The following is a 56,461-nucleotide window of genomic DNA, read 5'->3' as shown; positions in this document are numbered from 1 at the left end:
CGGCCGCCAGTTTGTCGTCGTCGCAGACCAGCGCCGTGGGCCGGGGGCCGGGCGCGGCGAGGGCGGCCTCGGTGGCCCGCAGGGCGCCCTCGATCGAGATGGGTGCCCGGATCGTGCGCAGTTCGGTGCCGGGGGCGGCGTCGAGTCGCGAGGCCAGTTCGCGGGCGCGTACCTCGAAGGTCCAGGAAGGGATGTCGGCCGCGAGGTGCAGGAAGCGGCGGTGGCCCAGGGACAGCAGGTGCTCGGTGACCTGGCGGATGCCGTCGGCGATGTCGAGGTTGACGGTGGCGGCGCCCAGGCTGCCCTCGGGGTCGCTGTCGAGCATGACGAGGGGGAGTTGGTCGCCCCGGATGGCGGAGAGGGCGTCGGCGGCCATGGAGGAGGCGATGACGCCGTCCAGTGCGGCCTGGGCGGAGGCGAAGGGGTCCCGGGCGGGGCCCACGCCCTCGGGTGAGGGATACAGGACCACTCCGAAGCCGTGTTCCGCGGCGACCCGTGCCGCGCCGGTGTACACCTCGGCGAAGAACTCCGTGGTGAGAGCGGGGACGACGAGCAGGACGGTGCGGGTGCGGCCGAGGCGCAGGTTGCGTGCGGCGAGGTTGGGGCGGTAGCCGAGTTCCAGCGCGGCGTCGCGGACTCGCTGGGCCGTGGGCTCCGACACGCGGCCGCGCCATTTGTCGCCGAGGACCAGGGAGACCGCGGCCTGGGAGACGCCGGCGGCCTGGGCGACGTCCCGGCTCGTGGGGCGGGTGCTGCCTCGTGCCACCGTTCGCCTGCGCTTTCGTCTGGACTGCTGAACTGGCGACATGGTACGTATGGCGGGAGAAGTTATACGTAACACTTACTGGAGTGGAACAGGGAGGTGCGTCGTGGTCGCCGGGTATCTGGACATCCTCCGGGCGAGGCATGCCGTGCGGCTGCTCGTCGGCACGCTGGTCGGGCGGTTGCCCAACGCCACCGCGGCGATCGCGATCGTGCTGTTCGTGCGGGCCGAGGGTGGTTCGTACAGCCTGGCGGGGGCGCTGGCGGCGGTGTACGGCGTCGCGAACGCCGTGGGGCAGCCGGTGCTGGGGCGGCTGGTGGATCTGCACGGGCAGCCGCGGGTGCAGTTGCCGGCCGCGGTGCTGTCGGCGCTGGCGATGGCCGTGTTCGCCTTCGCGGGCACCGGGACGGCCGCGCGCGCGTACCTGTCCGTGGGGGCCGCGGGGCTGTTCACGCCGCCGCTGGAGGGCGGGCTGCGCGCGCTGTGGCCGAGCGTGCTCCGCAAGGAGGACCAGGTGCACACGGCGTACGCGATGGACGCCGTGGCGCAGGAGGTCATGTTCACCGTCGGGCCGCTGCTGGTGACGGTGTGCGTGTCGCTGTGGTCGCCGCTGGCGGCGCTGCTCGTCCTGAACGGTGTCGGTGTGCTGGGCGCGCTGTCGGTGGTCGTGTCGCCGCCCTCGCGGGCGTGGCGGTCGGCGCCCCGGGAGGCGCACTGGCTGGGTGCGCTGCGTTCGGGCGGGCTGCTGGCGCTGCTGGGTGCCTTCCTGTTCATCGGGATGGCGCTCGGGTCGATCACGGTGGCTTCGGTGCCGTACTCCGACGAGCACGGGGGTGACGCGGTGTACGGGTGGCTGATGGCCGCCCTGGGGCTGGGTGCGCTGGTGGGCGGAGCGGTCTACGGGGCGCGGCAGTGGGGCGGTGAGCCGGCGCGGCGGCTGCGGGTGCTGGTGGCTCTGCTGGCGGTCTGTTACCTGCCGCTGATGCTGATGCCGGGCGCGGTGGCCATGGTGCTGCTCACGGTCCTCGCGGGTGTCTTCCTCGCGCCGTGCATCGCCTGTGCGTTCGTGCTCGTCGACGTGCACGCGCCCCGTGGGACGGTGACGGAGGCGTTCTCGTGGCTCGTGACGACGTTCACGGTGGGTGCCTCGGTGGGGACGGGTCTGGCGGGGCCCGTCGTGGAACATGGCGGGGCGCTGTGGGGCTTCGCGGTGCCGGGGGCGGCGGGTTTCGTCTCGCTGCTCGTACTGGCGTGCACGGGGCGGGTCCTCGCAGCTCCCGTGCGGGAGGCGGTGGTTGCGGCTTCATCGGAAAATGATCCAAACCGTGCCGTCGAACCCCGTTTCAGTTCGGGTCATCAGGCGTAATGTTCAGTCATGGACCGCCGCATTTTCGGGCTGGAGAACGAGTACGGCGTCACGTGCACGTTCAGGGGACAGCGCCGCCTGTCGCCTGACGAGGTGGCGCGGTACCTCTTCCGCCGTGTCGTGTCATGGGGCCGCAGCAGCAATGTCTTTCTGCGCAACGGTGCCCGCCTTTATCTCGACGTGGGATCGCATCCGGAGTACGCGACACCCGAATGTGACAACGTGACCGAGCTCGTCACCCACGACAAGGCGGGCGAGCGCATTCTCGAAGGACTCCTGGTGGACGCCGAACGACGCCTGCACGAGGAGGGAATCGCGGGCGACGTCTACCTCTTCAAGAACAACACCGACTCCGCGGGCAACTCCTACGGCTGTCACGAGAATTACCTCGTGGCCCGGCACGGGGAGTTCTCGCGGCTCGCGGACATCCTGATTCCGTTCCTGGTGACGAGGCAGTTGCTGTGCGGTGCGGGCAAGGTGCTGCAGACGCCGCGCGGTGCCGTGTACTGCGTCAGCCAGCGGGCCGAGCACATCTGGGAGGGCGTCTCCTCGGCGACCACCCGGTCCCGGCCCATCATCAACACGCGCGACGAGCCGCACGCCGACGCCGAGCGCTACCGGCGTCTGCACGTCATCGTGGGCGACTCGAACATGTCCGAGACGACCATGCTGCTCAAGGTCGGCGCCACCGACCTGGTGCTGCGCATGATCGAGGCGGGCACCGTGATGCGTGACCTGACCCTGGAGAACCCGATCCGGGCGATCCGCGAGGTCAGCCACGACATCACCGGGCGCCGCAAGGTGCGCCTGGCCAGCGGCCGGGAGGCGTCGGCGCTGGAGGTGCAGCGGGAGTACTACGAGAAGGCCGTGGACTTCTGCGAGCGCCGCGGCATCCGCACGGGCACCGTGGAGCGGGTGCTGGAGCTGTGGGGCCGCACGCTGGACGCGATCGAGGCCGAGGACCTCGACCGCATCGACACCGAGATCGACTGGGTCATGAAGTACAAGCTGCTGGAGCGGTACCGGGCCAAGCACAACATGACCATGTCGCACCCGCGGGTCGCGCAGATAGACCTCGCCTACCACGACATCCACCGGCGTCGTGGTCTGTACTACCTGCTCGAGAAGAAGGGCCAGGCGGCCCGGGTCGCCAACGACTTGAAGATCTTCGAGGGCAAGTCCGTTCCGCCGCAGACCACTCGGGCCCGGCTGCGCGGCGACTTCATCCGGCGGGCCCAGGAGCAGCGCCGGGACTTCACCGTCGACTGGGTCCACCTCAAGCTCAACGACCAGGCGCAGCGCACCGTGTTGTGCAAGGACCCGTTCCGTTCGGTGGACGACCGGGTGGAGAAGCTGATCGCCGGGATGTGATCCGGGTGTGAGCCGGACGGCATGAGGCCGGACGGGTGAGAGAGGCGTCTGCGCGTGAAAGCGCGGAACGCCACACGGGCACCGTACGTTAGCCGTGCGGTGCCCTTCTCACGCCGTAGAGTTGCGCGCACGCCAGCCAACAACAGGACCGACCCGATACCGATACGAGGCCCCCACCGTGCGCCGACGCTCACTCCTCATCGCCGTCCCCGCCGGACTGGCCACGCTCGCCGCCTGCGGTGACAGCGACGACTCCGGCTCATCGAGCAACGCGAGCGACAGCCCGTCGCCCGACGCGTCGGCCTCGTCGGCCGCGCCGCCGCCGAAGATCGTCGACGGTCCGCTGCCGGCGATCACGGCGGGGACGAAGTTCGACGAGAAGCCGACCGTCGCCAAGGGCAGTGGCGAGCCGTCCAAGGACCTCGCGGTCAAGACCGTCATCGCGGGCGGCGGCAAGGCCGTCGCGGAGAACGACTTCGTCTCGGCGAACTACCTCGGCCAGGTCTGGCAGAGCGCGAAGGTCTTCGACAACTCCTACGACCGCAAGACCCCCCTGGTCATCCAGCTCGCCCAGGGCAGCATCATCGACGGCTGGCGGTACGCGCTCACCGGCAAGAAGACCGGCAGCCGCGTCCAGTTCTCGGTGCCGCCGACCTGGGGGTACGGGGAGCAGGGCAACGAGCAGGCGGGTATCAAGGGCGACGACACGCTGGTGTTCGTGGTCGACATCCAGGACACCTTCAACGCGAAGAGCAGCGCCCAGGGCAAGAAGGTCGCGCAGGACGACGCCGCCCTGCCGAAGGTCGGCACCAACACCGACGGCAAGGCGCCCTCCATCGAGGTGCCGAAGGCCGACGCGCCGAAGAAGCTCGTCGCCGAGTACGTCCTGGAGGGCGACGGCGCCGAGGTCGGCGCGCAGGACAGTGTGCTCGTGCAGTACAAGGGTGTGCTGTGGGACGGCGGCAAGGAGTTCGACTCCACGTACGCCAGGAAGCAGCTGACGTCGTTCTCGCTGCAGCAGGTCGTCAAGGGCTGGGCGCAGGGCCTGACGGGCAAGAAGGTCGGCAGCCGCGTCCTCATCGTCATCCCGCCGGACCTGGGGTACGGCGACAGCCCGCCGGAGGGCAGCGGCATCGAGAAGGACTCCACGCTGGTCTTCTCCGTGGACATCCTCGCGAAGATGTGACGCCCGGGGATGTAAGACTTGGGCCGTTGCCTTTCCGCAGACAAGCAGGAGCTGAACACGTGAGCATCGACAAGCCCGAGGTCGACTTCCCGGGCGGCGAGCCCCCGGCGGACCTCGAGATCAAGGACATCTGGGAGGGCGACGGCCCGGTTGCCGAGGCCGGTCAGACGGTGACCGTCCACTACGTGGGCGTGACCTTCAGCACGGGCGAGGAGTTCGACGCCAGCTGGAACCGCGGTACGCCGTTCCGCTTCCCGCTCGGTGGCGGCCGCGTCATCAAGGGCTGGGACCAGGGCGTGCAGGGCATGAAGGTCGGCGGCCGCCGCCAGCTGACCATCCCCGCGCACCTCGCCTACGGCGACCAGAGCCCGGCCCCGGCGATCCCGCCGGGCTCGACGCTGATCTTCGTGGTCGATCTGCTCGGAGTCTGATCGAAGCGCGAGCGGTCGGCGATCGGAGCCGGTCACCTGGGGTCCATGCCTGTCCGGGCATGGGCCCTCGGCTTTTGCCGCGCCACCGCGGGGCGGTACGGTCATCCGTCGTAAGCACCATAGGGAGAAGGGCGTCGATGGCCATTGCCAAGGCCGAGCGGCTGATGAACCTGGCGTTGTGTCTGCTCGGGACGCGGCGGCCACTCAGCAAGCGCGAACTGCGCGAGTCCGTCGAGGCCTATCTCGAGGCGGGCTCCGACGACTCCTTCAACCGCATGTTCGAGCGCGACAAGGACGATCTGCGCGAGCTGGGACTGGTCATCGAGACCGTGGAGAGCCTCGACGGCGAGATCGGCTACCTGGCCCGCCGGGACAGCAACCGGCTGCCGCCCATCACCCTGGACGCCGAGGAGGCCGCCGCGCTCGGGCTGGCCGCGAAGGTGTGGCAGCAGGCCCGCCTCGCCGGTGCCGCCAGCGGCGCGCTGCAGAAGCTGCGGGCGGCCGGGCTGCCCGAGGACGTCGATCCCTACGAGGCGCACAGCGCGCTGGAGCCCCGCATCCCGGTGCACGAGGCGGCGTTCGAGCCGCTGATGCTGGCCTGCCGCGACCGCCGGCCGGTCCTCTTCGACTACCGCAAGGCGAACGCCGCCCAGCCCGAGCCCCGGCACGTGGAGCCGTGGGCGCTGGAGTGCTGGCGCGGCCACTGGTACCTGGCGGGCTTCGACCGCGACCGGGGTGCCGAGCGGGTGTTCCGGCTGTCGCGGATCACGGGGAAGGTGCGTTCGCGCGGCTCCCGCTTCACCGCTCCGGTGCCGGACGTGGTCACCGTCCGGGAGACGGTCGCGAGCTGGGCGGGGGAGACCGCCGACCGGTCCGCGCTGATCCGGCTGCGCACGGGCGCGGGGTACCCCCTTCGGGCGAAGGCCACCGGGGTGCGGGAACTCGGTGACGGCTGGGACGAGTTGGAGATTCCGTACGGGCACGGCCTGGACGCCTGGCTGGTGGAGTTCGGGCCGGACGTGGTGGTGCTGGAGCCCGCCGAGCTGCGTGCGGACGTGGTGGACCGGCTGCGTGCCGTGGCCAAGGGCTGAGGGGGAGCGGACAACACTGTGGCAGGCAAACCGGTCAGGCCCGTGAACGCCATCGACCAGACCCGGCGGATGCTGTCCCTGGTGACGTATCTGCGCGAGCGCCCCGGCGCCCGGATCGAGGACGTGGCCCGCGCCTTCGGCATCACCGAGGACGAGCTGGTCTCCGACCTCGACGTGCTGCCCATGTGCGGGACCAGCTTCCGCGGCGGCGACCTCCTCGACATCGACACCGACGGCGAGCGCATCTGGTGGCACAACCCGGCCGCGCTCGGCGCGGACGCCGCCGAGCCGCTCCGGCTGGCCGCCGACGAGGCCACCGCGCTGCTCGTCGCCGCCCGGGCCGTCGCGACCCTGCCGGGGCTGCGCGAGAGCGACCGGCAGGCGCTGCTGCGTGCGACCGCGAAGGTGGAGACCTCGGCCGGTGAGGCCGCCGGTGCCAGCTCGCGCCTGTCCGTCACCTTCGAGTCCGAGGGCGGTGTCTTCGCCGACGTCGACCGGGCCATCTCGGAGCGCCGCCGGCTGTGGATCCGCTACTACTCTCCGGCCCGCGACGAGGTCACCGAGCGGGAGATCGACCCCATCCGCCTGGTCAGCGTCGGGCACACGTACGTGGAGGCCTGGTGCCGCCGCTCCGAGGCCCGGCGCACCTTCCGGCTCGACCGGGTGGCCGAGATCCGCATCCTGGACGAGCCGTCCGCACCGCCGGAGGTGGAGCTGCGGGACCTGTCCGAGGGGCTGGTGCAGCCCGCCGCGGAGGACCCCGAGGTCGTCGTCGAGGTCGGTCCCGGCGGGCGCTGGGTCGCCGAGTACTACCCGCACGACAGCGCCGATGAACGGCCCGACGGCGGCCTGCGTATCACCCTGCGCACTCCCGACCCGGCCTCCCTGCGGCGGCTCGCGCTGCGGCTCGGACGGGACGGCCGGATCGTCTCCCCGCCGGCGCTCGCCGACAGCGCCCGGCGGGCCGCCCGCGAGGCGCTCGCCGCGTACGACGGGATCGAGGCGGCCGGGGCGCCCGGCGGGGCCGACACCGCCGAGGGCGCGCCCAACGGGGCGGCGGCGGCCGAGGGACAGCACGACAGGCAGGAGCAGGGACTGTGAGCGACCCCCTGGGGCCGTCCGGGCCGTCCGGGCCGTCCGGGTCGACCGGGCCGTCCGGTTCGGGCATGACCGCGGCGGTCGCGTTCGCCGGCATGAGACGCGTGTCACCGGTCGTGTTCAAGGCGGGCTGCCCGGACTGCCGGGGCCGTTTCGAACTGGGCGCGAGCGCCCTGCGCCTGGCCATCGGCGCCACGAGCCGGACCACCTTCTACTCGTTCACCTGCCCGGAGTGCGGGTCGGCCGTGCGCAAGCCGGCGGGGGAGCGGGTGGTGGAGCTGCTCACCGGCGGCGGGGTCAGGACCCTGCGCCTGCACTCCACCGTCTAGTCTCGACATCATGTTCTGGCCGATGTTCGCGGTTGCCGTGGGTTTCCTGGGTCTCGCCGTCCTCGCGGTGTTCGCCGTGAAGGTGTTCGTGGAGGCGCAGCGCCTCGGTCGGCAGGTCACGGACTCCGCCCGCCGGATCAGCCGGGCCGCCGAGGACCTGGAGCGCGCGACCGAGAGCGCCGCCCGTGCCGTGGACACCTTGTGAACGGCTGAAACCCGCCACGGGACGACGCCGGCGGCCCGACAGGCCGGTGCGAGTTACGTTTTGGGACACTTCGCCCTGTCACCTCACGGGCCCCGGGCGGTACGCTGCTGGTCGCGGCCAGGAAAACGAGGCCCGGTCGCGGACGGGAGTACGCACGGGGATTGCCTCACGTTCACCCCTGAGCGTTACGATCGCTGCACAAGACGATCGATCGGACGTATGTCCGGCCGGTCGGACAGCACCCCACCCAGCCGCCTCGGTGAGAAGGTAAAGACTTATGTTCGGAAGGCTCGGCGCCCCCGAGATCATTCTCATCCTCGTCGTCATCATCCTGCTGTTCGGCGCGAAGAAGCTTCCGGACATGGCGCGGTCGCTCGGCAAGTCCGCGCGCATCCTCAAGAGCGAGGCCAAGGCCATGAAGAGCGAGGCCAAGTCCGACGACGCCGACCCGCCGAACCCGGAGCAGTCCGCGGCGCAGCGCACCATCCAGGCCGCCCCCGGCGACGTGACCAGCTCCCGGCCGGTCACCGAGCCGACGGACACGACCAAGCGCTGACGCAGGGCCGGTGATCTCCGGCCCGCCGCACGAGATGGGAACGTGGGTTGCTGAAGCCTGCCCGCAACAAGGAGAAGGACCCCGAGGGGCGGATGCCGCTCGCGGAACACCTTCGTGAGCTCCGCAACCGGCTCGCGAAGGCGCTGCTGGCCATCGTCGTCGTCACGGTGGTCGCCGCCTTCTTCTATCAGTGGATCATCAACGCCCTCACGGATCCGATCCTCCAGTCGATCGGCTGTGAGAAGTCGTTCGCGGAGCTGGCCCAGTCGGAGGCCGGCTCGGAGCCGTGCGCGCAGATCACCATCAACGGTCTGCTCGGCCCCTTCACCCTGGCGCTGAAGGTGTCCCTGACGGCCGGCGTGGTGCTGGCCTCGCCGGTCTGGCTCTACCAGCTGTGGGCGTTCGTCGCCCCGGGGCTGCACAAGAGCGAGAAGAAGTACGCCTACGCCTTCGTCGCCACCGGCGCCCCGCTCTTCCTCGCCGGCGCCTACTTCGCCTACGCGGTGCTGCCCACCTCGGCGAAGGTGCTGATCGAGTTCACGCCGAACGACGTCGACAACCTGCTGCCGCTGGACGAGCTGCTCGACCTCGTCACGCGCATGGTGGTCGTCTTCGGCCTCTCCTTCGAGCTGCCCCTGCTGCTGGTCATGCTCAACCTCACCGGCGTGCTGACCGGCAAGCGGATGCTCGGCTGGTGGCGCGCGATGATCATGGGCATCACGCTGTTCGCGGCCATCGCCACGCCCAGCACCGACCCGCTGACGATGATCATGCTGGCCGGTCCGATCTGGGTCCTGTACTTCGCCGCGGTCACCATCTCCCTGCTGAACGACCGCCGCCGGGCCCGCCGCGAGGCCCTGGAGCCCGACGACGACGAGGCCTCCGACCTGGACCTCACCCCCGAGGACATCGGCGAGGTCGAGCCCGTGACCACCGCCCGTGCTCTGCCCGAGCAGGCCACGAAGGACCGGGTCAACGGCTACGACGACGTGACCTGAGGACCGCCGGGGCGGTGACGGCACGCGTCGCCGCCCCCACGGAACCCCCACACGGCCGATCCCGATAATGATCGTCCGGTTGTCGGTGCGGGCCGGTACGCTCGAAAGCACGATGACAGAGGATCTCTCACCGGCCGAGCGGTACGCGGCAGCCCGTCAGCGAGCTGTCGAGCAGGCCACCGCGCTCGCCTCCTTCCGCGAGATGTACGACTTCGGCCTCGACCCCTTCCAGATCGAGGCCTGTCAGGCGCTCGAGGCGGGCAAGGGCGTGCTGGTGGCCGCGCCCACCGGCTCCGGCAAGACGATCGTCGGCGAGTTCGCCGTCCACCTCGCCCTCCAGCAGGGCAGGAAGTGCTTCTACACGACGCCGATCAAGGCCCTGTCGAACCAGAAGTACGCCGACCTGTGCCGCCGCTACGGCACCGACAAGGTGGGCCTGCTCACCGGCGACAACAGCGTGAACTCCGAAGCCCCGGTGGTCGTGATGACCACCGAGGTCCTGAGGAACATGCTGTACGCGGGCTCGCAGACCCTCCTCGGCCTCGGACACGTGGTCATGGACGAGGTGCACTACCTCTCCGACCGGTTCCGCGGCGCCGTGTGGGAGGAGGTGATCATCCACCTCCCCGAGTCCGTGACCCTGGTGTCACTCTCGGCGACCGTGTCGAACGCGGAGGAGTTCGGCGACTGGCTCGACACCGTGCGCGGCGACACCCAGGTGATCGTCTCCGAGCACCGGCCCGTGCCGCTGTTCCAGCACGTGCTGGCCGGGCGCCGGATGTACGACCTGTTCGAGGAGGCCGAGGGCCACAAGAAGGCCGTCAACCCCGACCTGACGCGCATGGCGCGCCTTGAGGCGAGCCGCCCCTCCTACCAGGACCGCAGGCGCGGCCGCGCCATGAAGGAGGCCGACCGGGAGCGGGAGCGCAGACAGCGCTCGCGGGTGTGGACGCCGAGTCGGCCCGAGGTCATCGAGCGGCTGGACTCCGAGGGGCTGCTGCCCGCGATCACCTTCATCTTCAGCCGGGCCGGCTGCGAGGCAGCCGTCCAGCAGTGCCTGTACGCGGGCCTCAGGCTCAACGACGAGGACGCCCGGGAGCGGGTGCGGGCCCTCGTCGAGGAGCGCACCGCCTCCATCCCCCGCGAGGACCTGCACGTCCTGGGCTACTACGAGTGGCTGGAGGGCTTGGAGCGCGGCATCGCCGCCCACCACGCGGGCATGCTGCCCACCTTCAAGGAGGTCGTCGAGGAGCTGTTCGTCCGCGGACTGGTGAAGGCCGTCTTCGCGACCGAGACCCTCGCCCTCGGCATCAACATGCCGGCCCGCTCGGTCGTCCTCGAGAAGCTCGTCAAGTGGAACGGCGAGCAGCACGCCGACATCACCCCCGGCGAGTTCACCCAGCTCACCGGCCGGGCCGGACGGCGCGGCATCGACGTAGAGGGCCACGCGGTGGTGCTGTGGCAGCGCGCCATGAACCCCGAGCACCTCGCGGGACTGGCCGGCACCCGCACCTACCCGCTGCGCTCCAGCTTCAAGCCGTCGTACAACATGGCGGTCAACCTGGTCGAGCAGTTCGGCCGGCACCGCTCGCGGGAGCTGCTCGAGACGTCGTTCGCGCAGTTCCAGGCGGACAAGTCGGTCGTCGGGATCTCCCGCCAGGTGCAGCGCAACGAGGAGGGCCTGGAGGGCTACAAGGCCTCCATGACCTGCCACCTCGGCGACTTCGACGAGTACGCCCGGCTGCGCCGCGAACTGAAGGACCGCGAGCAGGAGCTGGCCCGGCAGGGCGCCAACCAGCGGCGCGCCGAGGCCGCCGTGGCGCTGGAGAAGCTGAAGCCGGGCGACGTCATCCACGTGCCGACCGGCAAGTACGCGGGCCTCGCCCTGGTCCTCGACCCGGGACTGCCCGCCGGGCGCTCCAACGGCCACCGCGGCTTCGACCACCACGACGGGCCCCGCCCGCTGGTGCTGACCGCCGAACGGCAGGTCAAGCGGCTGGCGTCGATCGACTTCCCGGTGCCCGTCGAGGCGCTGGACCGGATGCGGATCCCGAAGTCCTTCAACGCGCGCTCGCCGCAGTCCCGCCGCGACCTGGCCTCCGCGCTGCGCACCAAGGCCGGGCACATCCCGCCGGAGCGGGCCCGCAAGAAGCGCTCCCAGGCCGCCGACGACCGGGAGATCAACCGGCTGCGCAAGGCGATCCGCGCCCACCCCTGCCACGGCTGCGACGACCGCGAGGACCACGCCCGCTGGGCCGAGCGCTACCACCGGCTGCTGCGCGACACCTCGCAGCTGGAGCGCCGGATCGAGGGCCGGACCAACACCATCGCCCGCACCTTCGACCGCATCGTGGCGCTGCTGACAGAGCTGGACTACCTGCGCGGCGACGAGGTCACCGAGCACGGCAAGCGCCTGGCCCGGCTCTACGGCGAACTGGACCTGCTCGCCAGCGAGTGCCTGCGCGAAGGCGTCTGGGAGGGGCTGTCCCCGGCCGAGCTGGCCGCCTGCGTCTCGGCCCTCGTCTTCGAGTCGCGGGCCGCCGACGACGCGATGGCGCCCAAGGTGCCCTCCGGCAGGGCCAAGGCCGCGCTCGGCGAGACGGTCCGCATCTGGGGCCGCCTGGACGCCCTGGAGGAGGACTTCCGGATCAGTCAGACCGAGGGCGTCGGCCAGCGCGAGCCCGACCTCGGCTTCGCCTGGGCGGCGTACATGTGGGCCTCCGGCAAGGGGCTCGACGAGGTGCTGCGCGAGGTGGAGATGCCGGCCGGCGACTTCGTGCGCTGGTGCAAGCAGGTCATCGACGTCCTCGGCCAGATCTCGGCCGCCGCGCCCGGCACGGGCTCCACCGTCCCGAAGAACGCGCGCAGGGCGGTCGACGAGCTGCTGCGCGGGGTGGTCGCCTACTCGTCCGTGGGCTGACCCCGGCCCGACACCTCACCGGCCCGGCGGGACAACCCGCCGGGCCTTCGCACGTTCCACGCCTCGTACGCCTCGTACGCCTCGTTCCCTCATCACGGTGAGTGATTTTCGAGCACTCTTGAGACACTACTCCATGTGTTCGAATGATTGCCCGGCGTGCAAATGGGTCCGACCATACTCCGGTCCCCATGCCCGTTTCAGGTGCTTGCCGAATATGACACGGCGATGATCCCCCCGGACTAAGCTCGCCCGCAGCGCACCGAGTTGAGGTGTAATCGCGTGCTTGTTCCCAATGCGCGGAAGATCCCGACAACTCCCAGACATACCCTGCCGCATGCTTCCCCATCCCAGCCGATTCGTTTTCAGAGGGCCTACATGGTGAGTGTTGATTCCCCTCCAGGTCGCCGTGAACTTCCCTACGCGCGAACGCTGTTGCTGCCGGCCATACTGATGGCCGCGGCCACCGGGGCCGCCGTCGCCCTCGTGACGGAACCGGCCCGGCTCGCCGTCGGCCTGTGCGGTGCCGTCGCCACCGTCCTGGTGATCGCCGCGGCCGCCGAAGCGGTACGCCGCGGCCGCGCGCTGCGGGCCCTCGGCGCCGAGCACGCCCGTCACACCGCGTATCTGGAACACCGGGCCGCGAGCCACCACGAGGAGATGGTCCGCCTCGGCGCCGAAGTCATCCCCGACGCCCTGCACTTCATGCGCAGGGGCGTCACGCCCCGCGAGCTGATGAGCCGCCTCGGCGAGGTGAACCCCGCCTACACCGAACTCGGCGGGCCCCAGCGCGAGCTGATCCGGATGGTCTGCGAGATCGTCGACCACGAGGACGCCATGCGCGAGTCCGCCGAGCGCTCCTTCGTCGACATCGCCCGCCGTGTCCAGGCGATCGTCCACCAGCAGCAGAAGGAACTCCGCGAGATGGAGGAGGACCACGGGCGCAACCCCGAGGTCTTCGACGACCTCCTGCGCATCGACCACGGCACCTCGCTGATCGGCCGCCTCGCCGACTCCATCTCCGTGATCGGCGGCGGCCGGCCCGGACGCCAGTGGCCCGAACCGGTCGCCCTGTACAGCGTGCTGCGCGGCGCCATGTCCCGAATCCTGGAGTACCGCCGGATCAACCTGGCCTCCATCGCCAAGGTCAACATCAAGGGCACCGCCGTCGAACCGGTCATCCACGCCGCCGCGGAACTCCTCGACAACGCCACCCGCTACTCGCCGCCCGCGGCCAAGGTGCACGTCACCGCGACCGAGGTGCAGAGCGGTGTGTGCATCGAGATCGAGGACGCCGGCGTCAGCCTCAGCGAGGAGTCCCGCGGCCGCATCGAGGGCCTGCTGGAGCAGGCCAAGCGCGGCACCGACGTGCAGGACCTCGCCCACCACCCGCGCCTGGGCCTGTCCGTCGTCGGCCGGCTGTGCACCCAGTTCGGCATGGACGTCTCACTGCGGGCCTCCGCGTACGGCGGCGTCCGCGCCATCCTCATCGTGCCCAGCAAGATGATGACCACCGAGCCCGGCGTCGGCCTCGCCCACGGCATCGGTGCCACCTCGATCCCCACCCCGGGCCCCGACGCCCTGCCCGGACCGGAGCGCAAGCCCAAGAAGCGCCGTCCCACCAGCCCCCGGATCCCCGCCACGGTGTCCATGGAGGACGACGTTCCCGAGGTGACCGAGTGGACGGCGGGCGGGCTCCCGCAGCGCCGCAGCCGGGTCAAGATGCCGCTCAGCCAGCGCCTCGCCGAGCAGGCGGCGTGGGAGCGGGAGGACGCCGAACGCGAGGCCCGCCAGGCCGCCGAACGCGCCCGCAACGGCATCCCGGTGCCCGCGGAGCCGGAGCCCGCGCAGGACAAGGACCAGGGCGGCCTCCCGCCGGGCCACTTCATCGGCGCCTTCTGGGAGGGCCTCAAGCAGCACCCGGGCAGCACCCGGGCCCACCAGCAGTCCAGCAGCAACGAGCCGGCCCACGCCCCGGCAGACGACGAGGGGAACCTCAAGTGATCGAGCAGCAAGGCAAGTTCGACTGGATGCTCCGGGACCTCTACGACGGCGTCCCGGGCATCGAGATGATCGTGGTGCTCTCCGCCGACGGCCTGCGCATCGCCCGCTACTCCGGGGACCCGGACGCCGCCGACCGCGTCGCCGCCGCCTGCGCGGGCCTGCAGAGCCTGGCGAGCGCCGTCAGCCAGGAGATCCCCACCAGCGACGGCGACATGAAGATGGTGCTCATCGAGATGAACGGCGGCTACTTCTACCTGATGGCCGCCGGTCCCAACGCCTACCTCGCCGTGCTCTCCGACGTCCGCTGCGAACCCGGCCGGATGGGCCTGAGTATGGCCGACCTGGTCGCCCGGATCGGCCCCCACCTCACCAGTCCGGCACGGCGCAACGGGCAGACCGTATGACTCCTCCCAGGCGCCAGAGGCGATCCCCCGGGCCCGACCGGCCCGCCGCGCCCACCCCTCCCGCGCCCGCCCCTCCCGGCGCGCCCGCCAAGGAGGGCGAGGTCCGCAACCCCGAGCGGCTCTTCGTCATCGGCGGTGAGGGAGGCGGCGAACGCGCCGACATCGACCTCGTCACCCTGATCGTGGCCCGCGCCGACCCGCCGGTGTCCGCCACACCGGAACAGGCCGCCCTGCTGCGGCTGTGCGCCGCGCCCCTGTCCGTGGCAGAGCTGTCGGCCTATCTGAGCCTGCCGTTCAGTGTGGTGACCGTGCTGCTCACCGACCTGCTGGCGTCGGAACTGGTGCAGGCCCGCGCCCCGATCGTCCGCCAGAAGGTCGCCGACCGAAACCTCCTCGAAGCGGTGATGCATGGACTTCAAAAGCTCTGACACGATCCCGGGCCCGCGGACCGAGGACCGGCTGCCGCACACGGCCGAGGCCGCCGTGAAAATCGTCATCGTGGGCGGCTTCGGGGTCGGCAAGACCACCATGGTCGGCTCGGTCAGCGAGATCAGACCGCTGACCACCGAGGAGACGATGACCCAGGCCGGCATCGGCGTCGACGACAACTACGGCTCCGCCTCCAAGACGGCCACCACCGTCGCCATGGACTTCGGCCGCATCAGCATCACCGAGGAACTGGTGCTCTACCTCTTCGGCACGCCCGGCCAGGAGCGCTTCTGGTTCCTGTGGAACGGCCTGTTCGAAGGCGCCCTCGGCGCGGTCGTCCTGGTCGACACCCGCCGCCTGGAGGTCAGCTTCGACGTCATGGGCCGCCTGGAGGAACGCGGCGTGCCCTTCGTCGTCGCCGTCAACACCTTCCCCGACGCGCCCCGTTACCCCGTCGCGGAACTGCGCACCGCGCTCGACCTGCCCGAGGAGATCCCCATCCTCGACTGCGACGTGCGGCGCCGGGCCTCCAGCCGGGACGTCCTGATGACCCTGATGCGCTTCCTGCACTCCCTCGCCATGAAGGGCGCGCTCACCTGACCCGCGCGCCCCACCGACCCCCGACGTGAACCACCCCCTTCTGACGTGACCACACCTTTTGTTGCGGAGCGAGACTGTGACGCCTGAAAGCCACTCCCCGACCGGAACGGGCGAACCCCTGCTCGAACCACCGCCCGGCTGCCCCGCGCACGGCCTCGGGCCGGGCGGACTGCACCGGCTGCACGAGGCGGACGACCTGGAGGAGCTGTACGAGAAGCTGCGCGAGCAGCACGGGCCGGTGGCGCCCGCGCTGCTCCACGACGACGTACCCATGTGGGTGGTCCTCGGACACGCCGAGAACCTGCACATGGTGAGCACCCCCTCCCAGTTCTGCCGCGACAGCCGGATCTGGACCCCGCTCAACGAGGGCATGGTCAAGCCCGACCACCCCCTCATGCCGCACATCGCCTGGCAGCCCATCTGCTCGCACGCCGAGGGCGACGAGCACAAGCGGCTGCGCGGCGCGGTCACCAGCGCCATGTCCGACCTCGACTACCGCGAGCTGCGCCGGCACATCAAGCGCTACACCCAGCGCGTCGTCAACCGGTTCTGCGAGGAGGGCCGCGCCGACCTCGTCAGCCAGTTCGCCGAACACCTGCCGATGGGCGTGATGTGCCATCTGCTCGGCATGCCCGAGGAGTACAACGACCGGCTGGTGGAGGCCGCCCGCGACACCCTCAAGGGCACCGACACGGCGATCGCCAGCCACGCCTACGTCATGGAGGCGCTGGGACGGCTCACCGCAACCCGCCGGGCCGACCCGGCCGACGACATCGCGGGCCGCCTCGTCACCCACCCGGCCGGGCTCACGGACGACGAGGTCCGCGAACACCTGCGGGTGGTCCTGCTGGCCGCCTACGAGGCGACCGTCAACCTGATCGCCAACGTGATGCGCGTGGTGCTCACCGACCCGGGCTTCCGCGCCCAGCTCAGCGGCGGGCAGATGACGGTGCCCCAGGCGGTGGAGCAGTCCCTGTGGGACGAGCCGCCGTTCAGCACGGTCTTCGCCTACTTCGCCAAGCAGGAGACGGAACTCGGCGGCCAGCGCATCCGTGCCGGCGACGGCCTGCTGCTCGGCATCGCGCCGGGCAACGTCGATCCCCGCATCCGTCCCGACCTGGACGCCAGCATGATGGGCAACCGTGCCCACCTCGCCTTCGGCGGCGGCCCGCACGAATGCCCCGGGCAGGACATCGGGCGGGCCATCGCCGACGCCGGCATCGACGCGCTGCTGATGCGGCTGCCGGACCTCCAGCTCGACTGCGACGAGGACGACCTGCGCTGGCGGTCGTCGATCGCCTCGCGGCACCTGGTGGAACTGCCGGTCCGTTTCGAGCCGAGGGCACAGCAGGACATCATGCAGCAGCCGAGTCACGCCCCGGCCCCGGCACGCAGCGCCCCCTGGCACGTCGGCCTTCCGAAGCCGGAACAGCGGACACAGCCGCCGCTGCCCTCCCAGCCGCCGCAGCCCGTGTCGGTGACGGCCGCCGAGCCGCAGCAGGCACCGGGCGCGGGGCATCCCCGCCCCCGCGGTGCCTGGCAGCGCTTCCTGCTCTGGTGGCGCGGCTACTGACGGCCTGCCCCGTCCTCCCGCGCCGCCCAGTGCTCGTACGCGGTCCAGGCGGCGAGGGACCGGCCGCTGCGGAAGCGGTGCTCGCGCCCCGTGACCGGATCGGTGAACCCCAGCTCCCGCGCGAGCAGTTGCAGCGGGCGCCGGAAGTCACCGGCCGGCACGGGAGCGGCCACCTCCGGGTAGAGGGGGTCGCCGAGGATCGGCACGCCCAGCGCGTTCATGTGGACGCGCAGCTGGTGGGTCTGGCCGGTGCCGGGCACCAGCCGGTACCGGCCCAGCCCGCGCTCCGGCCGGTGTGCGAGCAGTTCGACGCGGGTCACGGCGTTCGGCTCGCCGGCCACCTCGCGGGCGGCGAGCACCCCGCGCTCCTTCAGGATCCGGCTGCGGACCGTCCGGGGGAGCGTGAGCGCGGCCCGGTACGGGGCGACGGCCTCGTACACCTTGTGCACCCGCCGGTCGGCGAACAGACCCTGGTACGCGCCGCGTTCCGCGGGGCGCACGGTGAACAGGACCAGCCCCGCCGTGAGCCGGTCCAGACGGTGCGCGGCACCCAGCGCCGGGATGTCCAGCTCCCGGCGCAGCCGTGCCAGCGCGGTCTGCGTCACGTGGCCGCCGCGCGGGGTGGTGGCCAGGAAGTGCGGCTTGTCCACGACCACGATGTGCGCGTCCCGGTACACGACCTCCAGCGGGAAGGGCACCGGCACCTCTGCGGGCAGCTCGCGGTGGAACCACACGAACATGCCCGGCTCGTACGGCGCGTCGCCCGCCACGGGGCGCCCGTCCGCCCCGACGAACAGCCCGGCGTCGAACATGCCCTCCACGACGCCGGCGCCCGCGCCCGACAGCCGCTCCGTCAGGTGCTCCCGCACCGTGGACCACGGCCCGTCCGCGGGCAGCCGCACCCGCACCGCGTCGATGCCGTCGCGCTGCGGCAGGGGCGAGGGCGGGGGAGGGGTGCGGCGTCTCATCACCTGCCAGCCTACGAGGCGGCGACCTGCGGCGGCGGACCGGTGGGGCCGGGCCCGCCGGAAAACCGCTGGGCCGCTGCGCGGGCCCGTTGGCAGGATGCCGTCCATGCCTTTCCTGACTCGCCCGGTCCTCGCGGCCGGCACCCTTTCCCGCGCCCCGCAGCCCACGCTCCCCACCGGCGACGGGCTGGTGCTGCGCCCGTGGCGCACCGAGGACGCCCCCGCCGTGCACGCGGCCTTCCAGGATCCGGCGATGCACCAGTGGCACGCCCGCGCGGCCGACTCCGAGGAGGAGGTGCGGGGCTGGATCACCGAATGGCAGGGCGCCTGGGAACGGGAGCGCGGCGTCCAGTGGGCGGTCGCGGACGCGGCGGACGACCGAGTGCTCGGGCGGGTCGCGCTGCGCGAGTGGGTGCTCGTCGACGGGGTGGCCGAGGTCGCCTACTGGACGACGGCCGACGCACGCGGCCGGGGTGTCGCCGCGCGGGCCACGCGGACCCTCGCCCGCTGGGCCCTGGACGAGATCGGCTTCCAGCGCCTCGAACTGCTGCACGCGGTGGCCAACGAGGCCTCGTGCCGGGTCGCCCGGAAGACCGGCTTCGCCCTGGAGGGCACCAAGCGCAGCGCCGTGCTCCACCCCGACGGATGGCACGACATGCACCTGCACGCGCGCGTGCGCGGCGACTGACGCAAGCGTGACCCGCGGCGGACTCGCGCTGGAAACGCGCCGGCACGGGTACGGACGCGGCGACTGAGGGGCGTGTGACCCGCGTGGGTGCCCACCGGACCGGTGGGTGCCGGGGGCGCTGCCCTGCCGCGATCCCGGGCGGGTGGCACGGCATGCGGCCGCCCGGGCGGGTGGCATGGAATGCGGCCATCCGGGTGCGTGCGCGGCGGCTGACGGGCTCGTGGTCCGCGGGGCTGCCAGGGCCCGGCGGGGGCGTGTTCGAGGGCGGGCGGAGCCTTACGCCGCCGTCGCGCCCTCCTGCTCGGCCTCGACACGGGCGTTCCACTCGCGCTTGGAGGCCTGCCAGCCGTCCTCGTTGTGGCCGAGCCGCCAGTAGCCGGAGATGGACAGGTCCTCACGGGGAACCTCGCGCTCCAGGCGGAGGTACCGGCGCAGCTCCTTCACGCAGGCCGCCTCGCCGTGGACGAACGCGTGCAGCCGGCCCTCGGGGAACTCCAGCGCGCGCACGGCCTCGGCCAGAGCCTGCCCGACCGGACGGCCGGCGCGGTGCAGCCAGACGACCTCCACGTCGGAGTCGATCTTCTGCTCCTCCTCCGGCCCCTCGACCTCGACGAAGGCGTACGCGCGGGCGCCGTCGGGCAGCGCCTCCAGGGAGCGGGCGATCGCGGGCAGTGCGCTCTCGTCGCCGGCGAGCAGATGCCAGTCGGCGGCGGGGTCGGGGGCATAGGCGCCGCCGGGGCCCATGAAGTGGATCGTCTCGCCTGGCCGCACCCGCTTCGCCCAGGGCCCGGCGAGCCCCTCGTCGCCGTGGATGACGAAGTCCAGCGTCATCTCACGGTGCTCGGCGTCCCAGTGGCGGACGGTGTACGTCCGGGTCACCGGCCACTGCTCGCGGGGAAAGTCCTCGCGGATCCGCTCCATGTCGAAGGGCTCGGGATAGGTCGCGCCCCCGGAGGGGAAGAGGAGCTTCACGTAGTGGTCGGTGCAGGTGTCCGCCGCGAACGCGGAGAGTCCCTCGCCGCCGAGCACCACACGCTGCATGTGCGGGGTCAGCCGCTCGGTGCGGACGACCTGCGCGGTGTGCGGCTTGCGCGGCTTGCGTGCCGGACGGTCTGCCATGACGGCCTCCCTGCTCCCTGCGTGCGGTTCCCTGAGTTAGGCATACCTAAGCTAGCATCCCGGCCCGTGTGTGGCTCATGGAAACGGGCCGCCGCGCGGCGCCGCTCAGGCGGTGAGCGTGGTCAGCAGCCGCCGCAGTGACCCGCCGAGTCCCCAGCGGGCCGCCAGTGCGTCCAGCGCCTCGGCGTCGCGCGGGCCGTGCGGCAGGGAGGTGCCGGTGTCCGGCAGCGGTACGTCGTCCGCGACCCTGACGACCTTCGGGGCGACCGCGAGATACGGCCCGGCCTCGATCAGCCGCTTGCGCTGCGAGGGCGTCAGCTTCGCCTTCGGGTCGTCGACGGCGGCCCGGATCCCGGCCAGGTCCCCGAACTCGGCGAGCAGCTTGGCCGCCGTCTTCTCGCCGATGCCGGGCACCCCGGGCAGCCCGTCGCTCGGGTCGCCCCGCAGCAGCGCCAGATCGGCGTAGCCGGCGCCGTCGACGCCGTACTTCTCGCGCAGCGCCGCCTCGTCGACGAGGTTCAGTGTGCCGACGCCCTTGACCGGGTAGAGCACGCGCACGCCGCGGGCGTCGTCGACGAGCTGGTACAGATCGCGGTCGCCGGTGACGATGTCCACCGGGCCGGTGGCCCGCGCGGTGTAGGTGCCGATGACGTCGTCCGCCTCGTACCCCGCCACGCCGACGCGGGCGATGCCGAGCGCGTCGAGGACCGCCTCGATGACCGGCACCTGCGGGGACAGCGTGTCGGGCACCTCCTCCTCGTCGGGGCCGGCCGGCCGTTCCTCGGCCACGCGGTGCGCCTTGTAGGAGGGGATCAGCTCCACCCGCCACTGCGGTCGCCAGTCGGCGTCCATGCAGGCCACCAGGTGCTCGGGCCGGTGGTCCTTCACCAGGCGGTCGATGAATTCCAGCAGCCCGCGCACGGCGTTCACCGGCGTGCCGTCGGGCGCCTTCACCGAGTCCGGCACGCCGAAGTAGGCGCGGAAGTAGAGGGAGGCGGTGTCGAGAAGCATCAGTCGTCCGGTCACGCCTCGCAATCATGCCGCAGGTCGGGTGCGCGGGCAGGGGAGGGCGTGTGAACTGGCTCACTTAAATGTTTGGCGCATAAGCATCGGGGCAGGCGCGCAGCCGGGCCGAAGCTGGTTGATGCATTCAACTGTTAGGGGAGCTTTGGGCCCTGTCCCTGCCCCCGACCCAAGAGGTAAGCGTGTCAGCCAGACTAGAGGCCGAGAACCTGTACAAGGTCTTCGGCAGGAAACCGGACCAGGCAGTCGAACGACTGCGCCAGGGGGACGTCCGCAAGGACCAGGGCGACGTCCGGGAGGACCAGGTCGACGTGCGGGAGGAACTGCGCGCCGACGGCACCACCGCCGCCGTCATCGACGCGTCCTTCACCGTGGAGCCCGGCGAGATCTTCGTCGTCATGGGGCTGTCCGGATCAGGCAAGTCCACGCTGCTGCGCATGCTCAACGGTCTGTCGGAGCCGACCGCCGGGCACGTCCGCTTCGGGGGCCAGAACCTCACCGAACTCAGCGACCGCGAGCTGCGCGTGGTCCGTTCCATGAAGATCAGCATGGTCTTCCAGCACTTCGCGCTCTTCCCCCACCGCAGCGTCCGTGACAACGCTGCCTACGGCCTTGAAGTGCAGGGCGTGCCCCGCGCCGAGCGCGAGCGCCGCGCCGACGAGGCGCTCGCCCTGTGCGGCCTGGCCGGCTGGGAGAAGTCCTGGCCCGACGAGCTGTCCGGCGGCATGCAGCAGCGCGTCGGCCTGGCCCGCGCGCTCGCCACGGACGCCGACCTGCTGCTGATGGACGAGTCCTTCAGCGCCCTCGACCCGCTGATCCGCCGCGACATGCAGGACCAGCTGCTCGACCTCCAGAAGACCCTGAAGAAGACCATCGTCTTCATCACCCACGACCTCAACGAGGCCATGCGCCTGGGCGACCGCATCGCCGTCATGCGGGACGGCCGGATCGTGCAGATAGGCACCGCGCAGGACATCCTGATACGTCCCGCCAACGACTACGTCGCCTCCTTCACCAAGGACGTCGACCGCTCCCGCGTCCTGACCGCCGCCGCCGTCATGGAGACCGACGTGCGCGGCGACGAGGCCGACTGCGACTGCGAGACCGCGACGCCCGAAACGCCGTTCTCGGAGCTGTGCGCGATCAGCGCCCGAGTGCCCCACGCGGTGGCGGTGGTTGACGGTGACCGACGGCTGGTCGGCGTCGTCCCGGCCCAGCGGTTGATCGGCTTCCTCGGCGACGACGAGGACGTGGTCCCCGGTGTGTGCGACAGCCCGCGGGACAAGGGCGGCAAGAAGGTGATCAGCCGTGCCTAGGATCCCCCTCGGCGACTGGGTCAACAGCAGCGTCGACTGGCTGCTCGACAACGTCTCCTGGCTCTTCACCTTCCTCAAGGACATCTTCACCGGCGCCTACGACGGCATCAACGCCGTCCTCCAGGCCCCCGAGCCGCTGCTGCTCGCCGGTATCTTCGCCGTGATCGCCTTCTGGCTGCGCGGCACCTTCGCGGGCATCCTCTCCTTCGCCGGGTTCGCCTTCATCGACTCCCTCGAACTGTGGGAGAACGCGATGGTCACCCTGGCGCTCCTGCTGGTCGCCACGATCATCGCCCTGGTCGTGGCGGTGCCGGTGGGCATCTGGGCGGCCCGCTCGGACCGGGTGAGCGCGTTCGTGCGGCCGGTCCTGGACTTCATGCAGACGCTGCCCGCGATGATCTACCTGATCCCGGCGATCCTGTTCTTCGGGACCGGCTCCGCCCCGGGCATCGTGGCCACCCTGATCTTCGCCCTCGCCCCCGGCGTCCGCATGACCGAGCTGGGCATCCGCCAGGTCGACAAGGAGCTGGTCGAGGCGGCCGAGGCGTTCGGCACCACGCCCGGCAACACCCTGCTGCGCGTCCAGCTCCCGCTGGCGCTGCCCACGGTGATGGCGGGCGTCAACCAGGTCATCATGCTCGGCCTGTCCATGGCCGCGATCGCCGGCATGGTCGGCACCGGCGGCCTCGGCGGCGACGTCATGGAGTCCATCGGCCAGCTCAACGTCGGCCTCGGCGCCGAGGCCGGTCTCGCCATCGTGATCCTCGCGATCTACCTGGACCGCATGACCAGCGCGCTGGGCACGCACGTCTCCCCGCTGGGCCGCCGTGCCGCCGCCAAGGCGCGCGCCGCCGAGGGCCTGAAGATCTGGTCCTACCGTCCGCAGCCGCAGGTCGCCGTGATCGGCATCGTGATCCTCGCCCTGGTGGCCGGCGGCATGGGCATGTTCGGCGGCAGCTCCGACGACGCCGACACGGCCGGCGGCGGCAAGAACGTCGGCGACGGCAAGAAGGTCTCCATCGGTTACATCCCCTGGGACGAGGGCGTCGCCTCCACGTTCCTGTGGAAGGAGATCCTGGAACAGCGCGGCTTCGAGGTCGAGGCCAAGCAGTTCGAGGCCGGCCCGCTCTACACCGCCCTCGCCCAGGGCAATATCGACTTCCAGACCGACTCCTGGCTGCCGACGACCCACGAGCAGTACTGGAAGAAGTACGGCAAGCAGCTCGAGGACCTCGGTTCCTGGTACGACGAGACGTCGCTGGAGCTGACCGTCCCGGCGTACATGAAGGACATCAACTCCCTCGAGGACCTCAAGGGCAAGGCCGACCTCTTCGGCGGGAAGATCACCGGCATCGAGCCCAGCGCCGGTGAGATGAACCTGCTCAAGACCAAGGTGCTCAAGGAGTACGGCCTCGACAAGGAGTACAAGGTCGTCGACAGCTCCACGCCGGCGATGCTGGCCGAGCTGAAGCGGGCCTACAGCAAGCAGGAACCGATCGTCACCACGCTGTGGTCCCCGCACTGGGCCTACAACGACTACAAGCTGAAGAAGCTCAAGGACCCCAAGGGCGCCTGGGGCAAGGGTGACGGCGTGCACTCGCTGTCCCGCAAGGGCTTCTCGGACGACAACCCGGTCGTGGCCAAGTGGCTGAAGGACTTCTCCATGACGGAGAAGCAGCTCACCAGCCTCGAGGCCGAGATCAACAAGGCCGGCAAGGGACAGCAGCAGCAGGCCGTCCGCACCTGGCTCAAGGCCAACCCGGGCGTCGTCGACAAGCTCGCCCCGGTCGAGGGCGGCACCGGCGCCACTCCCGCCGAGGCCAAGCAGCCGCTCGACGTGGCCTGGTTCCCCTGGGAGGAGGACGTCGCCGTCACCTACCTGTGGAAGAACGTCCTCGAGCGCCGCGGCTACAAGATGAACCTGAAGCAGATGGACGTCGGCCCGGTCTACACCGGCCTGGCCTCCGGCGGCATCGACCTCAACTTCGACGCCTGGCTGCCCTACGCCCAGAGCAACTACTGGAACAAGCACAAGGACAACCTCGTCGACCTGGGCACCTGGTACGAACCGACCTCCCTGGAGATCGCCGTCCCCTCGTACGTGAAGGACGTCAAGTCCCTCGCCGACCTCAAGGGCAAGAGCGACCTCTTCGACGGGAAGATCATCGGCATCGAGCCCGGCACCGGTGAGATGCAGCTGCTGAAGAACGATGTCCTGCCCGGTTACGGCCTCGAGGACGAGTACGAGGTCGTCGACGGCTCCACGCCCGCCATGCTGGCCGAGCTCAAGCGCGCCCTCGCCAAGAAGGAGCCGGTCGCGGTCACCCTGTGGTCGCCGCACTGGGCCTACAGCGACTACGAGCTGACCAAGCTGAAGGACCCGAAGAAGGCCTTCGGCGAGGGCAACACGATCCGGACCATCTCCAGCAAGAAGTTCCCCGAGCAGTACCCGCAGCTCACTGAGTGGATCAAAAACTTCAAGATGAGCGAGGACGAGCTGGGCAGCCTGGAGGCCGAGATCAAGGACCGCGGTCAGGGCAAGGAGGAGGAAGCCGTCGCCGCCTGGCTGAAGGAGCACCCGGACGTGGTGGGCCGGATGACCCCGCAGTAGCGCGGTACTCCATGGCGGTCACCCCGAGGGGTGGGCCCGGTGGCGTCGTCCCAAGGCGCCCGGGCCCACCCCTCGGGTCGTTCCCGGCCCGGACACGGTAGGGATTCGGCCAACCACGGAGCGCCACGTCCCGGCCCGAGCGTGACCCCGCCGGGGTGCGAGCGGCTGGCGGGAACACGGAAGGCCGTCCACGCCTTGAACGGGTAGGGCGTGCGCCACGGCGCGCGGACGGTCCCACCCGTGGCGGGAAACGTGAGGTCGCGGCCACCACACCGTGACATCGATGTGACGGCCGCATGAAACGGTTTGCCGAACATGCGTAGGGTGCAGAGAACTCATCAGGACGACGGGTGAAGGAGGGAGCCGGAGCGATGGGCGACCACAAAGATCAGCACCTCCGGGTGGGCGCGGCCGTACGGCGGCGGCGCCGGGACCTCGAACTCACCCTCGCCGTGGTGTCCGAGCGCAGCGGCCTGTCGGTGCCCTTCCTGAGCCAGATCGAGAACGACCGGGCGCGGCCCAGCCAGACCTCCCTGGAGAAGGTGGCCGACGCCCTGCGCACCACCGCCGTGGAACTGCTCGCCGCGGCCGACCCCGCGTGCAGCGTCGACGTGGTCCGCGCCGAGGAGCCCGACCCCGAGCTGGCACCCAGGGTGCGCTCCCTGGTGCGCGGACACCACCAGATGCACGCCTCCGAGTTCACCGGCGACCACGACGCCGGGCGGGAACTGCAGTACCGCAACGACCAGTTGATGTTCGTCGCCGAGGGCGCCGTCGAGATCGAGGCCGAGGGCCGGGCCTACCGGCTCGGGCGCGGCGACACGCTGTACCTCACCGGCGGGGTCCGGCACCGCTGGCGGGCCACCGTGCCGGACACCCGGCTGATCGTCGTCGCCGTCGCCGAGCACATCGAGGCGGTCCGGGAAGGTCCCCGCCGGTGAGGGCGTGCCGGTGAGGGTGGTCTCGCTGGTGCCGTCGCTGACCGAGGCGGTGGCCCGTACGGTGCCGGGCGCGCTGGTCGGCGCGACGGACTGGTGCACCCACCCGGCCGGTCTCGGCGTCGTCCGCGTCGGCGGCACCAAGAACCCGAAGACCGACCGCATCCTCTCCCTCGCCCCCGACCTGGTCGTGGCCAACGAGGAGGAGAACCGCGCCGCCGACCTGGACGTCCTGCGTGCGGCGGGCGTCGAGGTGCTGGTGACCGAGGTGCGCACCGTCCCGCAGGCCGTCACCGAGCTGGACCGGGTACTGACCGCCTGCGGCGCGCCCTCCCGGCCCCGCTGGCTGGACGAGGCGCGGGCCGCCTGGGCCGACCCGCCGGTGCCCGAGCGGCGCGCCACGGCCGTCGTGCCCATCTGGCGCAGGCCCTGGATGGTGCTGGGCCGCGACACCTTCGCGGGCGACGTCCTGGCCCGCCTCGGCGTCGACCACCTGTACGCCGCGCACGCCGAGCGCTACCCGAAGGTCCCGGTGGACGAACTGCGGGCGGCCCGCCCGGACGTCGTGGTCCTGCCGGACGAGCCGTACCGCTTCACCGCCGACGACGGTCCGGAGGCCTTCCCCGGCCTGCCCTGTGCACTCGTCGACGGACGGCACCTCACGTGGTACGGGCCGTCACTGGCCGAGGCGCCCCGGGTGCTGGCCGCGGCCCTGCGAGCAGTACGCCGCTGAGCAGGCCCCGCGCGGTGTGCACGGCGGCCACCGCCCAGGCGGCCACGAGCAGGGCGTACAGGGCGACGGTGAGGCCGTCGTAGGCGACCAGACCCGTCTCGCGGGCCAGCGCCTCGGCGCCGGTGACACAGGTGCCCACCGGGAAGGTGAAGGACCACCAGGTCATCGAGAAGCGCATGCCGGCCCGGCGGGCCCGGACGACGTGCGCGGCGGCGAGGGCCAGCCACATCAGGGCGAAGCCCGTCACGGGCACCCCGTACAGCACGGCGAAGACCGAGAAGCCCTCGGCGTACGGCGCCGGCACGACCCCCGGCGCCACGTCCGCGAACTTCCCGACGGCGGTCGTCGACTGCCCGAGCGGGCCGAGGACCAGGAACAGCGACGGCGTGAGCGCGAGCGGCAGCGGCCCGCCGGTGAGCAGCCTGCCGAAGACCACGGGCAGCGTCAGCAGCGTCGCGAACAGACTCACGCCGAACATGGCCACACAGGCGAGCAGCAGCGTCTCGCGCGGCTGCCCCGCCGGGAGGTGCGGCACCAGCAGTGGTCCGACGGCCGCGGACACCATCGGCGCGACGAGCGGCAGCAGCCAGACCGGGCTGGCCTGACCCGGCTCGATGCGGTGGCGCACGGCCATCAGGTACGGCACGGCGACCGCCGCCGCCAGCCCGATCACCGTACCGGCGGTGAACAGCACGGTGTCCAGGGCGACCGCGGCCGGGGTGCCGATCCAGTCCCGGCCGAGGGCCAGGGCGCCGCCGCCGACCGCCAGCAGGGCCATCGACAGGCAGCCGTAGAACGGAGCCGCGGCCGGGTCGAGCAGGTGGGCGCGGGCCTGGTCCCGGTGGTGGAGCCAGTGCAGGGACCTGGCGGTCAGCAGGACCGCCAGCAGGACGAGGGACAGGGCCCAGACCCCGGTGCACGCGGCGCGCAGGCCGGGCACGTGCCCCGGGAGTGCGGCTCCGGCCGTGCCGACGATGGCGGTGCCCATGACGCACGCGTACCAGTTGGGGCCGAGATGCCGGACGGCCGGGACCCGCCGGACGGCCTGGCGGGCGGCGGAGGAGGGGGAGCGGGGCTGGGCTGCGGTGACCATGGCTCCACGGTCGCTGCGGGCGCAGCCCCTGACCAGGGACCCTGTCTCTATGAGGGCATAAGCTGGAGTTATGGGCAGCGGCACGGGCAGCGGTACGAACGGTGGCACGGTCGGTGGCACGGGCGGTGGCACGAGTCGTGGCACCGAGGGCGGGCACGACACGAGGGCACGGCATGTCGCGGGCACGCTGGCACACCGGGTACCGGATCTCGGGGCGATGGAGCTGCTGCTGGCGGTGGCGCGCCTGGGCAGCCTCGGCGGGGCGGCGCGCGAGCTGGGCATCACCCAGCCGGCCGCCAGCAGCCGCATCCGCTCGATGGAACGGCAGCTCGGCGTCGCCCTGGTGGACCGCTCACCGCGCGGCTCCCGGCTCACCGACGCGGGGGCGCTGGTCACGGACTGGGCGCGGCGGATCGTGGAGGCCGCCGAGGCGTTCGACGCGGGCGCGCAGGCGCTGCGCGACCGGCGGGACTCGCGGCTGCGGGTCGCGGCGAGCATGACGATCGCCGAGTACCTGCTGCCGGGCTGGCTGGTCGCGCTGCGCACCCAGCTGCCGGACACCGCGGTGTCACTGCTCGCGGGCAACTCGACGGCGGTGGCGGAGCGCCTGCTGGCCGACGAGGCCGACCTCGGCTTCGTGGAGGGGGTGAGCGTGCCCACCGGCCTGGACTCCGCGGTCATCGGCCACGACCGGCTCATCGTCGTGACCGCTCCGGGGCACCCCTGGGCCCGTCGCAGGCGCCCGCTGGAGGCTGCCGAACTGGCGGCCACCCCGCTGATCCTGCGGGAGAAGGGCTCGGGCACCCGGCAGGTCCTGGACGCGGCGCTGGGCGGCCTGGCCCGTCCCCTGATCGAACTGTCCTCGACCACGGCGGTGAAGGCGGCCGCGGTGGGCGGCGCGGGTCCGTCCGTCCTCAGCGAACTCGCCGTGGGCGAGGAACTGACCACCCGGCGCCTGGTGAGCGTCCCCGTGGCGGACGTCGTCCTGGCCCGCGACCTGCGAGCGGTATGGCCCACCGGCCACCGCCCCACCGGCCCGGCCCGCCGGCTGCTGTCCCTGACCAGGGCGTAGCAGCGCCGTCACAGCCGATCGGGGCCCGCCGCGCAAACGCACGGGCGACCGGCCCGTCCCGTCCCGCGGGCTGCGAGCCGCGGGGCCGGTCGTCCCCGCGCCGCCGGTCACGTCCCTCGCGCGACCTGGGCGTGCCTGCGCCGACGGGGCCGGTCAGGGGCCGCCCGGGGGGTGTGGGGGCCGTCCTGTCCGGCGGGCTGCGATGCCGTCCGGTCCGTCGGTCCCTGTGCCGCTGGTCGGGTTCGTCGAGGGGCGTTGGCGACCCGGGTGTGGGCGGCGGCGGTGGCGGTGAGGGTGGCGGGGCCAGGCCGGGATCGGCCCTGGGTCGGTGTGGGGGGACCTCGGGGCCCGCGGGCCGTGCGGCGTGCGGCGTGCTCGGCACATCCCGCCCGGGCGGCGGTCGGGCTTCGGCGACGTCGTCACCGGCCAGGGCCGGGCCGGTCCTCCGGCACCGGTCGGCCCGAACGGGCCGCGTCCACCAGGGCCCGCATCACCCGTACGTCCTCGCCCATCTCCGGGTGCCACTGCACGCCCAGGACCCAGCCGGGGCCGGAGGGCAGTTCCAGGGCCTCCACGGTGCCGTCCGCCGCGTGGGCCGAGGCGACCAGGCCGGTGCCGAGCCGGTCCACCGCCTGGTGGTGGTACGTCGGCACGAACGTCTCCTCCGGCACGGCACCGGCGTACAGCGTGCCCGGCACCGGGCGGACCGGGTGGCCGCCGAAGACGCCCACCACCTCGGCGTGCCCCTCGATGTGCTGGACGAGGCTGCCGCCCAGGGCGACGTTGAGCAGCTGCATGCCCCGGCAGACGCCCAGCAGCGGGACGCGCGCGACCAGGGCCGCCTCGATGAGCGCCAGCTCCCAGGTGTCCCGGGCCCGGGCCGGCGGGCCGGTGCGCGGGTCGGGCTCGGCGCCGTAACGCACCGGCTCCACGTCCGGGCCGCCCGCGATCACCAGCCCGTCGACGCGGGCGACGGTCGCGGCGGCGTGCTCCGGCGCGTCCGGCGGGAGCATCGCGGCCAGCCCGCCCGCCCGCTGCACCAGCCGCGGATATCCGGCCGGCAACAGCGCCGCCTCCAGTTCCCACACGCCCCAGCGTGCCCCGGACTCCAGATACGTGCTGACACCGATCAGCGGGCGGTCGGCCATCCGTCCTCCAGACGATGGGTTGGTCATGGGGTGGTGATGGGTTGGGATGGATCGGGCAATGGACCGTTCCCACACCTTTGCCGGAGCGCGTGGTCACGGCAAGACGCTCACGCCAGAAACCCGCGCAACAGCGCCGCCGTGCCCGCGCAGTGCTCCCGGGCGATCTCCCGCGCCCCGTCCGCGTCCCCGTCGAGCACCGCCTCCACCAGCGCGGCGTGCTGGCGCTGAGAGTGCTCCAGGTTGCGCACCAGCAGCGGGATGCAGTCCAGCAGGTCGTTCAGGGTGGCGCGGACCGCCGCGTACTGCGCCGCCAGCGCCGGTGACCCGCACAGCTCCGCCAGGGTGAGGTGCAGCATCGTGTCCAGCCGCCGGTACTGCGCCAGCGGCGCCTCCCGCGTACCGGCCAGCGCCGCGCGCAACCGCGCCGCCCCCGCCTCCGTCAGCCGGTGCGCCGCGCACAGCCCGGCCGCGCCCGCCTCCAGCACCTCCCGGAAGCGCAGTACGTCCTCGATGTCGACCCCGGCCACCCGGCGCCGCAGCTCGTCCTCGCCGCCCGCGTCCGCGCGGGGCAGCACGAACGTTCCGCCGTAGCGGCCGCGCCGCGCCTCGACCAGACCCTGTTCCTGGAGTACCCGCAGCACCTCGCGCAGCGTCACCCGGCTGATCCCCAGCCGCTCCGACAGCTCCCGCTCGGCCGGCAGCCGCTCGCCCTCCGCCACCAGGCCCAGCCTGACGACCTGGAGGATCTGCTCCAACGCCTCCTCGAAGCCGTTCCCGGCACGCACCGGTCGCAGCACCGGCGCCAGCCGGTCCGTCACGCTCCCGGAACTCCCGGCCCTGCCGGCGGATTCCTCCCGCACGCGGCCGCGCCCCCTTCCCAACCAAAGGTTCCCGGCAATACCTTATGGCTCCCGGCCAGAAGGAGGCTCTCCCCGTGGCAGACCGCACACCCCCGCTCGGGGTCGAGGAACTGCACGCCCTCGTCGCCGCCGGTGACATCGACACCGTCGTCCTCGCCTTCCCCGACATGCAGGGCCGCCTCCAGGGCAAGCGGTTCGCCGCGCGGTTCTTCCTCGACGAGGTCCTGGAACACGGCACCGAGGGCTGCAACTACCTCCTCGCCGTCGACGCCGACATGAACACCGTCGACGGCTACGCCATGTCCTCCTGGGACCGCGGCTACGGCGACTTCGCCATGCGCACCGACCCCGCCACCCTGCGCCGCCTCCCCTGGAACGAGGGCACCGCGATGGCCGTCGCGGACCTCGCCTGGGAGGACGGCTCCCCGGTGCTCGCCGCGCCCCGCCAGATCCTGCGCCGCCAACTGGAACGGCTCGCGGAACACGGATACACCGCCCAGGTCGGCACCGAGCTGGAGTTCATCGTCTTCCGGGACACCTACGAACACGCCTGGGACGCGAACTACCGCGGCCTGACCCCGGCCAACCAGTACAACGTCGACTACTCCGTCCTCGGCACCGGTCGCGTCGAACCCCTGCTGCGCCGCATCCGCAACGAGATGGCCGGCGCGGGCCTCACCGTCGAGTCCGCCAAGGGCGAGTGCAACCCCGGCCAGCACGAGATCGCCTTCCGCTACGACGAGGCCCTGGTCACGTGCGACCAGCACGCGGTCTACAAGACCGGCGCCAAGGAGATCGCCGCCCAGGAGGGCATGTCCCTCACCTTCATGGCCAAGTACAACGAGCGCGAGGGCAACTCCTGCCACATCCACCTCTCGCTCGCCGACGCCGACGGCCGCAACGCCATGGCCGACGGGGCGGGCATGTCCGACGTCATGCGGCACTTCCTCGCCGGACAGCTGGTGGCGCTGCGCGAGTTCTCCCTCCTCTACGCCCCGCACATCAACTCCTACAAGCGCTTCCAGCCCGGTTCCTTCGCCCCCACCGCCGTCGCCTGGGGCCACGACAACCGCACCTGCGCCCTGCGCGTCGTCGGCCACGGCCGCTCACTCCGCTTCGAGAACCGGCTCCCCGGCGGCGACGTCAACCCCTACCTCGCGGTGGCCGGTCTGGTCGCGGCCGGGCTGCACGGCGTCGAGCAGCGGCTGGAGCTGCCCGAACCCTGCCCCGGCAACGCGTACACCGCCGACTTCGCGCACGTCCCCACCACCCTGCGCGAGGCCGCCGAGCTGTGGGAGAACAGCACCCTCGCCAAGGCCGCCTTCGGGGACGAGGTCGTCGCCCACTACCGCAACATGGCCCGCGTCGAACTGGACGCGTACGACGCCGCCGTCACCGACTGGGAACTGCGCCGCTCCTTCGAACGCATGTGAGGCACGGGTTGTCCGAGAAACTCCCCGACGAGCTACGGGTACTGAATCCCGCCACCGAAGAGGTCGTCGCCACCGTCCCCGCCGCCTCCGCGGCCGACGTGGACGCCGCCGTCGCACGCGCCGCGCGGGCGCAGACCGTCTGGGCCGCCCTCGCCCCGGGCGACCGGGCCCGGCTGCTGCGCCGCTTCGCCGCCACCGTCGACGAGCACCTGGAGGAGCTGGCCCGCCTGGAGGTACGCGAGGCGGGGCACCTGCTCGGCAACGCCCGCTGGGAGGCCGGCAACGTCCGCGACCTGCTCGACTACGCCGCCGGGGGAGTGGAACGGCTCACCGGACGCCAGATCCCGGTGGCCGGCGGCCTGGACGTCACGCTCCTCGAACCGCTCGGCGTCGTCGGGGTCATCGCCCCCTGGAACTTCCCGATGCCGATCGCGGCCTGGGCCACCGCGCCGGCGCTCGCGGCGGGCAACGCCGTCCTCCTCAAGCCCGCCGAGACGACCCCGCTCACCGCGCTGCGCCTGGCCGAACTCGCCCTGGCGGCGGGCCTTCCCGAGGGCCTGTTCCAGGTGCTGCCCGGGCACGGGCCGGTCGCGGGCGACGCGCTCGTCGAGCACCCGGGCGTCGCCAAGATCGTCTTCACCGGGTCCACGGCCGTGGGCCGACAAGTGGCCGCCAAGGGAGCGGCACTGCTCAAACCCGTCACCCTCGAACTCGGCGGCAAGAGCCCCAACATCGTCTTCGCCGACGCGGACGTCGAGGCCGCCGCTGCCGCCACGCCCATGTCCTTCCTGGACAACGCCGGCCAGGACTGCTGCGCCCGCACCCGCATCCTCGTCCAGCGGTCCGTGTACGACCGGTTCCTCGCCCTCCTCGCCCCCGCGATCGAGGCCGTCCGGGTCGGCGACCCGGCCGACGAGAGCACCGAGATGGGCCCGCTGATCTCCCGCGCCCAGCTGGAGCGCGTCCGCTCCCACGTCCCCGCCGACGCCGCCGGCATCCGCGGCAAGGCCCCCGAGGGCGGCCCCGGCTTCTGGTTCCCGCCGACCGTCCTCACCGGCGTCGACGCACACGCGCGCGTGGCCGTCGAGGAGGTCTTCGGGCCCGTCGCCGTCGTCCTGCCCTTCGAGGACGAGGCCGACGCGGTCCGCCTGGCCAACGCCACCGACTACGGCCTGGCCGGCTCGCTGTGGACCCGGGACGTCGGCCGTGCCCTGCGCGTGTCGGGCGCGGTGCGCGCCGGGAACCTGTCCGTCAACTCCCACGCCAGCGTCCGCTACTGGACACCGTTCGGCGGGTTCAAGCAGTCCGGCATCGGCCGCGAACTGGGCCCGGACGCGCTGACCGCGTTCACCGAGACCAAGAACGTCTTCATCAGCAGCACCCCATCGAGCACGGAGGGCTCCGCACAGTGAGCGAAGACATCGTCTGCCGCAGGCTCGTCGGCCGTACCGCAGTCGTCACCGGGGCGGGCAGCGGCATCGGACTCGCCACCACCCGCAGGCTGGCCTCCGAGGGCGCCCACGTCGTCTGCGGCGACGTGGACGAGACCCGGGGCAAGGCCGCGGCCGAGGAGACCGGCGGGATCTTCGTCAAGGCCGACGTCACCGACCCGGAGCAGGTCGAGGCGCTGTTCGCGGCGGCCCACGACACCTACGGCAGCGTCGACGTCGCCTTCAACAACGCCGGTATCTCGCCGCCCGACGACGACTCCATCCTGGAGACCGGCCTGGAGGCGTGGAAACGCGTCCAGGAGGTCAACCTCACCTCCGTCTACCTGTGCTGCAAGGCCGCCATCCCCTACATGCGGCGCCAGGGCCGGGGGTCGATCATCAACACCGCCTCCTTCGTGGCCCGGATGGGCGCGGCCACCTCGCAGATCTCGTACACCGCGTCCAAGGGCGGCGTCCTCGCCATGTCCCGGGAACTGGGCGTGCAGTTCGCGCGGGAGGGCATCCGCGTCAACGCGCTGTGCCCGGGACCGGTCAACACCCCGCTCCTCCAGGAGCTGTTCGCCAAGGACCCGGAGCGGGCCGCGCGCCGCCTCGTGCACATCCCGGTGGGGCGGTTCGCCGAGGCCGAGGAGATCGCCGCCGCCGTCGCCTTCCTGGCCAGCGACGACTCCTCCTTCGTCAACGCCACCGACTTCCTGGTGGACGGCGGGATCTCCGGGGCGTACGTCACACCGCTGTAGATCACCGCGCGCGGCGTCCTACAGTGCCGGGATGAGCATGACGCCGCCGCCCGGCTGGTACCGAGACCCGTCGGCCCCGCACCAGGAACGCTGGTGGGACGGCACGGCCTGGACCGAGCACCGCCGGGCTCCCGAACCCGTCGGGTACGGACCGGCGGTGGGCCAGGCTCCGGTGCCGGTGCCGGTGCCGGGCCCGGGCCCATCGCCGGATCCCGGACCGGGCAGAGGCAGCGGCGGACGCGGCAAGGCCGTCGCCGTCACCGCCGCCGCGGCCGTGCTGGTCGCGGCGATCGTCACCGGCGTGTTCGTGCTGGGAGAGGACGACGACGGCAGCCCGCGGACGCGGACCCCGCCGGTCACGGCGACCGCCACGGACCCCGCACGGGTCAGCGACCCGCCGTCCCCCTCACCCACGGCCTCCGAACCCGCCGCCGACGACCCGGCCCTGGTCGAGGACCAGCTCAACGGCATCACCTTCCCGCTGCCGGACGGCTGGGTCCGGCCCAAGTACGTCGCCGAGGACGACGTCATGATGACCACCGACGGCACCTACGACTGCCCCGCCGACGGCAGCGTGTGCCGGCACGGCCTCGTCTTCTCGCGCACCGTCACGGCGAACGCCGAGTCCTCCCCGAAGGTCCTCGCCCAGCAGGACATCGAGGACGCGGCCGACGACGCCTACGACCGCGACCTGATCGGCAACAAGCCCTTCGGCGGCATCGAGTCCCACGAGGAGGTGGCGTCCGGTCCCGTCGCCGTCGCCGGACGCGCCGGGTACTACGTGCGCTGGCGGGTGAAGACGGCCGAGGGACCAGGCGGCTACGTGCAGTCGATGGTGTTCCCGTCCACCGTCGGCACCGAGTCCCCGATCCTCGTCCGCTACGTCTTCGACGCGGGTGGGGACGGACCGCCCCTGGCCGACATGGACACCCTTACCAAGGGCATCCGGCCCATCGGCGACGCCGACACCGGCGGCGGCGTGGGCAGCGGCATCGGCCCGACGGACTGACACCGACACCGACCCGGCGGGGGCTCTCCACTACAGGAAGGTGTGCCCCTCGCCCCGGTAGGTCGGCACCGTCGCCGTCACCGCGTCCCCCTCCACCAGGTGCAGCGCGTCGAACCGCTCGCACAGCTCCCCGGCCTTGGCGTGCCGGAACCACACCTTGTCGCCGATCAGCAGGTCGTCGGCGGGCGAGCCCAGCAGCGGCGTCTGCACCTCGCCGGGGCCCTCCTGGGGGTCGTAGCGCAGCCCCTCGGGCAGATACGGCACCGGCAGCCGGTCGGCTCCGGCCGCGCCGGACGCCGGATACCCGCCGCCGAGCACGGTCACGACCCCGACCCCCGGCCGCCGTACGACGGGCTGGGCGAACAGCGCCGCCGGACGACCGCTGAACGACGTGTAGTTGTCGAACAGCCGCGGCACGTACAGCCCGGAACCGGCCGCGATCTCCGTGACCGCGTCCTCGGCGGCGGTGTGCTGCACGCTGCCGGTGCCGCCGCCGTTGACGAACTCCAGGCCAGGCACCACGGCCCGGACCGCCCGCACCACGGCCGCCCGCCGCTCGGCCAGTTCCCGACGCGCGGCCGCCTGCATCAGCCGCACGGCACGCGACCGGAACGGATGCCCCGCCACCGCGTCCCCGACCCCGGCGACATGCCCCTCGTACGCCATGATGCCGACGACCTCGAACCCCGGCCTGCGGGTCACCGCCCGGGCCAGGTCGGCGACCTGGGCGGGGGAGTGCAGCGGCGAGCGCCGGGCACCGACCCGCACCCGGCCACCGAGCAGCCGCAGCGAAGTGTCCAACTCCAGGCAGACCCGCACGACTTCCCCGCCGCCGTCGCCGTCGCGCGCCGCGTCGACAAGGTCCAGCTGCGCCGGGTCGTCGACCATCACCGTCACGGCGGAGGCGAGCTTCGGGTCGGCGGTCAGCTCGGCATACCCGGCGCGGTCCGCCGACGGATAGGCGAGCAGGACGTCCTCGAAACCGGAGCGGGCCAGCCACAGGGACTCGGCCAGCGTGAACGACATGACGCCCGCGAAACCGTCCCTGGCCAGGGCCCGTTCCAGCAGCGCGCGACAGCGTACGGACTTGCTGGCGACCCGGACGGGCTTCCCGCCGGCCCGGCGGACCAGGTCGTCCGCGTTGGCGTCGAAGGCCTCCAGGTCCACGATCGCCACGGGGGCGTCCAGATGGGCGGTGGCCCGGTCGTAACGGGCCCGGTCTGCGGCGCGTGCGGTCATGACGGCAGCCTGCCAGACAGGATTACCGCAGGGTAGGGGGACGATCCGGGCCAATGCCGCGGGCGCGCGGACTGGTTCCCCGTCGAGCGGGGTCACGCCGTAGAGTGACGCGCACGCACGGGCGGACCCGGCCCCGGCGGCAGGGCCCCGGCAGCCCGCGCCGGGATGGCGGTCCTCCCGAGCGGGTATGCGTGCCCGGGACGGATCGGTTCCGCGCCGGGCCGGGCAGGAGACCGCGGTCAGGACCACCGTCTCCGGCCCGTGTCGGAGAAACGGGCCGGGCCCGAGGAAACGGGGGGTGCATGAGCACGGAAGCGCGCCGCGCCTCCCTTCCCCCGCACCCCGAAACGCCACCCCGCCCGGCCTCCGCGCCCGCCTCGCCCTCTGGGCCCACCTCTGCCCCTGCGCCTGCTTCGGGTCCAGGGCCCGCGTCGGCCCCTGCGTCTGCTTCGGGTCCTGGGCCCTCCCGGGGGCCCGGGCCTGCCCCAGTTTCTGCGTCCTCCCCGGGTTGTGGGGCTGCCTCCGGCCCTGCGCCGGACCCGGCTTCTGGGGTTGCTTCCAGCCCTGCGCCCTCCCCGGGTCGTGGGCCTGCCTCCGGCCCTGCGCCCGACCCGGCTCCTGGGGGTGCTTCCAGCCCTGCGCCCTCCCCGGCTCCTGGGCCTGCCCCGGGTCCCGCGACCACCCCGGACCCTGCATCCGTCCCGGGCCCCGGGCCCGGCCCGTCGGCGTCCATGGCGGATTCGTCGGCGTCCGCGCCGGGTTCCGGCGCGGTGCGCCGCCCCAACCTGTCGCACCCGGAGTCCGCGGCTCGCCGTGAGGTGCCGCCGCCGCGCCCGGAGTCCGGTCCGGACACCGCCTCCCACCCGGCGGCTCCGTCCCGCCCCTCCACACCCCCGCGTCCCGGCACCCCGCCCCGTCCCGGCGTTCCGCCCCGCCCGGCACGGGCGCCGGGGGAGCGCGGCCGCGGTCCGGAGCCGGCGAAGCCCGGGGCACGCCCCGACGCGTCCTTCGGCCCTGCCCGAGACGGGGACGCCGAGGGCTCCGGTGTCCGGGCCCGCCACCCGCGTTTCCGGCTCGGCGACTCGAGGTCCGCCGACGCCGCGGCCCCGCCGCCCCGCGCCTCGGCACGCTTCCCCGACACCGCGCCGACCGTCGGCCGTGCCGCCCCGCGCGGCGGTGGCGCACCGCAGGCACCGCGGTACCGTCCCGGTGCTCCCGAGGAGACCCCGACGGAGACGACCGCCCGCCTGCGCCCGGTCCCGGCGGACCCGGAACCGGAGCCGTCCCCGGAGCAGCGCACGACGCCCGCCGCGGAACCGTCGGCTCGGACAGAACCCCGCCCGTCGCACACGGCACCCGCCCCGCCCTCCGGCCCGGCGGCCCCCGACCCCGCCTTCTCCTGGAGCACCCCGTACGAGGCGCGGCCCCGGGTCTCCTTCGCGGAACCCGAGGGGTACGACGGACTGGCCCGGCCGCGACCGCTCGGCGGGCGCCCGCGGCCGCAGGTCGTCGCCGCGGCCGTCTGCCTCGTGCTCGGCGTGGGGCTCCTCACCGGAGCCGTCACCGGCAGCTGGCTCGCCGGGGACTCCGGGGACGACGGTGCGCGCAGCGCGTACACCGAGGCCGGGGACCTGTGGCACAGCGTGCCCGTCGACCAGCTGTTCCCGCCCACCGTCCAGGGCAAGGGCGCGGGGCCCGGCGGAGCCGACCGCACCTGGACGCGGGTCGCGGTCGCCCCGGACGGTGGCTGCGCGGGCGCCTTCGACCGGCTCCTCGCCAAGGTGCTCGACCCGGTCGGCTGCTCACGCCTGCTGCGCGCCACCTACACCGACGCCACCCAGAGCTACGTCACCACCGTCGGCCTGCTCTTCACCAAGGCCGACGCCGCCGCCATGACCTCGCTGGCGGGCCGGTTCGAGAAGGAGGACCTGGGCCGCCGGGACGACCTCATGCCCGTGCCGTACGCGGCGAAGGACACGGTCGCCGAGGGCTTCGGCGCACCCCAGCGGGCCTCGTGGACCGTCTCCGTCCTCACCGACGCCCCCGTCGTCGTCTACGCCGTCTCCGGCTGGGCCGACGGCCGCACCGTCGACCAGCCCGAACCCGCCGAGGAGGCCATCGAGTCCGGTGCCACGTCGGCGCCCGCCCAGGCCGGTCTCGGCCACGAGGCGCAGGGCCTCGCCGACCGCGTCGAACGCGCCCTGCGCAGACACGTCGGCGCGCCCACGGAGCACCCCTCGTGACCCCCGCAGACATCCGCCGCAGGACCGGCGCCCTGAGCCTCTTCCTCGCCGCCGCGCTCGTCCTCGCCCCGACGCCCGCCGCGCACGCCGACGGCATCCGCGCCCAGCAGTGGGCCCTGGACGCCATGCACACCCAGCAGGCGTGGCGCACCACCAAGGGCGCGGGCGTCACCGTCGCCGTCCTGGACACCGGAGTCGAGGCCGACCATCCCGACCTGGCCGGCAACGTCCTCGCCGGCAAGGACCTGGTCGGCTTCGGCGCGAGCGAGGGCGACCGCTCCTGGGCCCGGCACGGCACCGCCATGGCCGGGATCATCGCCGGTCACGGACACGGCCCCGGCAACACCGACGGCGTCATGGGCATCGCCCCGGAGGCCAGGATCCTCCCTCTGCGCGTGATCCTGGAGGACGGCGACCCCTCCCGCGCGAAGGCCCGCAAGACCCGGGGCAACGCCCTGGCGGAGGGCATCCGCTGGGCCGCCGACCACGGCGCCGACATCATCAACCTCTCCCTCGGCGACGACTCCGCCTCCGCCCACCCCGAACCCGCCGAGGACGAGGCCATCCAGTACGCCCTGAAGAAGGGCGTGATCGTCGTCGCCTCGGCCGGCAACGGCGGGGAGAAGGGCGACCACATCTCCTACCCGGCCGCCTACCCGGGTGTGATCGCCGCGACCGCCGTCGACCGCTACGGCACCCGCGCCTCCTTCTCCACCCGCCGCTGGTACGCCACGGTCAGCGCTCCCGGCGTCGACGTGATCATCGCCGACCCCGACCACCGCTACTACGAGGGCTGGGGCACCAGCGCCGCCTCCGCCTTCGTCTCCGGGGCCGCCGCCCTGGTGAAGGCGGCCCACCCGGACCTCACCCCGGCCCAGGTCAAGTCCGTCCTGGAGGACACCGCCCGCAACGCCCCGGCCGAGGGCCGCGACGACTCCCGGGGCTTCGGCTTCGTCGACCCGGCCGCCGCCATCGAGGCGGCCGGACGGCTGAAGCCGGAGGGACTGAGGGCGGCGTCGTACGGGGACGAGTACTTCGGTACCGGACCGGACGCCCCCGCCTCCGACGACGACACCTCCGCCTGGGCCGCCCCGCTGGCCGGCGGCGCGGGCGGCGTCCTGGTGGTCGCGGCCGTGGTCCTGTGGCGGGGCCGCCGCGAACGCCCCGACGACTTCTGACCACCCGGAGAGCTTCCTAGGGCGTGTCGTCCGTGACCACGGACACCGCCGCCCGCGCCGCCGCCTCGGTCAGCGAGATCCCCTCCGCCTGCGTACCGCTGCCCCGCGACACCACCGCCACCAGGCAGCCGTGGCCGCCGGTCGCCACCCGCCCGATGCTGTTGACGACCCACAGCCCGGTGGTGCCGCGCCGCAGCCAGCCGTTCTTCAGCGCCCAAGCCGAACCGCCGGTCGAACCGGCCGCGTCGGCCGCCGCCGACACACCCCACCGCTGACCTTCCGTGATCCGTTCCATCAGCCCGCGCACATACGCCCGTGCGGCCTCGCTCAGTGCGGAGCCGTCCGTCACGAACACCTGCCGCAGCAACGCGACCTGATCGGCGGCGGTGGTCCGGGTCAGCCCCCACCGCGGGCCGTCGCCGCCCTCGGTGCCGGTCAGCCCGAAGCGTTCGTTCGCGGCGTCGAGTCCGTCGGCCGTCCCCATCGCCCGCCACAGTGCCGACGCCGAGTCGTTGTCGCTGTTCTCGATCATCGCGGTGGCGTACGTCTTCTCCGCGGCCGTGAGCGACCGTCCCGCGTCCTGCGCCTGCAGCAGCAGCGCCGCCAGGATGTCGACCTTGACGATGCTCGCCGTGTCGAAGGCACCCGTGCCGTACACGGCGCCCGCGCCCGAGTCGGGGTCGAGCACCGCCACCGACACCTCGGCGCCGTCCGGCACCGGCACCGACGCCATGGCCGCGGCCAGCCGCGCGTCACCGTCCAGCACCGGTTCGACCGGCTCGACCGTCTCCACCGCTGCCTCCCCGCCCGAGGGCCCATCGCGCCCGCCAGGCTACGGAGGATGCCACGGCGGCGATGGTTCAGGCCGGTGAGGAGCGCCGTACCCGCGCCCGGATAGGGTCGGGGACCGTGGCGAACAAGAACATCCCCGACTCCGCCTTCTCCGACGACGACGGCACCGCCGACCCCCGGCTGAGCGCCGCGCTCGCCGCCTGGGCCGAGGACCGCACCGCCGTGGCCCCCGTGCTGGAGGCGCTCAAGGGCGCCCGGCTGCTCGTGCCCGTCGTCGCCGTACTCGGTGAGGTGGAGGAGGACGAGAACGGCTTGCGCCGCGAGAAGACCAGCGACATGGCCGTGCCGACCCTGAAGGCCGGCGACCGCACCGCGCTCCCCGCCTTCACCTCGACCGAGTCGCTCGCCCGCTGGGACCCCGCGGCCCGCCCCGTCGCCGTACCCGTGCACCAGGCACTGGAGGCCGCCGCGCACGAGAAGGCGGACACCGTCGTACTGGACCTGGCGGGGCCGGTGCCGTTCGAGCTGACCGGAGCGGTGCTGCTGGCACTGGCCGAGGGGCGTACGACGACCGACCCGCTCGCGGACCCGGCCGTGGCCGGGGCCGTGCGTGCCGCCCTGGCCGACGAGCCCGCCGTGCTCCGCGCCCACCTCGGGCCGGGCCGGGCCGACGGCACGCTCGCACTGGTCCTGGACCCGGGAGCCGACGCGCCGAAGGCCGCGCGCGCCGTGGCCGAGCGGCTGGCCGCCGACGACACGCTGAGGGCCCGCCTGGTGCGCGGCCTCGACCTGGCGCTGCTGCCGGCCGGGGCGACGCCACCGGGCGAGCCCTTGTACGTGCGGGGGTAGCTCGGGGTCGGCGGGCGGCGGTCAGCCGTAGACCGCGCCCGTGTACTTCTCGCCCGGTCCCTGGCCGGGCTCGTCCGGGACGAGCGAGGCCTCGCGGAAGGCCAGCTGGAGCGACTTGAGACCGTCGCGCAGCGGCGCCGCGTGGAACGAGCTGATCTCGGTAGCGGTCGCGTCCAGCAGGCCGGCCAGCGCGTGCACCAGCTTGCGGGCCTCGTCCAGGTCCTTGTGCGCGTCGCCCTCCTCGGTCAGGCCCAGCTTCACGGCGGCGGCGCTCATCAGGTTGACGGCGACCGTCACGATCACCTCGACCGCGGGAACCTCGGCGATGTCGCGGGTCATGGCGTCGAAGTCGGGATTCGCCGCGGATTCAGGAGGGGTCTCACTCATGCCGCACACGATAGGCGCAGCGGGGGAGCGGACCCCACTCGGACTCGGTTAGCCCTTGCCCCGCCGAGCTGCTAACCTTGTGTAACGACCGGTCGGACACGTACGCCCACGGCAGCGGATCCGGCCCACAAGTGGAGGCTTCGAACTCCCACCTGGCCGTCCTCCGGACGGCGGGTCACCGGTCAGGCGGTCCCGTCCCACGGCAGTGACCAGCCCGAAATCGCGCCCCGCGGCCATCGCGGCGGTGCTCCGGTAGCAGTTCGAGGAGCCCCGCCTGTGATCGTCCGGGGCATTTTTTGTGTGCCGGCGCGGTTAGGTCTATCGAACACAGACGTTACGCGGCTGTCCGCCAGACCGTCGCGTGGTGCTACCGAGGAGGATCCATCAGCGCCGAGCCCCGCATCAACGACCGGATTCGCGTTCCCGAGGTGCGACTTGTCGGTCCCAGCGGCGAGCAGGTCGGGATTGTCCCGCTTGCCAAGGCCCTGGAGCTTGCGCAGGAGTACGACCTCGATCTCGTCGAGGTCGCGGCGAACGCCCGTCCGCCCGTGTGCAAGCTCATGGACTACGGGAAGTTCAAGTACGAGTCGGCCATGAAGGCCCGTGAGGCGCGCAAGAACCAGGCGCACACGGTCATCAAGGAGATGAAGCTCCGGCCGAAGATCGACCCGCACGACTATGACACCAAGAAGGGTCACGTCGTCCGGTTCCTCAAGCAGGGCGACAAGGTCAAGATCACGATCATGTTCCGCGGTCGTGAGCAGTCCCGGCCGGAGCTCGGCTACCGACTGCTGCAGCGGCTGGCGGAGGACGTCCAGGACCTCGGCTTCATCGAGTCGAATCCGAAGCAGGACGGCCGGAACATGATCATGGTTCTCGGTCCGCACAAGAAGAAGACCGAGGCGATGGCCGAGGCCCGCCAGGCGCAGGAAGCGCGCAAGGCGGACGCGAAGGCGAACCCCGGCAAGTCGCAGAACGCCGCGGAGGCCGACGAGGTCGAGGACGCCGAGGCCCCGGCCGAGGCACCTGCCGAAGCGTGACCCCGGGGGACCGCCAGTCCCCAGGACACATACCCGACACAAGAGCGACGCTCCAACCGTGCCCGGTTTCACGACCGGGCACCGGAGCGCCACCGACGAGGAGAGAACGGCGCTATGCCGAAGAACAAGTCGCACAGCGGTGCCAGCAAGCGCTTCAAGATCACCGGCTCCGGCAAGGTGCTGCGTGAGCGCGCCGGCAAGCGCCACCTGCTCGAGCACAAGTCGTCCCGCGTGACGCGTCGCCTCACCGGCAACGCCGAGATGGCCCCGGGCGACGCCGCGAAGATCAAGAAGCTTCTCGGCAAGTGACGTACGGGCGCCACTGAGCGCCGTACGGCAGGACCGGGACCCATTCGACACCGGGCCGCGTGAGGAACGACCGCGGCCCCGCTACAAGGAGTTAACAAGTGGCACGCGTCAAGCGGGCAGTCAACGCCCACAAGAAGCGCCGGGCGATCCTCGAGCAGGCCTCCGGCTACCGCGGTCAGCGTTCGCGCCTGTACCGCAAGGCCAAGGAGCAGGTCACCCACTCGCTGGTCTACAACTACAACGACCGCAAGAAGCGCAAGGGTGACTTCCGCCAGCTGTGGATCCAGCGCATCAACGCCGCTGCCCGCGCCAACGGCATCACGTACAACCGCTTCATCCAGGGCCTGAAGGCCGCCAACGTCGAGGTCGACCGCAAGATCCTCGCCGAGCTGGCCGTCAACGACCCGAACGCGTTCGCCGCGCTCGTCGAGGTCGCGCAGAAGGCGCTGCCGAGCGATGTGAACGCGCCGAAGGCGGCGTGACGCTGCGCTGGCTTGAGCCGTAGTTGAAGGGACCCGCAGGCTGGAGCCTGCGGGTCCCTTCGGTTGCCGCCCGTCCGGTTCGATTTCGGCTGCGGGTCCGTTGTGGCTTGTCGCGCAGTTCCCCGCGCCCCTGTGGGGGCGCGCCGTAATTCCGTCGATCCAAACGTGAAGGTGAGCAAGAGTGCGCCCCGCCACCCCCGAGCTGATCTCCCCCCGTTCTCCCCGTGTCGCCGCCGCTCGGCGGCTGGGGAAGCGGAACTTCCGGGGGAAGGAGCGGCTGTTCCTCGCCGAGGGGCCGCAGGCCGTGCGGGAGGCGGCGGGGTACGGGGACACGCTGGTCGAGCTGTTCGCCACCGTCGACGCCGCGGAGCGGTACGCCGACATCGTCGGGGCCGCCCGTGACGTCGGCGCCCGGGTGCACCTCGCCGCCGACTCGGTGATCGAGGACATCTCCACCACCGTCACACCGCAGGGACTGGTCGGGGTCTGCCGGTTCCTGGACACGCCGTTCGAGGAGATCCTCGCCGCCCGGCCCAAGCTGGTCGCCGTCCTCGCGCACGTCCGGGACCCCGGCAACGCGGGCACCGTGCTGCGCTGCGCCGACGCCGCCGGGGCCGAGGCGGTCGTGCTCACCGACGCCTCCGTCGACCTGTACAACCCCAAGGCCGTACGCGCCTCCGTCGGCTCCCTGTTCCACCTGCCGGTCGCCGTCGGCGTCCCCGTCGAGCGTGCCGTCGCCGGGCTGCGGGAGGCGGGAGTACGGGTGCTGGCCGCCGACGGTGCGGGTGAGGACGATCTCGACACCGAGCTGGACGCCGGCACCATGGGCGGCCCCACGGCCTGGGTGTTCGGCAACGAGGCCTGGGGGCTCCCGGAGGAGACCCGCGCCCTCACCGACGCCGTCCTGCGCGTCCCGATCCACGGGAAGGCGGAGAGTCTGAACCTCGCGACCGCCGCCGCCGTATGTCTCTACGCGTCGGCGCGTGCACAGCGCGCCGCCGGAGGGTGCCGCTCCGTCACCGAGAGCTAGTAGGGTGACCAGCTCAAGGCCCCTGCGCGGTTGAGAGGTGGGGTACGGGGATGAGCGTCGGCACGAGCAGTGCACCGGGGGCACGCCAGGTGCCGCGCCCGCCCGCGCCCCGCCAGCCCGGCGACGTCGCCGACCTCGGCATCGACCCGGACCAGCTGCCCGACGGCCTGGTCGTCGCCGACGAGCACGGCCGGGTGGTCTGCTTCAACGCCGCCGCCGTCCGCATCACCGCCACCCCCGCCGCCGAGGCCCTCGGACAGTCCCTGGACAGCGCCCTGCCCCTGGAGGACCTGGAGGGCCGCCGCTGGTGGCAGCTCACCGACCCCTACGGGGGACTCGCCATCCGGGTCGGCCAGCCCGAGCGCAACCTGCTGCTCCCCGGCGGACGGGAGGTCCTGGTCACCGCCCGCTACGTCCGCGCCGAACGCCTCGGCCCCGTCCGCCGCGTCGTCGTCACCCTGCGCGACACCGAGGCCCGCCGCCGCACCGAGCGCAGCCACGCCGAGCTGATCGCCACCGTGGCGCACGAGCTGCGCTCCCCCCTCACCTCAGTCAAGGGCTTCACCGCCACCCTGCTGGCCAAGTGGGAGCGGTTCACCGACGACCAGAAGCGGCTGATGCTGGAGACCGTCGACGCCGACGCCGACCGCGTCACCCGCCTCATCGCCGAGCTGCTCGACATCTCCCGGATCGACTCCGGCCGCCTGGAGGTGCGCCGCCAGCCCGTCGACATCGGCGCCGCCGTCGGCCGGCACATCCAGGCTTACGTCGCCGCCGGCCAGGAGGCCGACCGGTTCCTGCTCCGCCTCGCCCAGCCGCTGCCCGACCTGTGGGCCGACCCCGACAAGGTCGACCAGGTGCTGAGCAACCTGCTGGAAAATGCGGTGCGGCACGGCGAGGGAACCGTCACCATTGACGTCACGCCCACGGCGTCCCCCCGCGAAGGGGAGGACACCGGCACGTCGGTCACGGTGAGCGACGAGGGGGCGGGCATCCCGGAGGAATCCATGAACCGCGTCTTCACCCGCTTCTGGCGGGGCAGCAAGCGCGGTGGCACCGGCCTCGGGCTGTACATCGTCAAGGGCATCGTCGAGGCCCACGGCGGCACCATCACGGTCGGCCGCGCCCCCGGCGGCGGCGCCGAGTTCCGATTTACGTTGCCCGTGGCGGCACCGGCGTACCTCACCTGAGAAGGACCAGAGGCGGCCGACGACCCCCACGGGCGCAATCAGCGATCCACAGCCCCGTTAGACTCGGTCTTTGGCACCTTTGCGTCCAGATCCGCAGACGAAGCGTCGACGAAACGTCTCCGCCCGTCTGAGGACCGTAGACGGGGCGTCCCAGCCAGCCAATCGGAAGCACGGGAAGAGATGTCGGCACCGAATAAGTCGTACGACCCAGTCGAGGTCGAGGCGTTGAAACCGGAAGAGATCGAGCGCATGCGGGACGAGGCGCTCGCCGCCTTCGCCGCCGCGGACTCCCTCGACGCGCTCCAGGAGGCCAAGGTCGCCCACACCGGCGGCACCTCCCCGCTGGCGCTGGCCAACCGCGAGATCGGCGCCCTGCCCCCGCAGGCCAAGGCCGAGGCCGGCAAGCGCGTCGGCATGGCCCGCGGTGCCGTGAACAAGGCGCTGGCCGCCCGCCAGGAGGAGCTGGAGGCAGAGCGCGACGCGCGCGTTCTGGTCGAGGAGGCCGTGGACGTCACGCTGCCCCACGACCGCGTACCGGCAGGCGCCCGCCACCCGCTCACCACGCTCTCCGAGCGCATCGAGGACATCTTCGTCGCCATGGGCTACGAGGTCGCCGAGGGCCCCGAGGCCGAGGCCGAGTGGTTCAACTTCGACGCCCTCAACATCGGCCCGGACCACCCCGCCCGCGGCGAGGCCGACACGTTCTTCGTGGCGGGCCCCGAGGGCGGCTCCGAGTCCGGCGTCGTGCTGCGCACCCACACCTCGCCCGTGCAGATCCGCTCCGCGCTCTCCCGCGAGCTGCCGGTCTACGTGATCTGCCCCGGCCGGGTGTACCGCACCGACGAGCTGGACGCCACGCACACCCCCGTCTTCCACCAGGTCGAGCTGCTCGCCGTCGACGAGGGCCTGACCATGGCGGACCTCAAGGGCACCCTGGACCACATGGTCCAGTCGCTGTTCGGCGCGGAGATGAAGACCCGGCTGCGGCCGAACTTCTTCCCCTTCACCGAGCCGTCCGCCGAGATGGACATGCTCTGCTACGTCTGCAAGGGCGCGTCCGTCGGCAACCCCGACCGGCCCTGCCGCACCTGCTCCAGCGAGGGCTGGATCGAGCTGGGCGGCTGCGGCATGGTCAACCCGCGGGTGCTCACCGCCTGCGGCATCGACCCGGAGAAGTACAGCGGCTTCGCCTTCGGGTTCGGCATCGAGCGGATGCTGATGTTCCGCCACAACGTCGAGGACATGCGAGACATGGTCGAGGGTGACGTCCGGTTCACCCGGCCGTTCGGGATGGAGATCTGATGCGGGTCCCGCTTTCCTGGCTGCGGGAGTACGTCGACCTGCCGGCCACCGAGACCGGCCGCGACGTGCAGGCCAAGCTGATTTCGGCCGGTCTGGAGGTCGAGACCGTCGAGCACCTGGGCGCCGACCTCAAGGGCCCCCTCGTCGTCGGCCAGGTGCTGACCATCGAGGAGCTTGAGGGCTTCAAGAAGCCGATCCGCTTCTGCACGGTGAACGTCGGCCAGGCCAACGGCACCGGTGAGCCGCAGGAGATCGTCTGCGGCGCCCGGAACTTCGCCGTCGGCGACAAGGTCGTCGTGGTCCTGCCCGGCGCCACCCTGCCCGGCGGCTTCTCGATCTCCGCCCGCAAGACCTACGGCAAGACGTCCCACGGCATGATCTGCTCCAGCGACGAGCTGGGCATGGGCGACGACGGCACGCACGGCATCATCGTGCTGCCGCCGGAGACCGAGGTCGGCAAGGACGCCATCGAGCTGCTCGAACTGGTCGACGAGGTGCTGGACATCGCCGTCACCGCCAACCGCGGCGACTGCCTGTCCATCCGCGGCGTCGCCCGCGAGGCCGCCATCGCCTACGGCCTGCCGCTGCGCGACCCGGCCCTGCTCGACGTGCCCGGCCCGAACGCCTACGGCTACCCGGTGAAGATCGGCGACCCCACCGGCTGCGACCGCTTCACCGCCCGCACCGTGACCGGCCTCAGCGCCGAGGCGCGCTCGCCGATCTGGCTCCAGCGCCGGCTCCAGAAGGTCGGCATGCGTCCGATCTCGCTCGCCGTCGACGTCACCAACTACGTGATGATGGAGCTGGGCCAGCCCCTGCACGCCTACGACCGCTCGCTGGTCCAGGGCACCATCGGCGTGCGCCGGGCCCGGGAGGGCGAGAAGATCGTCACCCTCGACGGCACCGAGCGGAAGCTGCACGCCGAGGACCTGGTCATCACCGACGACCGCGGCCCGATCGGGCTCGCGGGGGTCATGGGCGGCGCCAACACGGAGATCGCCGACCACGACGCCGCCGAAAACGGTGGGAACGCGACGAGTGACGTGGTCATCGAGGCCGCCCACTTCGACCAGGTGTCCATCGCGCGCACCGCCCGCCGCCACAAGCTGTCCTCGGAGGCGTCCCGGCGCTTCGAGCGCGGCGTCGACCCGCAGGCCGCCGCCGCTGCCGCGCAGCGCACCGTCGACCTGCTGGTGCTGCTCGCGGGCGGCACCGCCGAGGCCGGGGTCACGGAGATCAGCGCCCCGTCCGCGCCGCACACCATCAGCCTCCCGGCCGACCACCCGGACAAGGTCGCCGGTGTCGCCTACGGCCGCGAGACCGTCGTACGCCGCCTCCAGGAGGTGGGCTGCGACGTCTACGGCCAGGACGAGCTGATCGTCACCGTGCCGTCCTGGCGGCCCGACCTCACCGACCCGAACGACCTCGCCGAAGAGGTCATCCGCCTGGAGGGCTACGAGAACCTGCCCTCCACGCTGCCCCGGCCCCCGGCGGGCCGCGGCCTCACCTCCCGGCAGCGGCTGCACCGCCGCGTCGGGCGGGCCCTGGCCGGTGCCGGGTTCGTCGAGGCGCTGAACTACCCGTTCGTCGGCGAGCAGGTCTTCGACCAGCTCGGTCTCGACGCCGACGACCCGGCCCGCCGCGTCGTCAAGCTGGTCAACCCGCTCAGCGACGAGGAGCCCGCGCTGCGGACCTCGCTGCTGCCGGGCCTGCTCGCGGCGCTGCGGCGCAACGACGGCCGGGGCGCGCACGACCTGGCGCTCTTCGAGACGGGCCTGGTCTTCCACCCGCAGGGCGAGCAGCGCGTCGCCGCCAACCTGCCCGTCGACCGGCGCCCCGGCGAGGACGACCTCGCCGCGCTGGACGCCGCGCTGCCCGACCAGCCCCGGCACGTCGCCGTGGTCCTGGCCGGCGCCCGCGAGCAGGCCGGCTGGTGGGGCAAGGGCCGTCCGGCCGACTGGGCCGACGCGGTCGAGTCCGCCCGGACCATCGCCCGCGAGGCCGGCGCCGAACTGGGCGTCCGCAAGGGTCAGTACGGGCCGTGGCACCCGGGCCGCTGCGCCGAGCTGTTCCTCACCGTGGACGGCGAGGACCGCGTGATCGGGCATGCGGGTGAGCTGCACCCGCGCGTCCTGAAGGCACTGGGCCTGCCGGCGCGCACCTGCGCGATGGAGCTGGACCTCGACGCGGTGGAACGGGTCGGCGACGACACCCCGCAGGCGCCGGGCATCTCCACGTTCCCGGTCGCGACGCAGGACGTGGCCCTGGTGGTCGACGCGTTCGTCCCGGCCGGCGAGGTCGAGGCCGCGCTGCGCGAGGGCGCGGGTGAACTGCTGGAGTCCATCCGGCTGTTCGACGTCTACGACAACGCGGAGCAGCTCGGAGAGGGGCGCAAGTCCCTCGCGTACGCGTTGCGCTTCCGCGCGGGGGACCGGACGCTGACGGTCGACGAGGCCTCGGCTGCCCGCGACGCCGCGGTTGCCCTCGCGGGCGAGCGGGTGGGAGCAGTGCTCCGGAGCTGACGGCTCGCCCAAGGGGCGTGGGGTTCCTGCCGGCTGGCGGCTGCGGGTGCGTCGTGGTCGCTCGCGCAGTTCCCCGCGCCCCTTAGCGGCGTGCAGGTGACGTCCCTCCAGGGGCGCGGGGCTGTGACACGTGCGGCTCCGCCGCGTGGGCGCGACCAGCCACAGTGCACCCGCAGTCGACAATGCACCGCACACTGAACGGCGATTGGTCGCCCCGCACAGCCGGCGGAGCCGTCCGCCCCGCCACGGAGTGTCGGGCAGGCAGCTGGGCGGACGGCGTGGATACGGGCCGCCGCACTGTACGAGGGGGAGCCGGCGGCCCGGCCGGCCTCTTTCGAGGCCCTTCAGTCAACCGGCCCGGAACTCTCCGCGACAGCGCGCACACGCTGCGGATGCGCGTACTCCGTTCACACCCCGTGTGAAGACCGACGCACTACGCTGTCGGCACCGATTCACCGGGGGCACCCATGCAGCCCAACACCCTGCTCGACGCGATCCTCGACGAGGCCGGGATCTCGCACGCGGGACTGGCCGCGCACGTCAACCAGGCGGGGCGGGCACGCGGTCTCGCACTGAGGTACGAACACACCGCCGTCGCACGGTGGTTGAAGGGCCAGCGGCCACGCAGCCAGGTGCCCGACCTGATCTGCGAGGTCCTCGCGTCCCGGCTGCACCGCCCCGTCGCCCTCGACGACATCGGCCTCGGCGTGCCCGGCGAACCCGCCGCCCCGCACACCGGATCGCTGTCCGGGTTCGTGGAGCGCGCCACCGCCCTGTGGCGCTCCGACCAGCAGCAGCGCCCGCACATCCTCGGCGCCCCCGCGCTCACCGGCACGCCGGCCGTGATGCCCGTGTGGGAGTGGGAGAACCCGCCCGAGGACACGGACGTCTCCCGCGGCGGACGGCACCGGGTCACCGCGGCCGACCTGGAGACGGTGCGCTGCGCCCGCACCCACTACGAGCAGATGTACCGCAAGGCCGGCGGCATCGCGACCCGCGCCCGCATCGTCGGCTTCCTCAACTCCGAGGCCGCGCCGCTGCTGCGCGGCAGCTACACCGACGCCACCGGACGGCAGCTGCACCGGGCCACCGGGGGCCTGGTGGCCGTCGCCGGGATCTGCGCGTACGACTCCGACGCGCACGGCCTCGCCCAGCGCTACTTCCACCAGGCGCTCCGGCTCGCCAAGGCCAGCGGCGACCGGGGGCTCGGCGCGTACGTCATCGCGCTGCTGGTCAACCAGGCGCTGTTCATGCGGGAGTACCGGCAGGCCGTCGCCTTCGCCGAGGCCGCGCTGCGCGCCGCGGGCCGGCACATCACCCCGGCGCTCGCCTCCGACCTGTACGCGATGCAGGCGAAGGCGTACGCGCACCTGGGCGACGGCAGCGGCGCGCTGGCCTGCATCCGCCGGGCCGAGCAGGCCGCCGAGCGCATCCGGCGGGGGTACGAGCCCGACGAGACCGGCTACGTCCAGCCCGGACTGGTCAACGTCCAGGTCGCGGAGGCGCTGCTGAGCCTCGGTGAACTCGCGGCGGCCGGGGAGCACGCGGCGGCGGCCGTCGACACCCCCGCGCACGACCGGGGCCGCGTGCACCGGCTCGCCATGCTCAGCACGATCGAACTCCGTCAGGGCCACGCCGACAAGGCGGTGGCGACGGCCGTGCGGATGGCCGAACAGGCCCGGGGAATGGAGTCCCATCGGCTGCGCGACAGACTGCGCGCGGTGCGCGAGCACCTGGTGAGCAGCGGTTGCGCGGGCACGGCCGAGGCCGCCGAACTCATCGACGGGGCACTGCGCGTACCGCTGTAGGCCTCCCGCCCGTCCCGCCCCTGCGCCCACCCCTGCGCCGTGAGCGGTCCTCGTACGCCTGCTGCCGGAAGGCTGCTGCTGCGATATTGCCACCTACTCAAAGAAAGGTGGCAGAACAGTGCAGTGGGCGAAACAGAGCGAACAAAATGTGTACTCAAATCGATGGTTCAGCGTCAATCTCGCCGATGTCGTCCTGCCGGACGGCCGGCACCTCGACCACTTCCTGATACGGATGCGCCCGGTGGCCGCGGCCACGGTCGTCAACGAGGCGGGCGAGGTCCTCCTGCTGTGGCGGCACCGGTTCATCACCGACAGCTGGGGCTGGGAACTGGCGGCCGGAGTCGTCGAGGACGGCGAGGACGTCGCGGTGGCGGCGGCCAGGGAACTGGAGGAGGAGACCGGCTGGCGACCCGGACCGCTGCACCACCTGATGAGCGTGGAGCCCTCCAACGGCCTCACCGACGCCCGCCACCACGTCTACTGGGCCGACCGGGGCACGTACGTCGGGCACCCCGTGGACGACTTCGAGTCGGACCGCCGGGAATGGGTGCCGCTCAAGCTCGTACCCGACCTCGTCGCCCGCGGGGAGGTCCCGGCCGCCAACATGGCGGCCGCGTTACTCCTGCTGCACCACCTCAGGCTCGGGCGCGATCAGCCGTACGCGTAGAAGCCCGAGCCGCTCTTGCGGCCGAGGCGGCCCGCGTCGACCATGCGCTGGAGCAGCGGGGGAGCGGCGTACAGCGGCTCCTTGTACTCCTCGTACATCGAGTACGCCACCGAGGCGACCGTGTCCAGGCCGATCAGGTCGGCCAGCTTCAGCGGGCCCATCGGGTGGGCGCAGCCCATCTCCATGCCGTTGTCGATGTCCTCGCGGCTGGCGATGCCCGACTCGAACATCCGGATCGCGGAGAGCAGGTACGGGATCAGCAGCGCGTTGACCACGAAGCCGGAGCGGTCCTGGGCGCGGATCGCGTGCTTGCCCAGCACCTTCTCGGTGAACAGCTGGGCCCGGCTGAGCGTGCCCTCGGAGGTGGTGAGCGCCGGGATCAGCTCGACGAGCTGCTGCACCGGGGCCGGGTTGAAGAAGTGGATGCCGATGACGTGGTCGGGCCGCGAGGTGGCGACCGCCAGCTTCACCAGCGGGATCGAGGAGGTGTTGGAGGCCAGGATCGCGTCAGGCCGGGTCACGACCTGATCGAGCACCTGGAAGATCTCGGTCTTGACCTGCTCGTTCTCGACGACGGCCTCGATCACCAGATCACGGTCGGCGAACTCGCCGAGGTCCGTGGTGAAGCTGAGGCGCGCCTGTGTCGCGTCCCGCTCCTCCTCGGTCATCTTGCCGCGCTCGGCCGCCTTGGCCAGCGAGTTGTACAGCCGGGTGCGGCCGATCTCCAGAGCCTCGCCGGTGGTCTCGGCGACCATCACCTCCAGACCCGAGCGGGCGCACACCTCGGCGATGCCCGCCCCCATCTGACCGCAGCCGACCACGCCGACGCGTGCGATATCTCCCGAGATGCCGGTCACATCGTCCCTTTCGCTGACTCCACGGCTGGCCGCAGGCATGCCGGGGTCCCCGGCGCCTGCTCCGATCGAGCACGTTACCCCCGAATGGTCACGGTTCCGTCTCCCGGGTCGGGCATGCTGAGGCCCCGTACACGATCCGTGACCGTACGGATCCACAGCGTTCAGGAGGTCTTCCCATGGGCGGTGTCTCGCGCCGTGCCTTCACGGTGGCGGCGTTGTCGGCGTTCACGGCGGTGTCCGGGGCTACGGGGGTGTCCGCGGCGTCCACCGCCCGGGGCGCCGCCGAGCCGGCGTCCGCACGCAGTGCCGCCGCCGGGATGCGGGGGATGTGGCTGGCCACCGTGGCCAACCGCGACTGGCCCACCCGCGCGGGGCTGCGCGCCGCCGAGCAGCGCGCGGAGCTGATCGAGCACCTCGACAACGCGGTCCGGCACCGCCTCAACACGGTGATCCTCCAGGTGCGGCCGACGGCCGACGCGCTGTGGCCCTCGGCGCACGAGCCGTGGTCGCAGTACCTGTCCGGCAGCCAGGGGCGCGACCCGGGCTGGGACCCGCTGGGCACGGCGGTCGAGGAGGCCCACGCCCGCGGCCTGCACCTGCACGCCTGGTTCAACCCGTACCGCGTCGCCACCCACGACGACCCGGCCCGCCTCGTCTCCTCCCACCCCGCGCGGAAGAACCCCGGGTGGGTGGTGCCGTACGGCGGGCAGCTCTACTACAACCCCGGGCTGCCCGAGGTCCGGGCGTTCGTCCAGGACGCGATCATGGACGCGGTGGCGAAGTACGCGGTGGACGGGGTCCACTTCGACGACTACTTCTACCCGTATCCGGTGGCGGGCCAGAGCTTCGCCGACGGCGGGACCTTCGGCACGTTCGGCACCGGCTTCGCCACGAAGGCCGACTGGCGGCGGGACAACATCGACCGGCTGGTGCGCGAGACCGCGCAGCGCGTCAAGGAGGTCCGGCCGGCCGCCTGCTTCGGCGTCAGCCCCTTCGGCGTGTGGCGCAACGCCGCCACCGACGAGCGCGGCTCGGACACCCGGGCGGGCGTGCAGACGTACGACGACCTGTACGCCGACACCCGCAAGTGGGTGCGCGAGGGCTGGCTCGACTACGTCGTGCCGCAGCTGTACTGGAACATCGGCCTGGACGGCGCCGACTACGCGAAGCTGCTGCCCTGGTGGGCCGAGACCGCCCGGGGCAGCCGCACCCAGCTCTACATCGGCGAGGCGCTGTACAAGTCCGGGGACCCGGCGCAGCCCGCCGCCTGGCAGGACCCGGCCGAACTCTCCCGCCACCTGACGCTGGCCGCGCGGTACCCCGAGGTCCGCGGGCACGTCTACTTCTCGGCCAAGGACGTCGCCGACGACCGCGGCGGCGCGATGACGCGGCTGGCCGCCGACCACTACACGCAGCCGGCCGCCGCCCCGCGCTGACCGCTCCCGCGTAGGGGTGCGGCCCCTGGGCTACAGCTGGGTCTCCCTGTGCCGGATCTCCGAGTCGGGACCGGGCGAGCACACGGCCTCGTGCCCGTCCTCGAACCGGACCCGGTACGGGGGAGTGCCCTTGTCGCCCATCACTTCGACGATCTCCGCGACCTTGTCGTGCTCACCGACCACCCGGCCGTGCTGGACCAGCTGGTCGCCCTTGGTTGCGTGCATCCGTGAGGCCTCCTCACCTGTGTGCGGCCCGAGGGCGGGCGTCAACCCCTGGCCCGCTGGGTGACCGCGATGCACACCAGTACGGCCGCGGCCGTCAGCGGAGCGGCCACCGGCAGGCGCTCGCCCAGGAGAAGTACCGACCACACCAGTGTGAGCAGCGGCTGGGCCAGCTGCAACTGGCTGGCCTTCGGGATGCCGATCGCCGCCATGCCCCGGTACCAGACGACCAGGCCGACGAACTGCGAACCGATCGCCACCCACAGCAGCCCGGTCACGGCGTGCGCCGTCAGGTGCACCGGCTCGAAGGACAGTGCCACCGCCGCCATCGGCACCGTCAGCGGCAGGCACAGCACCAGCGCCCAGCCGATGACCTGCCACCCCGGCATCACCCGGGCCAGCCGGCCGCCCTCCGTGTAGCCGGCGGCGCACACCAGCAGGGCCGCGAAGAGATAGGCGTCGGCCGAGGTCAGCGCTCCGCCGCTCTGCTGCACCGTGAAGGCGATCACGGCCGCCGCTCCCGCCAGGGCCGCGATCCAGAAGGTGCGCGAGGGACGGGTGCCGACGCGCAGCGCGGACAGCAGCGCGGTGGTCAGCGGCAGCAGGCCCACCACGACGGCAGCGTGCGCGGTGGTCGACGTCTGCAGGGCGAGCGTCGTGAGCAGGGGGAAGCCGAGGACCACCCCGGCGCCCACCACGGCCAGGCCCAGCCAGTGCCGCCGCTCGGGCGGTGCCACCCTCAGCACCACCAAACAGGCTCCGGCGACCGCGGCGGCGAGGATGCTGCGCACGGCGATCAGGGACCACGGCCCGAAGCCCTCCAGACCCCAGGCGGTGGCGGGGAAGGTGAGGGAGAAGGCGACGACACCGAGGGCGGCCTGGACGGTGCCGAAGGACGCGCCGCCGGTGTCCGCGTCGGCGGCGCCGACTGCTATCCGGGACGGTGCGGTAGCGCTACTCTGTGCTCTCATGCAAGAGCGTAGCAGCGTCGCTGACCTGGTGACCGTGTTGCGGCGAGAGTTGGACCGCTACTCACCCGGCGGAAAGCTCCCGTCGAGCCGTGCCCTCGTCGACCGGTTCCATGTGAGCCCGGTGACGGTCTCCCGCGCCCTGGCCCAGCTGGCCGCCGAGGGGCTGGTCGTCACCCGGCCCGGCGCCGGCGCCTTCCGTGCCCGGCCGCGCCCCTCGGCCGCACCCGCCGGGGACACCTCCTGGCAGGAGGTGGCGCTGAGCGCCGACGGCGCCGCCGACCTCGTACCGCGCTCGGTGGACGCCTCCGGGGTGCTGGTCTCGCTGGCCGCCCCGGCGTCCGGCGTCGTGGAGTTCAACGGCGGGTACCTGCACCCCTCGTTGCAGCCGGAGCGGGCGATGGCGGCGGCCCTGGC

Annotated in this window: 53 protein-coding genes (2 of these 53 running past the window's edge); 40 read left to right on the top strand and 13 right to left on the bottom strand. The window is 72.5% G+C overall.

Going from position 1 to position 56,461, the window contains the following annotated elements; genetic code table 11:
• Positions 1–766, bottom strand: partial view of a LacI family DNA-binding transcriptional regulator gene (locus tag ACFYZ3_RS05940; protein WP_388514260.1) — the 5' portion only. 245 nt of this gene lie to the left of the window's left edge; only the first 766 of its 1,011 coding nucleotides appear in the window; the start codon lies at positions 764–766; its stop codon lies beyond the left edge, outside the window.
• 103 nt (positions 767–869) lie between these two features.
• Between ACFYZ3_RS05940 and ACFYZ3_RS05935 the strand changes: the two genes are divergently transcribed.
• The 16 genes from ACFYZ3_RS05935 to ACFYZ3_RS05860 all read left to right on the top strand — a co-directional run bounded on the left by ACFYZ3_RS05935 (position 870) and on the right by ACFYZ3_RS05860 (position 17,321).
• Complete coding sequence (locus ACFYZ3_RS05935; RefSeq protein ID WP_388514259.1) at positions 870–2,129, top strand: MFS transporter; 1,260 nt, start codon at positions 870–872, stop codon at positions 2,127–2,129.
• Positions 2,130–2,138: 9 nt separating this feature from the next.
• A complete protein-coding gene (gene pafA / locus ACFYZ3_RS05930) occupies positions 2,139–3,500 on the top strand; it encodes a Pup--protein ligase (RefSeq protein ID WP_109033662.1) in 1,362 nt (453 codons plus the stop codon).
• Positions 3,501–3,678: 178 nt separating this feature from the next.
• The gene (locus ACFYZ3_RS05925) at positions 3,679–4,686 is read left to right on the top strand and encodes an FKBP-type peptidyl-prolyl cis-trans isomerase (protein WP_388514257.1); all 1,008 of its coding nucleotides are present in this window, start codon (positions 3,679–3,681) and stop codon (positions 4,684–4,686) included.
• Between the two features lie 59 nt (positions 4,687–4,745).
• Positions 4,746–5,117 (top strand): FKBP-type peptidyl-prolyl cis-trans isomerase, encoded by a 372-nt coding sequence (locus tag ACFYZ3_RS05920; RefSeq protein ID WP_388514256.1) that lies wholly within the window; start codon positions 4,746–4,748, stop codon positions 5,115–5,117.
• Positions 5,118–5,254: 137 nt separating this feature from the next.
• Entirely contained in the window at positions 5,255–6,208 is a 954-nt protein-coding gene (locus ACFYZ3_RS05915; RefSeq protein ID WP_356867742.1) for a WYL domain-containing protein, read from the top strand.
• Positions 6,209–6,226: 18 nt separating this feature from the next.
• Complete coding sequence (locus ACFYZ3_RS05910) at positions 6,227–7,309, top strand: helix-turn-helix transcriptional regulator (RefSeq protein ID WP_388514254.1); 1,083 nt, start codon at positions 6,227–6,229, stop codon at positions 7,307–7,309.
• On the top strand, positions 7,306–7,635 hold the full coding sequence (locus ACFYZ3_RS05905; RefSeq protein ID WP_388514253.1) for a hypothetical protein: 330 nt from the start codon (positions 7,306–7,308) through the stop codon (positions 7,633–7,635). The genes ACFYZ3_RS05910 and ACFYZ3_RS05905 overlap by 4 nt, the downstream gene beginning before the upstream one ends.
• Positions 7,636–7,645: 10 nt before the next feature.
• Positions 7,646–7,840: a hypothetical protein gene (locus ACFYZ3_RS05900; protein WP_356867738.1), complete on the top strand. Its 195-nt coding sequence runs from the start codon at positions 7,646–7,648 to the stop codon at positions 7,838–7,840.
• Positions 7,841–8,117: 277 nt separating this feature from the next.
• Complete coding sequence (gene tatA / locus ACFYZ3_RS05895) at positions 8,118–8,396, top strand: Sec-independent protein translocase subunit TatA (protein ID WP_388514252.1); 279 nt, start codon at positions 8,118–8,120, stop codon at positions 8,394–8,396.
• A 47-nt stretch (positions 8,397–8,443) separates the two neighbouring features.
• Entirely contained in the window at positions 8,444–9,394 is a 951-nt protein-coding gene (gene tatC, locus ACFYZ3_RS05890; RefSeq protein WP_388514250.1) for a twin-arginine translocase subunit TatC, read from the top strand.
• A 67-nt stretch (positions 9,395–9,461) separates the two neighbouring features.
• The gene (locus tag ACFYZ3_RS05885) at positions 9,462–12,314 is read left to right on the top strand and encodes a DEAD/DEAH box helicase (RefSeq protein WP_388514249.1); all 2,853 of its coding nucleotides are present in this window, start codon (positions 9,462–9,464) and stop codon (positions 12,312–12,314) included.
• 375 nt (positions 12,315–12,689) lie between these two features.
• Positions 12,690–14,315 carry a sensor histidine kinase gene (locus ACFYZ3_RS05880; protein ID WP_388514247.1) on the top strand — a complete coding sequence of 542 codons (1,626 nt, stop codon included), beginning with the start codon at positions 12,690–12,692 and terminating at the stop codon, positions 14,313–14,315.
• 26 nt (positions 14,316–14,341) lie between these two features.
• Entirely contained in the window at positions 14,342–14,719 is a 378-nt protein-coding gene (locus ACFYZ3_RS05875) for a roadblock/LC7 domain-containing protein (RefSeq protein ID WP_167308645.1), read from the top strand.
• Positions 14,716–15,147 carry a DUF742 domain-containing protein gene (locus ACFYZ3_RS05870; protein ID WP_361010566.1) on the top strand — a complete coding sequence of 144 codons (432 nt, stop codon included), beginning with the start codon at positions 14,716–14,718 and terminating at the stop codon, positions 15,145–15,147. The genes ACFYZ3_RS05875 and ACFYZ3_RS05870 overlap by 4 nt, the downstream gene beginning before the upstream one ends.
• Complete coding sequence (locus tag ACFYZ3_RS05865; RefSeq protein WP_361010569.1) at positions 15,128–15,748, top strand: ATP/GTP-binding protein; 621 nt, start codon at positions 15,128–15,130, stop codon at positions 15,746–15,748. Before ACFYZ3_RS05870 ends, ACFYZ3_RS05865 begins: the two co-directional genes overlap by 20 nt.
• Before the next feature lie 76 nt (positions 15,749–15,824).
• Positions 15,825–17,321 (top strand): cytochrome P450, encoded by a 1,497-nt coding sequence (locus tag ACFYZ3_RS05860; protein WP_388514245.1) that lies wholly within the window; start codon positions 15,825–15,827, stop codon positions 17,319–17,321.
• Here ACFYZ3_RS05860 and ACFYZ3_RS05855 read toward each other — a convergent pair.
• Complete coding sequence (locus ACFYZ3_RS05855; protein WP_388514244.1) at positions 17,315–18,289, bottom strand: RluA family pseudouridine synthase; 975 nt, start codon at positions 18,287–18,289, stop codon at positions 17,315–17,317. The genes ACFYZ3_RS05860 and ACFYZ3_RS05855 overlap by 7 nt on opposite strands.
• A gap of 106 nt (positions 18,290–18,395) precedes the next feature.
• Between ACFYZ3_RS05855 and ACFYZ3_RS05850 the strand changes: the two genes are divergently transcribed.
• A complete protein-coding gene (locus ACFYZ3_RS05850; RefSeq protein WP_388514243.1) occupies positions 18,396–18,977 on the top strand; it encodes a GNAT family N-acetyltransferase in 582 nt (193 codons plus the stop codon).
• Between the two features lie 276 nt (positions 18,978–19,253).
• Here ACFYZ3_RS05850 and ACFYZ3_RS05845 read toward each other — a convergent pair whose 3' ends face one another.
• Together ACFYZ3_RS05845 and ACFYZ3_RS05840 are read right to left on the bottom strand one after the other, a co-directional pair.
• Complete coding sequence (locus ACFYZ3_RS05845; protein ID WP_109033676.1) at positions 19,254–20,096, bottom strand: siderophore-interacting protein; 843 nt, start codon at positions 20,094–20,096, stop codon at positions 19,254–19,256.
• A 105-nt stretch (positions 20,097–20,201) separates the two neighbouring features.
• Positions 20,202–21,107 carry a 5'-3' exonuclease H3TH domain-containing protein gene (locus ACFYZ3_RS05840; RefSeq protein ID WP_388514850.1) on the bottom strand — a complete coding sequence of 302 codons (906 nt, stop codon included), beginning with the start codon at positions 21,105–21,107 and terminating at the stop codon, positions 20,202–20,204.
• A gap of 194 nt (positions 21,108–21,301) precedes the next feature.
• Between ACFYZ3_RS05840 and ACFYZ3_RS05835 the strand changes: the two genes are divergently transcribed.
• The 4 genes from ACFYZ3_RS05835 to ACFYZ3_RS05820 all read left to right on the top strand — a co-directional run bounded on the left by ACFYZ3_RS05835 (position 21,302) and on the right by ACFYZ3_RS05820 (position 26,717).
• Positions 21,302–22,435: a glycine betaine/L-proline ABC transporter ATP-binding protein gene (locus tag ACFYZ3_RS05835; protein ID WP_388514241.1), complete on the top strand. Its 1,134-nt coding sequence runs from the start codon at positions 21,302–21,304 to the stop codon at positions 22,433–22,435.
• The gene (locus tag ACFYZ3_RS05830; RefSeq protein WP_388514240.1) at positions 22,428–25,046 is read left to right on the top strand and encodes an ABC transporter permease/substrate binding protein; all 2,619 of its coding nucleotides are present in this window, start codon (positions 22,428–22,430) and stop codon (positions 25,044–25,046) included. The genes ACFYZ3_RS05835 and ACFYZ3_RS05830 overlap by 8 nt, the downstream gene beginning before the upstream one ends.
• Before the next feature lie 371 nt (positions 25,047–25,417).
• Positions 25,418–25,987: a helix-turn-helix domain-containing protein gene (locus tag ACFYZ3_RS05825; RefSeq protein ID WP_003977207.1), complete on the top strand. Its 570-nt coding sequence runs from the start codon at positions 25,418–25,420 to the stop codon at positions 25,985–25,987.
• Between the two features lie 10 nt (positions 25,988–25,997).
• Positions 25,998–26,717: a helical backbone metal receptor gene (locus ACFYZ3_RS05820; protein WP_388514848.1), complete on the top strand. Its 720-nt coding sequence runs from the start codon at positions 25,998–26,000 to the stop codon at positions 26,715–26,717.
• Here the strand turns inward: ACFYZ3_RS05820 and ACFYZ3_RS05815 are convergent.
• Entirely contained in the window at positions 26,644–27,810 is a 1,167-nt protein-coding gene (locus tag ACFYZ3_RS05815; protein WP_388514239.1) for a TDT family transporter, read from the bottom strand. The two genes, ACFYZ3_RS05820 and ACFYZ3_RS05815, sit on opposite strands and share 74 nt — an antisense overlap.
• A 70-nt stretch (positions 27,811–27,880) precedes the next feature.
• Here ACFYZ3_RS05815 and ACFYZ3_RS05810 point away from each other — a divergent pair, with 70 nt between their 5' ends.
• Positions 27,881–28,882 carry a LysR family transcriptional regulator gene (locus tag ACFYZ3_RS05810; RefSeq protein ID WP_388514237.1) on the top strand — a complete coding sequence of 334 codons (1,002 nt, stop codon included), beginning with the start codon at positions 27,881–27,883 and terminating at the stop codon, positions 28,880–28,882.
• Between the two features lie 419 nt (positions 28,883–29,301).
• On the opposite strand, the gene ACFYZ3_RS05805 is transcribed toward ACFYZ3_RS05810, so the two are convergent.
• Both ACFYZ3_RS05805 and ACFYZ3_RS05800 read right to left on the bottom strand, forming a co-directional pair.
• A complete protein-coding gene (locus ACFYZ3_RS05805) occupies positions 29,302–30,030 on the bottom strand; it encodes a gamma-glutamyl-gamma-aminobutyrate hydrolase family protein (RefSeq protein WP_388514236.1) in 729 nt (242 codons plus the stop codon).
• 107 nt (positions 30,031–30,137) lie between these two features.
• Positions 30,138–30,848 carry a FadR/GntR family transcriptional regulator gene (locus tag ACFYZ3_RS05800; protein WP_388514235.1) on the bottom strand — a complete coding sequence of 237 codons (711 nt, stop codon included), beginning with the start codon at positions 30,846–30,848 and terminating at the stop codon, positions 30,138–30,140.
• Between the two features lie 116 nt (positions 30,849–30,964).
• Between ACFYZ3_RS05800 and glnA4 the strand changes: the two genes are divergently transcribed.
• From glnA4 to ACFYZ3_RS05780, 4 genes are read left to right on the top strand one after another with little or no spacing between them, the layout of a single operon-like run.
• Positions 30,965–32,323, top strand: a complete 1,359-nt coding sequence (gene glnA4, locus ACFYZ3_RS05795; RefSeq protein ID WP_388514234.1) for a gamma-glutamylethanolamide synthetase GlnA4 — start codon at positions 30,965–30,967, stop codon at positions 32,321–32,323.
• 8 nt (positions 32,324–32,331) lie between these two features.
• Positions 32,332–33,735 (top strand): aldehyde dehydrogenase family protein, encoded by a 1,404-nt coding sequence (locus ACFYZ3_RS05790; RefSeq protein ID WP_388514233.1) that lies wholly within the window; start codon positions 32,332–32,334, stop codon positions 33,733–33,735.
• A complete protein-coding gene (locus ACFYZ3_RS05785) occupies positions 33,732–34,514 on the top strand; it encodes a 3-oxoacyl-ACP reductase (protein ID WP_388514232.1) in 783 nt (260 codons plus the stop codon). The genes ACFYZ3_RS05790 and ACFYZ3_RS05785 overlap by 4 nt, the downstream gene beginning before the upstream one ends.
• A gap of 37 nt (positions 34,515–34,551) precedes the next feature.
• The gene (locus ACFYZ3_RS05780) at positions 34,552–35,523 is read left to right on the top strand and encodes a DUF2510 domain-containing protein (protein ID WP_388514847.1); all 972 of its coding nucleotides are present in this window, start codon (positions 34,552–34,554) and stop codon (positions 35,521–35,523) included.
• Between the two features lie 30 nt (positions 35,524–35,553).
• On the opposite strand, the gene ACFYZ3_RS05775 is transcribed toward ACFYZ3_RS05780, so the two are convergent.
• Positions 35,554–36,762, bottom strand: a complete 1,209-nt coding sequence (locus ACFYZ3_RS05775; protein ID WP_388514231.1) for an amino acid deaminase/aldolase — start codon at positions 36,760–36,762, stop codon at positions 35,554–35,556.
• A 731-nt stretch (positions 36,763–37,493) separates the two neighbouring features.
• Between ACFYZ3_RS05775 and ACFYZ3_RS05770 the strand changes: the two genes are divergently transcribed.
• Together ACFYZ3_RS05770 and mycP are read left to right on the top strand one after the other, a co-directional pair.
• Positions 37,494–39,005 carry a hypothetical protein gene (locus tag ACFYZ3_RS05770; protein ID WP_388514230.1) on the top strand — a complete coding sequence of 504 codons (1,512 nt, stop codon included), beginning with the start codon at positions 37,494–37,496 and terminating at the stop codon, positions 39,003–39,005.
• Complete coding sequence (mycP, locus tag ACFYZ3_RS05765; RefSeq protein ID WP_388514229.1) at positions 39,002–40,183, top strand: type VII secretion-associated serine protease mycosin; 1,182 nt, start codon at positions 39,002–39,004, stop codon at positions 40,181–40,183. Before ACFYZ3_RS05770 ends, mycP begins: the two co-directional genes overlap by 4 nt.
• A gap of 16 nt (positions 40,184–40,199) precedes the next feature.
• Here mycP and ACFYZ3_RS05760 read toward each other — a convergent pair whose 3' ends face one another.
• Positions 40,200–40,916, bottom strand: coding sequence for a serine hydrolase (locus ACFYZ3_RS05760; protein WP_388514846.1), 717 nt, complete (start codon positions 40,914–40,916; stop codon positions 40,200–40,202).
• A gap of 176 nt (positions 40,917–41,092) precedes the next feature.
• Here ACFYZ3_RS05760 and ACFYZ3_RS05755 point away from each other — a divergent pair, with 176 nt between their 5' ends.
• On the top strand, positions 41,093–41,824 hold the full coding sequence (locus ACFYZ3_RS05755; RefSeq protein WP_388514228.1) for an SseB family protein: 732 nt from the start codon (positions 41,093–41,095) through the stop codon (positions 41,822–41,824).
• A gap of 21 nt (positions 41,825–41,845) precedes the next feature.
• Here the strand turns inward: ACFYZ3_RS05755 and ACFYZ3_RS05750 are convergent, their stop codons facing one another.
• Positions 41,846–42,211 (bottom strand): DUF1844 domain-containing protein, encoded by a 366-nt coding sequence (locus tag ACFYZ3_RS05750; protein WP_159325348.1) that lies wholly within the window; start codon positions 42,209–42,211, stop codon positions 41,846–41,848.
• 383 nt (positions 42,212–42,594) lie between these two features.
• Here ACFYZ3_RS05750 and infC point away from each other — a divergent pair, with 383 nt between their 5' ends.
• The 9 genes from infC to ACFYZ3_RS05705 all read left to right on the top strand — a co-directional run bounded on the left by infC (position 42,595) and on the right by ACFYZ3_RS05705 (position 52,561).
• Positions 42,595–43,251 (top strand): translation initiation factor IF-3, encoded by a 657-nt coding sequence (gene infC, locus ACFYZ3_RS05745; RefSeq protein ID WP_361011143.1) that lies wholly within the window; start codon positions 42,595–42,597, stop codon positions 43,249–43,251.
• 114 nt (positions 43,252–43,365) lie between these two features.
• Positions 43,366–43,560, top strand: coding sequence for a 50S ribosomal protein L35 (gene rpmI, locus ACFYZ3_RS05740; RefSeq protein WP_003977225.1), 195 nt, complete (start codon positions 43,366–43,368; stop codon positions 43,558–43,560).
• 98 nt (positions 43,561–43,658) lie between these two features.
• On the top strand, positions 43,659–44,042 hold the full coding sequence (gene rplT / locus ACFYZ3_RS05735; RefSeq protein WP_003977226.1) for a 50S ribosomal protein L20: 384 nt from the start codon (positions 43,659–43,661) through the stop codon (positions 44,040–44,042).
• A gap of 181 nt (positions 44,043–44,223) precedes the next feature.
• Entirely contained in the window at positions 44,224–45,072 is an 849-nt protein-coding gene (locus ACFYZ3_RS05730; protein WP_388514227.1) for a TrmH family RNA methyltransferase, read from the top strand.
• A gap of 50 nt (positions 45,073–45,122) precedes the next feature.
• Positions 45,123–46,262: an ATP-binding protein gene (locus ACFYZ3_RS05725; RefSeq protein WP_388514226.1), complete on the top strand. Its 1,140-nt coding sequence runs from the start codon at positions 45,123–45,125 to the stop codon at positions 46,260–46,262.
• Between the two features lie 180 nt (positions 46,263–46,442).
• Positions 46,443–47,564 (top strand): phenylalanine--tRNA ligase subunit alpha, encoded by a 1,122-nt coding sequence (gene pheS, locus ACFYZ3_RS05720; RefSeq protein WP_388514225.1) that lies wholly within the window; start codon positions 46,443–46,445, stop codon positions 47,562–47,564.
• Complete coding sequence (gene pheT, locus ACFYZ3_RS05715; protein ID WP_388514224.1) at positions 47,564–50,086, top strand: phenylalanine--tRNA ligase subunit beta; 2,523 nt, start codon at positions 47,564–47,566, stop codon at positions 50,084–50,086. Before pheS ends, pheT begins: the two co-directional genes overlap by 1 nt.
• Positions 50,087–50,553: 467 nt before the next feature.
• A complete protein-coding gene (locus tag ACFYZ3_RS05710; protein ID WP_388514223.1) occupies positions 50,554–51,894 on the top strand; it encodes a transcriptional regulator in 1,341 nt (446 codons plus the stop codon).
• A 118-nt stretch (positions 51,895–52,012) separates the two neighbouring features.
• Positions 52,013–52,561: an NUDIX hydrolase gene (locus tag ACFYZ3_RS05705; protein ID WP_388514221.1), complete on the top strand. Its 549-nt coding sequence runs from the start codon at positions 52,013–52,015 to the stop codon at positions 52,559–52,561.
• On the opposite strand, the gene ACFYZ3_RS05700 is transcribed toward ACFYZ3_RS05705, so the two are convergent.
• The gene (locus ACFYZ3_RS05700; RefSeq protein ID WP_361010641.1) at positions 52,546–53,457 is read right to left on the bottom strand and encodes a 3-hydroxybutyryl-CoA dehydrogenase; all 912 of its coding nucleotides are present in this window, start codon (positions 53,455–53,457) and stop codon (positions 52,546–52,548) included. The two genes, ACFYZ3_RS05705 and ACFYZ3_RS05700, sit on opposite strands and share 16 nt — an antisense overlap.
• Before the next feature lie 137 nt (positions 53,458–53,594).
• On the opposite strand from ACFYZ3_RS05700, the gene ACFYZ3_RS05695 reads away from it, so the two are divergent.
• Positions 53,595–54,854, top strand: coding sequence for a glycoside hydrolase family 10 protein (locus ACFYZ3_RS05695; protein ID WP_388514219.1), 1,260 nt, complete (start codon positions 53,595–53,597; stop codon positions 54,852–54,854).
• A gap of 30 nt (positions 54,855–54,884) precedes the next feature.
• Here ACFYZ3_RS05695 and ACFYZ3_RS05690 read toward each other — a convergent pair whose 3' ends face one another.
• Both ACFYZ3_RS05690 and ACFYZ3_RS05685 read right to left on the bottom strand, forming a co-directional pair.
• The gene (locus tag ACFYZ3_RS05690) at positions 54,885–55,079 is read right to left on the bottom strand and encodes a DUF1918 domain-containing protein (protein WP_003977235.1); all 195 of its coding nucleotides are present in this window, start codon (positions 55,077–55,079) and stop codon (positions 54,885–54,887) included.
• 41 nt (positions 55,080–55,120) lie between these two features.
• On the bottom strand, positions 55,121–56,047 hold the full coding sequence (locus ACFYZ3_RS05685) for a DMT family transporter (RefSeq protein ID WP_388514218.1): 927 nt from the start codon (positions 56,045–56,047) through the stop codon (positions 55,121–55,123).
• Between ACFYZ3_RS05685 and ACFYZ3_RS05680 the strand changes: the two genes are divergently transcribed.
• Positions 55,962–56,461: the 5' end (the start) of a PLP-dependent aminotransferase family protein gene (locus tag ACFYZ3_RS05680; RefSeq protein ID WP_388514217.1), read on the top strand. The gene runs 1,024 nt beyond the window's last position; 500 of the gene's 1,524 nt are visible here — the first part of the coding sequence; the start codon lies at positions 55,962–55,964; its stop codon lies beyond the right edge, outside the window. The two genes, ACFYZ3_RS05685 and ACFYZ3_RS05680, sit on opposite strands and share 86 nt — an antisense overlap.

The sequence above is a fragment of the Streptomyces sp. NPDC001599 genome, assembly GCF_042893535.1.
Taxonomy (GTDB): Bacteria; Actinomycetota; Actinomycetes; order Streptomycetales; family Streptomycetaceae; genus Streptomyces.
Note: the sequence above shows the minus strand (reverse complement) of the source record. Positions and strands in the feature narration are given on the sequence as shown.

What these genes read in the sequence shown, in the direction of transcription:
- ACFYZ3_RS05685 (WP_388514218.1), bottom strand. Translation starts at nt 56,047, where the DNA reads ATGAGAGCACAGAGTAGCGCTACCGCACCGTCCCGGATAGCAGTCGGC.
- ACFYZ3_RS05845 (WP_109033676.1), bottom strand. Translation starts at nt 20,096, where the DNA reads ATGGCAGACCGTCCGGCACGCAAGCCGCGCAAGCCGCACACCGCGCAG.
- pafA (WP_109033662.1), top strand. Translation starts at nt 2,139, where the DNA reads ATGGACCGCCGCATTTTCGGGCTGGAGAACGAGTACGGCGTCACGTGC.
- tatA (WP_388514252.1), top strand. Translation starts at nt 8,118, where the DNA reads ATGTTCGGAAGGCTCGGCGCCCCCGAGATCATTCTCATCCTCGTCGTC.
- ACFYZ3_RS05770 (WP_388514230.1), top strand. Translation starts at nt 37,494, where the DNA reads ATGGCGGATTCGTCGGCGTCCGCGCCGGGTTCCGGCGCGGTGCGCCGC.
- ACFYZ3_RS05710 (WP_388514223.1), top strand. Translation starts at nt 50,554, where the DNA reads ATGCAGCCCAACACCCTGCTCGACGCGATCCTCGACGAGGCCGGGATC.
- pheS (WP_388514225.1), top strand. Translation starts at nt 46,443, where the DNA reads ATGTCGGCACCGAATAAGTCGTACGACCCAGTCGAGGTCGAGGCGTTG.
- ACFYZ3_RS05900 (WP_356867738.1), top strand. Translation starts at nt 7,646, where the DNA reads ATGTTCTGGCCGATGTTCGCGGTTGCCGTGGGTTTCCTGGGTCTCGCC.
- ACFYZ3_RS05775 (WP_388514231.1), bottom strand. Translation starts at nt 36,762, where the DNA reads ATGACCGCACGCGCCGCAGACCGGGCCCGTTACGACCGGGCCACCGCC.
- pheT (WP_388514224.1), top strand. Translation starts at nt 47,564, where the DNA reads ATGCGGGTCCCGCTTTCCTGGCTGCGGGAGTACGTCGACCTGCCGGCC.
- ACFYZ3_RS05870 (WP_361010566.1), top strand. Translation starts at nt 14,716, where the DNA reads ATGACTCCTCCCAGGCGCCAGAGGCGATCCCCCGGGCCCGACCGGCCC.
- ACFYZ3_RS05700 (WP_361010641.1), bottom strand. Translation starts at nt 53,457, where the DNA reads ATGCCTGCGGCCAGCCGTGGAGTCAGCGAAAGGGACGATGTGACCGGC.
- ACFYZ3_RS05815 (WP_388514239.1), bottom strand. Translation starts at nt 27,810, where the DNA reads ATGGTCACCGCAGCCCAGCCCCGCTCCCCCTCCTCCGCCGCCCGCCAG.
- ACFYZ3_RS05915 (WP_356867742.1), top strand. Translation starts at nt 5,255, where the DNA reads ATGGCCATTGCCAAGGCCGAGCGGCTGATGAACCTGGCGTTGTGTCTG.
- ACFYZ3_RS05725 (WP_388514226.1), top strand. Translation starts at nt 45,123, where the DNA reads ATGAGCGTCGGCACGAGCAGTGCACCGGGGGCACGCCAGGTGCCGCGC.
- ACFYZ3_RS05805 (WP_388514236.1), bottom strand. Translation starts at nt 30,030, where the DNA reads ATGGCCGACCGCCCGCTGATCGGTGTCAGCACGTATCTGGAGTCCGGG.
- ACFYZ3_RS05780 (WP_388514847.1), top strand. Translation starts at nt 34,552, where the DNA reads ATGACGCCGCCGCCCGGCTGGTACCGAGACCCGTCGGCCCCGCACCAG.
- ACFYZ3_RS05690 (WP_003977235.1), bottom strand. Translation starts at nt 55,079, where the DNA reads ATGCACGCAACCAAGGGCGACCAGCTGGTCCAGCACGGCCGGGTGGTC.
- ACFYZ3_RS05885 (WP_388514249.1), top strand. Translation starts at nt 9,462, where the DNA reads ATGATCGTCCGGTTGTCGGTGCGGGCCGGTACGCTCGAAAGCACGATG.
- ACFYZ3_RS05875 (WP_167308645.1), top strand. Translation starts at nt 14,342, where the DNA reads ATGCTCCGGGACCTCTACGACGGCGTCCCGGGCATCGAGATGATCGTG.
- ACFYZ3_RS05880 (WP_388514247.1), top strand. Translation starts at nt 12,690, where the DNA reads ATGGTGAGTGTTGATTCCCCTCCAGGTCGCCGTGAACTTCCCTACGCG.
- ACFYZ3_RS05760 (WP_388514846.1), bottom strand. Translation starts at nt 40,916, where the DNA reads ATGGCGTCGGTGCCGGTGCCGGACGGCGCCGAGGTGTCGGTGGCGGTG.
- ACFYZ3_RS05750 (WP_159325348.1), bottom strand. Translation starts at nt 42,211, where the DNA reads ATGAGTGAGACCCCTCCTGAATCCGCGGCGAATCCCGACTTCGACGCC.
- ACFYZ3_RS05850 (WP_388514243.1), top strand. Translation starts at nt 18,396, where the DNA reads ATGCCTTTCCTGACTCGCCCGGTCCTCGCGGCCGGCACCCTTTCCCGC.
- ACFYZ3_RS05840 (WP_388514850.1), bottom strand. Translation starts at nt 21,107, where the DNA reads ATGCTTCTCGACACCGCCTCCCTCTACTTCCGCGCCTACTTCGGCGTG.
- rpmI (WP_003977225.1), top strand. Translation starts at nt 43,366, where the DNA reads ATGCCGAAGAACAAGTCGCACAGCGGTGCCAGCAAGCGCTTCAAGATC.
- ACFYZ3_RS05695 (WP_388514219.1), top strand. Translation starts at nt 53,595, where the DNA reads ATGGGCGGTGTCTCGCGCCGTGCCTTCACGGTGGCGGCGTTGTCGGCG.
- ACFYZ3_RS05810 (WP_388514237.1), top strand. Translation starts at nt 27,881, where the DNA reads ATGGGCAGCGGCACGGGCAGCGGTACGAACGGTGGCACGGTCGGTGGC.
- ACFYZ3_RS05865 (WP_361010569.1), top strand. Translation starts at nt 15,128, where the DNA reads ATGGACTTCAAAAGCTCTGACACGATCCCGGGCCCGCGGACCGAGGAC.
- ACFYZ3_RS05855 (WP_388514244.1), bottom strand. Translation starts at nt 18,289, where the DNA reads ATGAGACGCCGCACCCCTCCCCCGCCCTCGCCCCTGCCGCAGCGCGAC.
- ACFYZ3_RS05825 (WP_003977207.1), top strand. Translation starts at nt 25,418, where the DNA reads ATGGGCGACCACAAAGATCAGCACCTCCGGGTGGGCGCGGCCGTACGG.